The 44,658-nt window shown below is 36.0% G+C and carries 36 protein-coding genes and 4 pseudogenes (2 of these 40 cut by a window edge); 39 read left to right on the top strand and 1 reads right to left on the bottom strand.

From position 1 onward, the window contains the following. The 38 genes and pseudogenes from rfbF to LEP1GSC062_RS17010 all read left to right on the top strand — a co-directional run. Positions 1 to 408 carry the 3' portion of a glucose-1-phosphate cytidylyltransferase gene (gene rfbF, locus LEP1GSC062_RS16805; RefSeq protein ID WP_010578344.1) on the top strand. 357 nt of this gene lie to the left of the window's left edge, so 408 of the gene's 765 nt are visible here — the last part of the coding sequence; the start codon falls outside the window, past its left edge; its stop codon occupies positions 406 to 408. 1 nt (position 409) lies between these two features. Next, positions 410 to 1,501: a CDP-glucose 4,6-dehydratase gene (rfbG, locus tag LEP1GSC062_RS16810; RefSeq protein ID WP_010578343.1), complete on the top strand. Its 1,092-nt coding sequence runs from the start codon at positions 410 to 412 to the stop codon at positions 1,499 to 1,501. A gap of 2 nt (positions 1,502 to 1,503) precedes the next feature. Then, a complete protein-coding gene (locus tag LEP1GSC062_RS16815) occupies positions 1,504 to 1,959 on the top strand; it encodes a dTDP-4-dehydrorhamnose 3,5-epimerase family protein (RefSeq protein ID WP_010578342.1) in 456 nt (151 codons plus the stop codon). Next, a complete protein-coding gene (locus LEP1GSC062_RS16820; RefSeq protein WP_020984967.1) occupies positions 1,956 to 2,909 on the top strand; it encodes an NAD-dependent epimerase/dehydratase family protein in 954 nt (317 codons plus the stop codon). The genes LEP1GSC062_RS16815 and LEP1GSC062_RS16820 overlap by 4 nt, the downstream gene beginning before the upstream one ends. 8 nt (positions 2,910 to 2,917) lie before the next feature. After that, positions 2,918 to 3,814: a glycosyltransferase gene (locus LEP1GSC062_RS16825; RefSeq protein WP_020984953.1), complete on the top strand. Its 897-nt coding sequence runs from the start codon at positions 2,918 to 2,920 to the stop codon at positions 3,812 to 3,814. Between the two features lie 27 nt (positions 3,815 to 3,841). After that, a pseudogene (locus tag LEP1GSC062_RS16835) lies at positions 3,842 to 4,674 on the top strand (class I SAM-dependent methyltransferase). 11 nt (positions 4,675 to 4,685) lie between these two features. Further along, entirely contained in the window at positions 4,686 to 5,546 is an 861-nt protein-coding gene (locus LEP1GSC062_RS16840; RefSeq protein ID WP_039942450.1) for a polysaccharide deacetylase family protein, read from the top strand. After that, complete coding sequence (locus tag LEP1GSC062_RS16845) at positions 5,546 to 7,654, top strand: lipid II:glycine glycyltransferase FemX (RefSeq protein WP_020984983.1); 2,109 nt, start codon at positions 5,546 to 5,548, stop codon at positions 7,652 to 7,654. The genes LEP1GSC062_RS16840 and LEP1GSC062_RS16845 overlap by 1 nt, the downstream gene beginning before the upstream one ends. Continuing rightward, positions 7,651 to 7,992 (top strand): annotated as a pseudogene (locus LEP1GSC062_RS25620) (DUF1420 family protein); the annotation flags it as partial. The gene LEP1GSC062_RS16845 and the pseudogene LEP1GSC062_RS25620, both read left to right, overlap by 4 nt. A gap of 207 nt (positions 7,993 to 8,199) precedes the next feature. Then, positions 8,200 to 9,819: pseudogene (locus LEP1GSC062_RS16850) on the top strand (DUF1420 family protein); the annotation flags it as partial. A 193-nt stretch (positions 9,820 to 10,012) separates the two neighbouring features. Beyond that, positions 10,013 to 11,308 (top strand): hypothetical protein, encoded by a 1,296-nt coding sequence (locus LEP1GSC062_RS16855; RefSeq protein ID WP_020985003.1) that lies wholly within the window; start codon positions 10,013 to 10,015, stop codon positions 11,306 to 11,308. Positions 11,309 to 11,402: 94 nt separating this feature from the next. Beyond that, positions 11,403 to 12,533 (top strand): glycosyltransferase family 4 protein, encoded by a 1,131-nt coding sequence (locus LEP1GSC062_RS16860; protein ID WP_020984830.1) that lies wholly within the window; start codon positions 11,403 to 11,405, stop codon positions 12,531 to 12,533. 25 nt (positions 12,534 to 12,558) lie between these two features. Further along, entirely contained in the window at positions 12,559 to 13,593 is a 1,035-nt protein-coding gene (locus LEP1GSC062_RS16865) for a polysaccharide biosynthesis protein (protein WP_020984891.1), read from the top strand. Between the two features lie 6 nt (positions 13,594 to 13,599). Further along, positions 13,600 to 14,706 carry a UDP-2-acetamido-2,6-beta-L-arabino-hexul-4-ose reductase gene (wbjC, locus tag LEP1GSC062_RS16870; protein WP_010578334.1) on the top strand — a complete coding sequence of 369 codons (1,107 nt, stop codon included), beginning with the start codon at positions 13,600 to 13,602 and terminating at the stop codon, positions 14,704 to 14,706. After that, the gene (gene wecB / locus LEP1GSC062_RS16875; protein WP_010578333.1) at positions 14,703 to 15,833 is read left to right on the top strand and encodes a non-hydrolyzing UDP-N-acetylglucosamine 2-epimerase; all 1,131 of its coding nucleotides are present in this window, start codon (positions 14,703 to 14,705) and stop codon (positions 15,831 to 15,833) included. Before wbjC ends, wecB begins: the two co-directional genes overlap by 4 nt. A gap of 9 nt (positions 15,834 to 15,842) precedes the next feature. Beyond that, positions 15,843 to 17,030 carry a glycosyltransferase family 4 protein gene (locus tag LEP1GSC062_RS16880; RefSeq protein WP_020984971.1) on the top strand — a complete coding sequence of 396 codons (1,188 nt, stop codon included), beginning with the start codon at positions 15,843 to 15,845 and terminating at the stop codon, positions 17,028 to 17,030. Between the two features lie 3 nt (positions 17,031 to 17,033). Further along, on the top strand, positions 17,034 to 18,299 hold the full coding sequence (locus LEP1GSC062_RS16885) for a sugar transferase (protein WP_020984921.1): 1,266 nt from the start codon (positions 17,034 to 17,036) through the stop codon (positions 18,297 to 18,299). Positions 18,300 to 18,341: 42 nt separating this feature from the next. After that, positions 18,342 to 19,643, top strand: a complete 1,302-nt coding sequence (locus tag LEP1GSC062_RS16890; RefSeq protein WP_020984854.1) for an O-antigen polymerase — start codon at positions 18,342 to 18,344, stop codon at positions 19,641 to 19,643. A 165-nt stretch (positions 19,644 to 19,808) separates the two neighbouring features. Continuing rightward, positions 19,809 to 21,152, top strand: a complete 1,344-nt coding sequence (locus LEP1GSC062_RS16895; RefSeq protein WP_020985007.1) for a flippase — start codon at positions 19,809 to 19,811, stop codon at positions 21,150 to 21,152. A gap of 3 nt (positions 21,153 to 21,155) precedes the next feature. Beyond that, positions 21,156 to 22,061, top strand: a complete 906-nt coding sequence (locus LEP1GSC062_RS16900) for a glycosyltransferase family A protein (RefSeq protein WP_010578331.1) — start codon at positions 21,156 to 21,158, stop codon at positions 22,059 to 22,061. 360 nt (positions 22,062 to 22,421) lie between these two features. Then, positions 22,422 to 23,303 carry a TIGR04325 family methyltransferase gene (locus tag LEP1GSC062_RS16905; RefSeq protein WP_039942523.1) on the top strand — a complete coding sequence of 294 codons (882 nt, stop codon included), beginning with the start codon at positions 22,422 to 22,424 and terminating at the stop codon, positions 23,301 to 23,303. A gap of 1,078 nt (positions 23,304 to 24,381) precedes the next feature. Continuing rightward, positions 24,382 to 25,386 (top strand): hypothetical protein, encoded by a 1,005-nt coding sequence (locus LEP1GSC062_RS16915; RefSeq protein ID WP_010578330.1) that lies wholly within the window; start codon positions 24,382 to 24,384, stop codon positions 25,384 to 25,386. Between the two features lie 412 nt (positions 25,387 to 25,798). After that, positions 25,799 to 26,224 carry a sugar 3,4-ketoisomerase gene (locus LEP1GSC062_RS16920; RefSeq protein ID WP_020984840.1) on the top strand — a complete coding sequence of 142 codons (426 nt, stop codon included), beginning with the start codon at positions 25,799 to 25,801 and terminating at the stop codon, positions 26,222 to 26,224. 2 nt (positions 26,225 to 26,226) lie between these two features. Continuing rightward, complete coding sequence (locus LEP1GSC062_RS16925; protein ID WP_010578328.1) at positions 26,227 to 27,318, top strand: DegT/DnrJ/EryC1/StrS family aminotransferase; 1,092 nt, start codon at positions 26,227 to 26,229, stop codon at positions 27,316 to 27,318. 298 nt (positions 27,319 to 27,616) lie between these two features. After that, positions 27,617 to 28,414: a glycosyltransferase family 2 protein gene (locus tag LEP1GSC062_RS16930; RefSeq protein ID WP_020985004.1), complete on the top strand. Its 798-nt coding sequence runs from the start codon at positions 27,617 to 27,619 to the stop codon at positions 28,412 to 28,414. A gap of 182 nt (positions 28,415 to 28,596) precedes the next feature. Then, positions 28,597 to 29,421 (top strand): glycosyltransferase family A protein, encoded by an 825-nt coding sequence (locus LEP1GSC062_RS16935; protein WP_020984922.1) that lies wholly within the window; start codon positions 28,597 to 28,599, stop codon positions 29,419 to 29,421. Positions 29,422 to 29,713: 292 nt separating this feature from the next. After that, positions 29,714 to 31,021: pseudogene (locus tag LEP1GSC062_RS22275) on the top strand (IS5 family transposase). A gap of 235 nt (positions 31,022 to 31,256) precedes the next feature. Next, positions 31,257 to 33,038: a glycosyltransferase family 2 protein gene (locus LEP1GSC062_RS16955; protein WP_020985010.1), complete on the top strand. Its 1,782-nt coding sequence runs from the start codon at positions 31,257 to 31,259 to the stop codon at positions 33,036 to 33,038. A 300-nt stretch (positions 33,039 to 33,338) separates the two neighbouring features. Further along, a complete protein-coding gene (gene rfbC, locus LEP1GSC062_RS16960) occupies positions 33,339 to 33,899 on the top strand; it encodes a dTDP-4-dehydrorhamnose 3,5-epimerase (RefSeq protein ID WP_010578325.1) in 561 nt (186 codons plus the stop codon). A gap of 3 nt (positions 33,900 to 33,902) precedes the next feature. Beyond that, a complete protein-coding gene (gene rfbD / locus LEP1GSC062_RS16965) occupies positions 33,903 to 34,823 on the top strand; it encodes a dTDP-4-dehydrorhamnose reductase (protein WP_039942465.1) in 921 nt (306 codons plus the stop codon). 4 nt (positions 34,824 to 34,827) lie between these two features. Continuing rightward, positions 34,828 to 35,868: a dTDP-glucose 4,6-dehydratase gene (gene rfbB, locus LEP1GSC062_RS16970; RefSeq protein WP_039942467.1), complete on the top strand. Its 1,041-nt coding sequence runs from the start codon at positions 34,828 to 34,830 to the stop codon at positions 35,866 to 35,868. After that, positions 35,869 to 36,753: a glucose-1-phosphate thymidylyltransferase RfbA gene (rfbA, locus tag LEP1GSC062_RS16975; protein ID WP_010578324.1), complete on the top strand. Its 885-nt coding sequence runs from the start codon at positions 35,869 to 35,871 to the stop codon at positions 36,751 to 36,753. A gap of 251 nt (positions 36,754 to 37,004) precedes the next feature. Next, positions 37,005 to 37,973, top strand: a complete 969-nt coding sequence (locus LEP1GSC062_RS16980; RefSeq protein WP_010578323.1) for a glycosyltransferase family 2 protein — start codon at positions 37,005 to 37,007, stop codon at positions 37,971 to 37,973. Between the two features lie 5 nt (positions 37,974 to 37,978). Beyond that, positions 37,979 to 38,887 (top strand): glycosyltransferase family 2 protein, encoded by a 909-nt coding sequence (locus LEP1GSC062_RS16985; RefSeq protein WP_010578322.1) that lies wholly within the window; start codon positions 37,979 to 37,981, stop codon positions 38,885 to 38,887. A 1,005-nt stretch (positions 38,888 to 39,892) separates the two neighbouring features. Beyond that, entirely contained in the window at positions 39,893 to 40,741 is an 849-nt protein-coding gene (locus LEP1GSC062_RS16995) for a glycosyltransferase (protein ID WP_010578321.1), read from the top strand. A 39-nt stretch (positions 40,742 to 40,780) separates the two neighbouring features. Next, on the top strand, positions 40,781 to 42,175 hold the full coding sequence (locus LEP1GSC062_RS17000) for a DASS family sodium-coupled anion symporter (RefSeq protein ID WP_010578320.1): 1,395 nt from the start codon (positions 40,781 to 40,783) through the stop codon (positions 42,173 to 42,175). 185 nt (positions 42,176 to 42,360) lie between these two features. Next, on the top strand, positions 42,361 to 42,615 hold the full coding sequence (locus LEP1GSC062_RS17005; RefSeq protein WP_010578319.1) for a hypothetical protein: 255 nt from the start codon (positions 42,361 to 42,363) through the stop codon (positions 42,613 to 42,615). Position 42,616: 1 nt separating this feature from the next. Further along, positions 42,617 to 43,051 (top strand): TA system VapC family ribonuclease toxin, encoded by a 435-nt coding sequence (locus LEP1GSC062_RS17010; RefSeq protein WP_010578318.1) that lies wholly within the window; start codon positions 42,617 to 42,619, stop codon positions 43,049 to 43,051. A 135-nt stretch (positions 43,052 to 43,186) separates the two neighbouring features. On the opposite strand, the gene LEP1GSC062_RS25945 is transcribed toward LEP1GSC062_RS17010, so the two are convergent. Beyond that, positions 43,187 to 43,528 carry a sterol desaturase family protein gene (locus LEP1GSC062_RS25945; protein WP_020984948.1) on the bottom strand — a complete coding sequence of 114 codons (342 nt, stop codon included), beginning with the start codon at positions 43,526 to 43,528 and terminating at the stop codon, positions 43,187 to 43,189. A 330-nt stretch (positions 43,529 to 43,858) separates the two neighbouring features. Here LEP1GSC062_RS25945 and LEP1GSC062_RS17020 point away from each other — a divergent pair, with 330 nt between their 5' ends. Continuing rightward, positions 43,859 to 44,658: the 5' portion of a CapA family protein gene (locus LEP1GSC062_RS17020; protein ID WP_020985011.1), read on the top strand. It continues 523 nt past the right edge of the window; 800 of the gene's 1,323 nt are visible here — the first part of the coding sequence; the start codon lies at positions 43,859 to 43,861; its stop codon lies beyond the right edge, outside the window.

Raw genomic sequence — 44,658 nt, forward strand, 5'->3', positions numbered from 1 at the left:
ACCTTTATGGTAACATACGGAGATGGAGTATCGGACGTGGATATTCAAAAGCTTGTAAGTTTTCATAAGTCGCATGGAAAGCTCGCGACTGTAACGGCTGTCAGACCGCCGGTTCGATTTGGAGAGTTATCGATTTCCGGAGATCAAGTCATTCGATTTCAAGAAAAACCTCAGGCGGAAGAAGGATGGATCAATGGAGGGTTTTTCGTTTTTGAACCTGAGATACTAAATTATATTGAAGATGAATCTACGATGTTGGAAAGAGCTCCTTTAGAAAAGCTTGCAAAGTTAGGCCAGCTGATGTCGTTTCGCCATCCTGGTTATTGGCAATGTATGGATACTCTGAGAGATAAGCAGACTTTAGAAGAGTTGTGGTTACAGAATAAGGCTCCTTGGAAATTGAGCTAGCATGTTTGAGAATATATACAAAAATAAGAAAGTACTCGTAACTGGACATACGGGATTTAAAGGATCTTGGCTAGTCATTTGGTTGCAATCTTTGGGCGCGGAAGTGGCCGGATATTCTCTTGATGTCCCTACTTCGCCGAATCATTTTGAATTGCTTAGTTTGGATAAAAGGATCAAGGATTACCGAGGGGATGTTCGCGATCGAAGTAAGTTTTCCACTGTTATAGACGAGTTCAAACCCGAGATTATTTTTCACATGGCCGCACAGGCATTGGTAAGAAAGTCTTACCAGGATCCAGTTGGAACATTTGAAACCAACGTTATGGGTATGGTGAATTTATTGGATATCATCCGTACTAAATCGTTTGTGGAAGTTGTCGTTTTGATAACCAGCGACAAAGCATATAGAAACAACGAGTGGTGTTGGGGTTATCGTGAAACGGATGTTTTAGGCGGCCATGATCCTTATAGCAGTTCTAAAAGCTGTGCGGATCTAATTGCACAATCATATTATTATTCTTTTCTTAAGGATACAAAAACGAAAATTGCGATTACAAGAGCAGGTAACGTTATCGGGGGAGGAGATTGGGCTGCCGATAGGATCGTTCCGGATTGTATTCGTGCTTGGTCGAAAGATGAGTCCGTCGTCATTCGAAGTCCTTTGGCAACTCGTCCTTGGCAACACGTATTGGAACCTTTGAGTGGTTATTTACTGTTGGGTGAAAAATTATATGTTGGTCAAGAGGAATTGATTGGAGAGGCATTTAACTTCGGTCCAGATGCAAGTATCGATCAGACGGTTTCAGAATTGTTAAATGCAATGACGAAAAGATGGCCCGGAGTTCGATGGGAAGTTCCAGAAGGGTATGAAGGTGGAGGTAAAGAAGCCAACCTTCTGAAACTTTCCTGCGACAAGGTATTATTTCATTTGAAATGGAAGTCGGTTCTGGATTTTTCCGAAACTGTGGACTTTACGGTTAACTGGTATAGAAACTGGGTGGAGAAAAAAGAAAACGTTTATGATTTCACTCTTTCGCAGATTCATCTTTATTGTCAGTTGGCTTCTAAAAAGAATTACGTTTGGACTCATTAAGAATGAATGAAGTGCTTTTAGAAGGTATAGTAATCACCTCGTTGAAAGAAATATTCGATCCGAAAGGATCTGTCCTACATATGATTCGCGTCGATGATCCTGAATATAACGGATTCGGCGAATGTTATTTTTCGGAAGTTAATCCCGGTTCTATAAAAGCATGGAAAATTCATAAAAAACAAACGCAAAATTTTGCGGTTCCCTCAGGGAAGATTAGGTTGATTCTTTTTGATTCTCGAGAGGATTCAAAGACGAAAGGTAAGGTTCAAGAAATCATTTTAGGAAGACCAGGAAATTATCAAAGAGTTAAAATTCCCCCTCGAATTTGGTACGGTTTTACTTGTGTTTCTAAAGAGAAGGCATTCGTTGCAAACTTTACGGACATGCCACACGATCCGGCTGAGTCTGAGCGTTTACCGGAATATGATCCGCTCATTCCATTTACTTGGGGCCAATGACTCGAAAGAGAATATTGGTCACCGGTTCTTCTGGATTTTTAGGGGGAAGAATAGCGAAATATTTCGGAACGTTAAACGAATTCGAATTAATTTTGGGGACGACTAAAAACTTTCAGTTACCGAATTATATCCGATCCGGGAAAGTAATTTTAATCGATTGGAATTCACAGACCTCGTTAGAATCGGTTTGCGAAAACGTGGAGTATGTCATTCATTGTGCGGGGATAAACGCTCAAGATGCGACAAAAGATCCACAAAAAGCTTTCGAATTTAACGGACATGTTACCGGACGATTGATGGACGCGGCTATTAAGAATCGTTCCTTTAAGTTCATCTATGTTTCAACGGCTCATGTATATGGAAATCCTTTGATAGGAAATATTTCGGAAAATTCTCCTCTTACAAATCAACATCCTTATGCCATGAGTAATGTGGCGGGAGAAAGGGAAGTAAGTGATCGTAATGTTTTGGGTGGAATTTTCGGGATCAACATTCGATTATCCAACGCCTTTGGAGCGCCGGTAGATCCGAACGTCAATTGTTGGATGTTGCTCATAAATGAACTTTGCAAACAAGCGGTTATGACGCGAAGAATGATACTTAAAACTTCCGGAGTACAAAGAAGGGATTTTATTTCCATTCAAGACGTATGTTTAGCGGTTCGTCATCTTTTGAGAATACAATCGGATCATAAAGATGATACTTATAATGTCGGCGGTGGAATGTCTTTGACTGTATGGGAAATGGCGAATTTAGTCCGGGAGCGTTGTAAACAAATTCTTGGTTTTTTACCTGAATTGGAAAGAGTTGAGCCTGAAAAGAACGAAGTCCCGGTAGATTTTAACTACGATATTACGAAACTTCTTTCAACTGGATTCCGTCATTCGGAAACGTTTGTATCTGAAATTGATGATCTGTTAATTTTCTGTAAGTTGCATTTCAAAGGTTAAATTTTTTTATGAGTCCGCTCGTTTCAGTCGTCATTCCAACCTATAACCACGCTGATTTTTTGAAATTATCCTTGGCATCAGTTGTAAATCAGACGTATCCGCATTGGGAAGCGATCATAATCGACAATCATTCGAACGATAATACGGATGAAGTTGTTTCTTCCTTTCGAGATTCTAGAATTCGCTTAACAAAAATAAAAAACAATGGCGTGATATCCGCCTCTCGGAACATGGGGATCAGAGAAGCTAAAGGAGATTGGATTTCCTTTTTGGATTCGGACGATTTATGGTTTCCGAATAAATTGGAGCGGGTGATTTTTGAGATCCGAAAATTAAAAGGTGAAATCGATGTGCTTTGCAATGACGAATATATGGTTCATCTTAAAACAAAAAAGAAAACGATTTTAAATTACGGACCTTTTGAAGATGATTTCTACCGAAAAATGTTGTTTTATGGGAACAGACTTTCTACATCCGCGACTACTGTCGGAAAAAAATTTTTGAAAGAAAAAGGATTACTGTTCAGTGAAAATCCAGAATTTGTTACGGTCGAAGATTATGACCTTTGGCTTCGATTGGCAAAAGAGAAGGCTAGGTTTCTGTTTATTCCCGAAGTTTTAGGCGAATATACGATTCACGGTTTTAACCAATCGGCTTCTCTTGAAAGACATTTGAGTCATCTTGAAAATTTAATTCAACACCATGTATTTCATCTCCAGGATTTTGAAAAAGACAAAGGTCGACTTTGGAAGAAGTTTCAGACGAAGTTGGCGTTTGACAAGGCGCTCGTTTACTTTCGAGAAAAAAAAGTTTTGTTTGCCATCCTTTTGATGTTTAGAACTTTTTTTGGATCACCTTCGGTTTTTTTATCTTTATTTGTCGCTAAACTGAATTACAAATTTTGAATTCTATCTCTCTCATATGGTGGAAAAATGGAAAGTATATTAAAACTTCTGAATTTATCTAAGGACGGAATTTACTCTGCCGAAATCCCTTCTTCCGAGCAGGAAGTTGAATTGAAAATGAGAAGCGAGGTCGCTTCCAAAGAATATTCGAATTATTACGAAGTTATTTCCAAAAATCATTCAATTCCGGTGATGGATCGAGAAGTAAAAAAATTTTTAAAAAAGATAAAACACAACGGTATTATCTTGGATATTGGCGGTTGTTGGGGTTGACATTGGAGAAATATTCCAAAAGAAAGACCTGATGTGAAAGTAGTGGTTATAGATTTCTTGCGAGAAAATTTAAATCACGCGAAAATTTTTTTGGGGAATTCCATTGGAAAACATGTTTATCTAATACATGCCGATGCTACGTCGTTGCCGTTTCAAGATCAGATTTTTGACGGAGTTTGGACCGTACAAACCTTTCAACATATTCCCAATTTTAAAAAAGCCTGTAGTGAAGCGTTTCGAGTGCTGAAAAAGGAAGGAACATTTATCAACTATTCTTTAAGCTCAACTCCTATGAATCGTATTGTTTATTTCTTGCTTAGAAAAAAATTTCATCAAGAAGGAAAGGTGGAAGGAAGTTTCTTTTTGAATAGGGCTAACGTCGCACAAAAAAAAATCCTGGTAGATCTCTATGGTAAGCAAAACGTAATGGAAGGTTATTCTGAATGTTTTTTCATCCTGATTTTAGGTTGACTTTCAGTGGTAGAAAAAATAGTTTTTTTGGAATTTTGGATTATTACTATTCTAAAATTTATTGGTTCAATTCCTTTCTGGCCCGTCAGAAAAGTTTTACAGCTACTCGCAGATAATTTTTAATCGAATGTCTTTTCTCCGCAATATTTTAGCAGCCTCATATCTTCCTTTAAGAATATTTAATGTGCTTGGGCGTTCTTTGAAAGTTAAAGACGGCTCTGAATTGAGAGTTTTGCTGTATCATGATATTGCCCGACAAGAGCGTTCTCGCTTCCGCGCTCAATTGGAAAAAATTTCTAAAGATTGGAAATTTATTTCTCCTGAAGTTTTTGCAGAAATGGTGCGCGGAAAAAAAGAAATCTTAGGTCGAAATCTCTTACTCACTTTCGACGATGGTTATCTTTCCAATAGAATTGTCGTGGAAGAAATTCTAGAACCTCTTGGTATAAAAGCTCTATTTTTTATCATTTCCGATTTTGTTGATATTCAAAAAAAACAAGAAATAAGGAAATTCATATCGGATAATATCTACCCGAGTTTCACCGTGGAGCAAGTTCCGGATTTTTGGGTTCCTATGCGTTGGAAAGATTTGGAAGTATTATTACGCAAGGGTCACTCGATCGGAAGTCATACGAAAACACACGCCAGGCTTTCTAAAATTAATTCGATCGATCGACTTCAGGATGAAATATTGGCTTCGAAAAGAAAATTGGAAAATAAACTGGGAATTAATATTAAACATTTTGCATATACTTTTGGTGACTTGGATAGTTTCAGTAAAGACGCTCTGAGAATGGCGAAAGAGTATTACGAGTTTATCTATACTGGTTTGAGAGGAGATAATAAAATTTCCCCTGCATGGGCGGTTCGCAGGGAATCGTTTTCACCTTCCGACACGGATCATTTGATAGGAGCGATTTTGGAAGGAGGAGCAGATATTCTTTATAAAAGTAAGCTACGAACTTACGAGTCTTGGGGATCATCTTAATGCATTTGCTGGTCCCGCTGCCGAGTTGGAGGAGTCTATTTTCTATATTATCTTTTAAGAATATAGATCAGAAATCCATCTCAAAAACATGGGCGGCCTCTTCGGATATTTCATTATGGTTTTCAAAATCTGCTTGGTCTTTATTGGCTATAGCCGTTTGGAAGCGAATACGTTCCGGTCAACAAGAAATTACCTTTTGGTTACCTGACTATTTTTGTAATTCTTCTTTATTTTTACTTCGTTCATGGGGAGTGAAATTTGTATTTTATCCGATTCAAAGAAACCGAGAGCCCGATTATAGAGCTTGTAAAGAATTATTAAAGAGTAATGCGATTGATGTTTTTGTATTAGTTCATTATTTTGGAAAACCAAGTGATTCGAATCGCGCATTTGAATTTTGCAAGGGAAAAAACGCAATTCTAATTGAGGATGCCGCTCACGTTCTAAAGCCTATAAAAGGGATCGGTGAAAAAGCGGATTTCGTATTATATAGTCCTCATAAGCATCTTCCTATTTCCGACGGAGCGATTTTAATTGTTCGAAACTCCGGTCCTTCGAATGTCTGTTGGGATATACAAGATGAAACTCAAATCAATAGAATTTTGAAAAAACATTACGAACAAACCGGTAATACAAAATTCTTTTCAATCAAATGGCTTTTAAAACGTTTGTTTCAAAAATTGGGATTTCGAAGTCGTAGGAATTTTAATGTGGAGTTTTTGAATGACGTATCCACGGAGATAGTGTCATATCCTTTTTTCTCTTTACCTGCAAAAAAAATGTTAAATGTATTGGCTTCACGATTGAATGATATAGCAAGGCAAAAGACCCGAATTCAGAAAATTTGGGACGAAATTTTATTAAATCGTTACAAGTTTTATACGGATAAAAGGTCGGAAAATTGGATTCCCTATTTGTCGGAATATTGTTTTGACGGGATGATTGATACAGCGAAGTCTATGTTTAAGACTCTATTAAAAGATGGACTCCCAGTTTCAACATGGCCCGATCTTCCCCCTGAAATACGTGATGAGCCACAGAATCATTTGAATGCGATTGAGTTGAGAAATTCAAGATTATTCTTATCTATACATCCGAGCTTATCAATTAGGGAAGTAATCGGAGATGAGATCGTTTTACATGATGCTAAAAAAGATTTTCCAAAGTTAAATGTGGAATGGAGTTCGGTTCCTCGCGAAGCATGGGATGAGTTATTTAAAAAAATAACGAATTCAAATCTTTTACAATCGTGGATATATGGAGAAAGTAAGAAAATTTGTGAAGATTGGAAGGTTCGTCGGGGTATTTTCACTTTCGAAAATCAAAAAATTGCAATTGTCCAGATGTTGGAAAAATCCGTTTTAGGAATTTTTAAAGTTTATCGCATCAACAGGGGACCTCTTTTTTTAAGCGAAGTAGATTCGAATCTCAAAGAATTGGTATTTAAAGAATTAGCAAAATTTGGGAATTTATTAAAAGGTTCTATATTATTTCTTAATCCGGAAGCCGTGTTAGACGGAAAGTTTTTGGTTTTAATGAAAAAAATCGGATTTTATGAGAACAACTCTCCACCTTGGGTTTCTGCTTTTATTGATCTTACAAAAGATTTAAATTTTCTAAGGCAGAATTTGGATTCAAAATGGCGGAACATGCTTACCAATTCCGAAAAAAATGACTTAACTTTAGAAGTTGGTTCGAGCGATTTTTTATTTCGTTGGATGTTAGATAAATACGATGAGTTGACTTCAACTAAAAATTTTTCGGGAATTTCGAAAAGTATGTTATTGCAAATAAGAGAAGACCAAAGTGAAAAAGACACTTTCTTAATTTTGAGGGCGATATATCAAAATGAATTCGTTGCTGGAGTATGTATTGCAATTCATGGGTCTTCCGCTACGTATCTAATAGGATGGAATGGAGATTTAGGTAGAAAATTAAGAGCAAATCATTTTTTATTATGGAATTCTGTTATTCAGCTAAAACAAAAGGGCTACATTAGTTTTGATTTAGGAGGAATCGATCAAGAAAGAACTCCCGGTATAGCGGAATTCAAGTTGGGCATGAACGGAAACAACTACGAACTTTCGGGAGAGTTTTGGAAAGTATGAAGTTTGGGTTAGACGCCAATATCGCTTATCCTCCGTTGTCAGTTGTATATTCTGTTTTACTAATTTTGGGCTGCGATCTTTTGGGATTTTATATTCTAAAATTGTTCGAAAGTAGTTTAGGTCAGATTAAAAATACTTGGATTCGATGGCAAGCGCCTATCATGGGGGCTTTGTTATTAAGCATCTTATTATATCCTTTAGCACTATTTGGCCTTACCTCCCGTACTTTTATGAAAAATGCGGCATTTCTTTTTGCAACTTTAGGTTTTATTAATGTGTTGGATTTTTTTAGAAAAGGTGTAAAAAAGATAAGATCTGCTAGCAATTATAAAAATATTTTAAGTGGTTCGAAACAAAAACTCAATAATGTGGCTCACTCCGATACACAATCGAAACATAAGAACCTGTCCCAAAAAAACTCAATGCCACGACTCTCTATGGATCGTCGCGGCAGGGACAGAACCCAGAATGAGCCCCATGGAAAGCGTTCTGTTGAGTTGTTGCAGCTTGATCTTTCTAATAAAGTGCAATTAAGTTTTGGAACACGCTGTAAACAGAAGATTTTGCTTTTTTTGCTTAAGGATAAATATTCTTTTCTGAAAAGAACTTTTGGTTTAACCGATGGAAATGAATTTTTAAATCGACTGGCAGTTTTTTTAGTAGTGTGTTACGGGTTTCTTGCTCTTTGTCCTATAACGAATGCTGATTCGTTGGACTACCATATCGGAGTTGCAATTGAGATTTTAAATCAGGGAAAGATGCCAGTATTGTCTGGTTGGTTTCATGGAAGATTAGCCGGGAGCGGAGAAGTTTTGAATGCGTTCGGCTTAGCAATTGGAGCGGAACAATTCGGTTCTTTACTTCAGTATTGCGGTCTTTTAAGCATTTATGGGATATTATCATTGTATTCTTTTACTGAAAGATTCTCTGAAAATGACGGAATATGGAGAAAAATCATTGTAATCGCATTTCTTTCATCTCCGGTTTTGGTTTTTTTGGTAAGTTCACCGAAACCACAACTGCTTCAGATTGGAATGACCTCGTTTGCCGTAGTATTATTTTTAGAAATTATTTCTAAAACAAAAACTGATAAAAGTAAATTATCCATTTTTAATCTTATCTGCCTATTGACTATGTCCGTCACTCAGGCAAAGTTTTCATTTTTTCTATCTGCATTCTTGATCGGCTTTTTTTCTATCTTTTTACTGGGTTCTGCCAGATTGTTTTTTTATGGAGTTCTTATAGCTATCTTTTTCTTCGTTTTGATAATTTTTCCTTCCGTATTTTGGAAAATCGAAAATTACAATAGCTCCATAGTAAATGCGTTAGTCTCTCCTTTACCCGGTTCATTGCCGGGCGTGGATTTGTTTGAAGTTGCACTTCGTAGCTATCAAGATAGCACATTGAGTTTTCCGTTATCATTGATTTTTCCTAATCAACTTGAAGTAGTTACGACGGTTATCGGTGCGGGGTTATTTCTGATGATATTTGTGAAACCTGCTGCCCCGACATTCTTATTGAATGTAATGATATTTCTTTTTGTTGTATTGGGAAGTTTAATAGGACAAAAAGCTTCCAGGTTTTTTTTGGAACCATTTGTGTGGATGTTAATTTCTTTGATCAGTTTCAATTCATTTAGAAAATGGAATATTAGATTTATGAAGGAGGCGGTCAGTACAGGAATTCTTTTACAAGCTTTTGTTACTTTATGTATTATAATCGTTGGAATCTATCAGTTACTTCCTGGAATTTTTTCGGTTCCAATGAGAGAAAAAATTATGAATCAATATGCGAACGGATATAGTTTGATGAAATGGGTAGATTTGGTTTTACCTAAAGACGCGGTTTTGTTGTCTCAGCACAGATCAATTGCACTTTCCCAGAGAAAAACTTTGTCTTTAGATTGGACTAGTTTTGTAGACTTTAATTTTGCTGTTGCCAGTCCTTATTTAAAGAAAATAAAAGATGAAAATGTGACACACATCCTAATGTTCGGAGATACGACTAAGAATACTCCTTTTTCAGGGTGTATAGGAAATACAATAAGCAAAACTAAAAGTAACCGGGCGAATAGAAATCCGTTTAACCGAAACGACTTTTTTACAGCTATGCTCGTTGAATTTCAGTCCAGTAAATTACCAGAGTGTGCGAATTCTATACTGTAATCCGTAATCATTTTTCTTTTTACAATGGAAATGGGCTTGTTCTTTTAACAGTTTGAAACATTAAAACAGTGTTTGTAAAGATTCACGCATTTAAAAACTTAAGAATTATCGCCTAACGCGATAAACTTTAAATTTTTCTTAAAAGTATAAGAAAACTCTAATTCTTTATTAGCTAAAATTTGGAGAATATTAGATGATTATCGGATTTGTTCTTTTTATAATAACGTTTCTTTTGCTATACATACTAAAAGTAAATATTAAAGAATGGAAATTAATCATAGATCATAATTTTCTACTTATGATAGGGTTTATCTATTATTGGTATCTTCCGTTCATTCCCTATGAAATCGAAGATAGAAATAATGTAGTTTTAAGTATTGATGTTGTTGAATCTTATGAACTTGTAAGTTTGGAAGCGAAAATTTTATACTTAGCGACTTCCTTACTTTTGATACTTTCGTTTTTGTTAGGTGAAATCATTTATAAAAGGAAGTTTTACAAATGGAATTTATTGAAAAAGCAATATGATTTTTCTAAGACGCCCATCAATTTATTTTTTTATGGATTGGTCTTATTCGGCATCATATCTCTTAAATATATGCTTCCGGTTTTGTTTAGAGGATATTCTGCGGTTCCGGAATGGCCCTTACAGAGAGGCTGGTTTATTTCTGTAAATGTTTCCTTGGTTGTTTTATTTTGTATCTATGCGTCCAATCGCTCCGATCTTTATCATATTTCTGAAAAACGAAAAGATATGATAAAGATTTTTTTCAATAAATACTTAATTGTTTCTTTATTGTTTGGATTTTTAATGTATTCCACCGGAAATCGTGGATATTTTACATTATCGATCATTTCTATGGTTCTGATTTTGGCAAGAATACTGAAAGGTTTTCAGCTTATACCTTCTGTTATTGTTATAAGTGGTTTGGCGATTTTGAATGCGATTTGGGGGCTGATTCGTGTTCAATATAACGTTACCTTTTTTAAAATTATTCAAAACTTTTTGATGGAGCCTGGGTATGTAGGGATGACTTTGATTTCTCATTTAAACAAGAACGAGCTCCATCTTATTGAATTTCCGATTCCTTTATTAAGCAATATCATTGGAATTATTCCTTCCATTCTATTTCCGGAAAAATTTAAATATATTCAGGCTATATCTGAAATGGGGAATGGCATCAGTGTGTTTCAGGGCACAACACATAGTTATGTTGAGTTGGTGGCGAATTTTGGATTGATTGGCGCAATGTTTTTTATGTTTTTCTTATCCTTAAGTTTAAACTTTTTAAAAAGAAACGAAAGTTTGTCGGGCATTTATATAGCGATTTGTTCTTTCCTTCCTTTTTTCTTTTTTAGAGATTTACCAAATACGCTTATTAAATATATACTCGAATTTACCATAATTTTAAGTGTTTTGCTTTATAATTCTAACTTTATAATTCTAAAGATCAAAAATAGAATTATTTCTATCAATGAGAAAAATTGATTTTGGTTTAAATTTAAATAGTTTATAATTATCTTATATACTTAACAATTTTGACTTTTTGTTTTATTTTTATAAAACTGTTTAAAGTTTGGCGATGATTTTAGGAATTGATGCTTCAAATATTTATAGCGGGGGAGGTGTTGCCCATCTCGCTGAGCTTTTAAGGGCGGCTAATCCAACTCATTTCGGTTTTGAAAAAGTGATTGTATGGGGTGGAGAAAAAATCCTAGACAAATTAGAAGATCGAAATTGGTTAAAAAAGACCCACGAACCTTTTTTGGACAAATCTCTTTTGTGGAGAATTTATTGGCAAAAATTTATACTAAGAAAGAAAATAAAAAACTGTGATCTATTGTTTATCCCCGGTGGTTATTATTTGGGAAGTTTTAGACCTTTTGTCACTATCAATCAAAATCTTCTACCCTTTGAATGGAGAGAGATGAGACGTTATGGACTATCTTGGCAATTGGTTCGAAATATAATTCTTTATTTTTTGCAGTCGACGACTTTTCGAAAGGCGAACGGTATTATTTTTTTGACGAAGTATGCCAAGGACTCGGTTCAAAAAGTTATTAAAAAATCCTTAAATAAGACTACGATTATACCTCATGGTATTCATCCTAGATTTTCAAAAGAAATTCGAAAACAAAAGAAAATAGATAAATATACATTCTCAAAACCTATAAAGATTTTATATGTATCAACAATTGATATGTATAAGCATCAATGGAATGTTGCAGAAGCAATTTCAATATTGCGAGATTTAAAATTTCCAGTTTCAATCGAGTTTATCGGTTCCGCGTACGAACCGAGTTTGAAATTATTGATAAAAAAAATGAATCAATATGATCCTGCTGGGAAATACATTTATTATTCAGGTCAAGTTGAACATGAACGACTTCAAAAGAAATATCATTCTGCGGACATCTTTGTTTTTGCTTCTTCATGCGAGACTTTCGGACAGATCGTAACGGAGGCTATGTCTGCGGGGTTACCCATTGCGTGTTCAAACATGTCATCGATGAAGGAAATATTGTTGGATCATGCTTTGTATTTTAATCCCGAGGATCCAATGAGTATAGCCGACGCTTTAATGAAACTGATAGAGTCACCGAATTTAAGAGCGAAATTGGCGCAAAGTGCTTATAAAAGAAGTAAGATCTATGACTGGAAAAAGACTGCACATTCCACTTTTAATTTTTTCCACGATGTTTTAGATGGATAATGAACAAGTAATGGAGTTGGATTTAATGTTTAAAAATAAATCTCTTTTAATAACGGGCGGAACGGGCTCTTTTGGAAAAGCAGTTTTAGATCGATTTTTGAATAGTGATATCAGAGAAATTAGGATTTTTAGTAGAGACGAGAAAAAACAAGATGATTTAAGAAAGAAATATAATAATTCTAAGCTTAAATTTTTTATCGGAGACGTTAGAGATTTAGATTCGATCAGGAACGCTTTTCGAGGGGTTGAATACGTATTTCATGCTGCCGCTTTGAAACAAGTACCTTCTTGTGAATTTTTTCCTTTAGAAGCAGTTAAAACTAACGTATTGGGGACTGAAAATGTAATTGAGGCCGCCATTCAGTCTGATGTCAGAAAAGTGGTTTGTTTGAGTACTGACAAAGCAGTTTATCCCATCAATGCAATGGGTATATCAAAAGCTATGATGGAAAAAGTCATGGTAGCTAAGTCTAGAAGTATCGAAAAAACAGATATGGTGGTTTGCGGAACTCGGTATGGGAATGTGATGGCATCTAGAGGGTCTGTGATTCCCCTTTTTATAGAACAAATTAAAAATGACAAACCCATTACTATAACCGATCCGAATATGACACGATTCATGATGTCCTTAGAAGATGCAGTGGAGCTAGTATTATACGCATTTCAAAACGGAAACAACGGAGATATTTTTGTGCAAAAGGCTCCAGCTGCTACGATTGAAACTTTATCAAAAGCATTATTAGAATTATTAGATAAGATTCATCATCCTATCGAAATTATAGGCACTCGCCACGGAGAAAAGCTCTATGAGACTCTCCTGAGTCGCGAAGAAATGGCCAGTGTAGAAGACTTAAAAGATTATTATAGAATTCCACCTGATTTAAGAGATTTAAATTATGGGAAGTTTATTGATCAGGGAGAAAAAAAGATTTCTCTATTAGAGGATTATAATTCTCATAACACAAAAAGACTGAATTTGGAAGAAATGAAGAAGATGTTGTTAAAGTTACACTTCATTAGGAACGTAATAGAAGGAAAACCGGCTGAGATAATTGATTAAATTATTATGAATGTTTTAGTAACGGGTGCAAACGGTTTTATTGGGAAAAATCTGGCCTATCGATTGAAGGAAAACAAAGAGTTTAAGATATTTTCTTATGTCAGAGAATCTACGAAGGAGGAATTGTCTCAATGGGTTTCCCAAGCAGATTTTATTTTTCATTTAGCCGGAGTAAATCGTCCAGAGGAGTTGTTGGAGTTTAAAAAAGTAAATACGGGTTTAACTGAATATATTTGCAATTTATTAAAGAAAGAAAGTAAAAAGACTCCTATTCTTTTTTCGTCTTCAATTCAAGCTACACTGGATAACGAGTATGGTAAGAGTAAATTAGAAGCAGAATTCTTACTTAACCGTTTACAGGCAGAAAATGGAAATCCGGTTTTTATATTTCGTTTACCGAATGTATTTGGGAAATGGTGTCGTCCGAATTACAATTCCGTAGTAGCCACGTTTTGCTATAATATTATCAGAGATCTACCCGTCAAAATTAATGATCCAAATACAAGTATTGTTTTAACATATATCGACGATGTGATCGATAAATTTGTTGATGTTTTGAAAAATTTATCTCGTAGCGTTGATCCTGATGTTATTTCCTATAAAATAACTTTAGACGAACTCTATAAAATATTACAGTCTTTTAAACAAAGTCGTAAGGATTTAATAATTCCGAATGTCGGAACAGGTTTAGAACGTGCCTTATACGCAACGTTTACCAGTCATTTGGATACTAAGTCGTTTTCTTATTCCATTCCTCAATACAAAGACCAAAGGGGAGTTTTTGTGGAAATGCTTAAGACTCAAGACGCGGGTCAGTTTTCTTTTTTTACGGCGCATCCTGGTATAACGCGAGGAGAACATTATCATCACAGTAAAATTGAGAAATTTCTTGTCATTATGGGAAGGGCAAAATTTCGTTTTCGGCATATTCTAACAAATGAATATTTTGAGACTTTTACGGAAGGAGATTCTCCCCAGGTTGTAGAATCTATACCCGGATGGACTCACGATATTACAAATGTCGGCGAAGAGGAAATGGTTGTGATGCTTTGGGCAAGTGAGATTTTTGATAGGTCTAGACCCGATACGCATTCGTGTAAGATCGATTTATGAAAAAATTAAAAGTTTCCACAATTATAGGTACAAGACCAGAAATCATCCGATTATCTCGAGTTCTTGTAAAACTCGATCAATATTGCGATCATGTGGTTATTCATACCGGCCAAAATTATGATTATGAACTCAATGAGATTTTTTTTAATGATTTAGAAATTAGAAAGCCTGATCATTTTTTAAATGCTGCGGGAACATCGGGGGCAACAACGATTGGGAACGTTATTATTAAAGTTGATGAATTACTTTCTCAGATTTGTCCAGATGCTGTTTTAGTTTTAGGAGATACGAACAGCTGTATGGCGGTAATTCCTGCAAAAAGAAGAAAAATACCTATTTTCCATATGGAAGCAGGGAATCGTTGTTTCGACCAACGTGTCCCCGAAGAAATCAACAGGCGCATCGTTGATCATACCGCTGATATTAATCTGACCTACAGCAGTATCGCTAGGGAATATCTTTTGAAAGAAGGTTTGCCGTCCGATATGGTAATTAAGACGGGAAGTCCTATGTTTGAGGTATTGGATTATTATAAAGAAGGGATTTTTAATTCCAATATTTTAGAAAAATTGCGTCTTTCGGAAGGAGAATATTTTGTTGTAAGTGCACATAGAGAAGAGAATATAGATCCGGATAAAAATTTTTCTAAGCTAGTCGATATTATCAACACGATAGCGGATGTTTTTAAAATTCCAGTTATTATTTCAACACATCCTAGGACTCAAAAGAAAATCAATACGCTGAATATTTCGTTTAATCCACTTGTTCAACTGTTAAAACCTTTGGGTTTTAAAGACTATAATAAACTCCAATTATCCTCAAAAGCTGTTCTTTCAGACAGCGGAACGATTACCGAAGAATCTTCTATACTTAATTTTCCGGCTTTAAATATTCGAGAGGCCCATGAAAGGCCGGAAGGAATGGAAGAGGCGACAGTGATGATGGTCGGCTTAGAGAAAGAAAGAATATTACAAGCTCTTCAAGTTTTAGAAACGCAATCTAGAGGGGAAAGAAGGCTTTTGAGAAATGTCGGAGATTATAGCATGCCGAATGTTTCTGAAAAAGTGGTTCGGATCATTCATAGTTATACGGATTACGTCAATCGAGTGGTCTGGAAAAAATATTAGGATGTTATTTTGAGAATTTGTATCGTAGTAGATGATTATCTTCCTAGTAGTACAAAAGTGGCCGCTAAAATGATGCATGAATTGGCGGTGAAATTCAAAGAAAAAGGACATGAAATTACGGTTGTTACTCCTGGGGTGGATTTGGATGAAAGTTACAAAAGAAAAAGTTTAGATGGAGTCTCTATTTTACAATTTGTATCTGGTAGAATTAAAAACGTTTCAAAGATAAGGCGCCTCATCAATGAATTGATGCTTTCCAGAAGAGCATGGAGATATCTAAAAAAATATTTTATCCAAAATCGACATGATCTGATCATTTATTATTCCCCTTCTATCTTTTGGGGGAGTTTAGTATTTCGATTGAAAAAACTTTGGAGAGTTCCGTCTTATTTGATACTAAGAGATTTTTTTCCTCAATGGGTCATCGACAATGGAATAATCCGTGAAAAGTCTTTAATGGCATTTTTTTTTAGATATTATGAAAAACTAAATTACAAAACAGCGAATTGGATTGGCATCCAATCTCCTGCAAATATGGAATGGTTTTCCAAGAAGTTTCCGGAATTTAAGAACACTCGACTTCTTTATAATTGGGCCACTGATTCTCCGGTATTGAACAAGGAAAACTTTTATCGCAAAAAACTGAATTTAGAGGAGAAGGTCGTTTTTTTTTACGGTGGAAACATTGGCAAAGCTCAAGATATGATGAATCTTGTTCGCTTAGCGGATAAAATGAAATCTCGCACTGATGCCGCTTTCTTATTAGTTGGAACTGGGGATGAAGTAGGAATAGTTCGAAATTCAATTCAAGATTTAAAATTAACTAATATGATTCTCTTGGACCCTATACCGCAAGAAGAGTTTAAAATTATGTTGGCAGAATTTGATGTAGGGCTTTTTACTTTGCACTTTAACCATAAAACGCATAATTTTCCGGGAAAAATTTTGGGTTATATGGTTCAGGGAAAACCTATTCTTGGTGTTGTAAATCCGGGGAATGATCTAAAGAAGATATTGGAGGATTCCCAATCCGGTTTGATCACAATAGCAGGCGACGATGAAGGGCTTTACAAAAATGCACTCATTTTATTGGATGATAAGATCAGAAAGCAAATGGGTAAAAACGCAAATTTACTTCTTAGGAATAAATTTTCCGTTGATAATGCTGTTGATACTGTTTTGGAAACTTTTTCCTAATTTATGTACGTCAGACGCCATTCTAGAATTCATGAACAAATACTGTTAAGTACAATTTTTCAATTAACAGTTGGTGGTTTGCTAGTTTCTTGTATTACTGTAGTTCCTTTGTGGGGATGGAACTTTTGGAATCATATAGACAAAAATAGCTTAAATTCAGTGATCGGTGTTTTTATTGCTTTCAATATTACTTTTATTTCATTGAGGAGATTGTTAAAATATCCGGGGGCTCAATCTTCTGCTTATATTTTACCAACAACCGCAATCATATTTGGTATTTTAATTGCTTTCTATTTAATAAATCGATTGGACTATAGTGTCCAGGTTATCGTATTAGGCTCTCTTATTACGTTAGCTTGGTGTTATATAGGATATTTCATAGGACATAGATACCGTTTACAAAGATTTGCGTTAGTTCCTTTTGGAGAAGCTCTGGAATTTCGAGAGAGTCATGGAACACAATTTGTTTTTTTAAAAAGGCCTGATTTGGGAAAAGAAAGATTCGATGCAGTAGTGGCTGATCTGCGTGCAAAAAACTTGACCCCTGAATGGGAAAAATTTTTAGCACGTTGCACTTTATCGCGAGTGCCTGTTTATCATACTAAACAAATAATAGAATCTTTAACGGGAAGAGTAAAAGTTAACCATCTTTCCGAAAATGAATTTGGTTCTTTATTGCCTTCCCGGTTTTATGAAACGATAAAACGAGTTATTGATTTCATAGCTGCTTTAATCTTTTTTCCACTTTTTTTTCCTTTTATGCTGTTAATAGCAGTTCTCATCCGCTTAGAAAGTGGGGGAGGAGTCATATTTTCTCAAAAAAGAATGGGATATCGTGGAAAGATTTTTACTCTTTATAAATTTCGGACCATGTATGTGGAAAAAAAAGGCGAGGGATTTACAAAGGGAGAAAACGACGTTAGGATCACTAAAGTTGGGAAAATATTGCGGAAATATCGTTTTGACGAAACATTACAAATTTTTAATGTTCTAAAGGGGGATATGAGCTTTATTGGCCCTAGACCTGAGTCTATGGAACTTTCGGAATGGTATGAAAAAGATGTTCCTTTTTTTGCTTATCGGCATATCGTTAGACCCGGTATATCCGGTTGGGCACAGGTGGAACAAGGTTACGCGGCAGAAGTAGAAGGCATGAACGTTAAGTTAGAATACGACTTTTATTATATAAAGAATTTTTCATTTTGGCTCGACATGTTGATCACGTTTAAAACCGTTAAGACGATTTTGACAGGTTTTGGAGCTAGGTAGAAGAATTGAAAAATGAAAAATCTTTAAAATAGGTATAAGTCAATGTCATTTCTAATTTTAGGTTTCGCTCTTTTAAATATTTCGTTTTCGTATTTTTTTCTCAAGAAAATGAGTTGGGTTCTGATTTTAATTCAGGCTTATTGGTTTTTCTGGTTATTTATCTCTTCTTTTTCATTAACAGGGCTTTTTGTACCATCCAACTTTACGTATTTTCTTTATATAATGCTTTTATCATTTGTCACTGTAGGAGCGGGTATTTTTAAGTTATTCAGCCATAAACGAAAAATTAGCTTATCTTCGAAATCTTACTCCGTATTTCGAATTTTGACAAAAGACAAAGAAAAATATTTTTTCATTTTTATTTTAATTTTTATATTTCCCGTTGTTTTATTTTTTTTTCTGAAATCGATTTATCTTCATTTCATGCCTGATACTGTTCCTCATTTTAGATTCAGAGCGCATGCATACGGCTTGTATGGAGAGTCTATTGTATTTGGTAAAAATAAGTATTTATACTATTATTCTTTGGCTGTGATGCCTTTGATTTTTGCTTCTTTATTTTTAGGAGGAGCATTTTTCCTGCGACTAAATAAGATAAGGGTTCTCATTTTGGCGTCGATTTTAGTCGCCATGGATACATTGATCTTTTTGGGACGTTTTGGCTTTTATTATGTTTTAATAGAAATACTTTTTATCTTTATGGTGAGAGCTTTTAGAAATCGTGAAAATATTTTTAAATTATTTAATAGAAAATACGTATTTGCCATAGTTGGGATTTTTATTTTAATTTTTTTTATTAGCACTGTACGAAATCCGGGAAAGAAGATCTCTTTTAAAGAGATTATAAATTATTACTTAATAGATTATCATACTGAATCTTTCGTTCTGTTCGATACTGAATTGAAAAATGAAAAATCTATTTTGCATGAAAAAACCTATGGGCGGGCTTCTTTAGGAGGATTGGAGCGAAGTTTTTCTTTTATGTTGGGATTATTTAAAATACCACTTCAAATACAAGTGCAAGGTGATTTTATAGGATCATATTTGCATGAAAATCGTCTTTTAGGTTATGCTTCAGATGGTACAGGGAAATTTTATAATGCGTTCGGGTCGGTTCTATTTAGCCTTTATAAAGATGGCGGAATTCCCTTTACGATCATTATGGGAATTCTTTTCGGATTCTTAATTGCCAAATTTTCACATTCCTTCATTTCTTTGAATCCTTATTATTTATCCCTTCTCGCATCGTTATTGTATATTGGTATATTTGGTATTTTTAAGCCCGTACTAGGTGACGAAATTTTATCGACCATACTCTTTTTGATCATTTTTTGGCGGTTATAATTTCATCCGTGAGTTTCTTGAAATTTGTCGAAAGAATAGGATCTGTTTTTATGAAATCACTTGAGAGTAGAGCTTACTTGCTTCTTTTGTCTTTTTGTTCTTTCTTTAAAGTTTAAGACGATTTTTAATAAATGTAAACTTGATTAGCTTACATAAGTTATAAAGATGCTTACCAAACTATACGCACTATATCCGAATCTGGAAAAAATCCTGCATAACAGCGGATGGCTTTTTTTCGATAAAATTTTCAGAATGGGCGTGGGAATGTTCTTGGGAGTTTGGATCGCCCGTTATCTAGGACCTGATAGTTATGGAAAGTTAAATTATGTAATCGCATATATCGCGTTGATCGGCAGTTTTACAAATTTAGGACTCGATGGGGTTGTTGTAAGAGAACTCATTAGGGAAAAGACCCATAAAGAAGAGATCATTTCAACCTCGTTTTTACTACAACTTATCGCTGGAATAATTGCATTCGCAGGAGCAATTTTATTCATTCCCCTACTTAGACCCGATGAGTCGGATCTATTTTGGATGGTATTTCTTGTCGGATTAACGTTGATTTTTCGAGCCGTCGGTGTCGTAAAGTATTGGTACGAAGCGCAAGTGTTATCCAAATATTTTGTGTGGATCGACAACGGATTGTTTGTCGTGTTTTCCGGAATCAGGATTTTATTGATTTTGAATGATTTGGAAATATTTGCGTTCATTTGGGTCGGTCTAATCGAATCATTTATTAGTTTATTTGGTTATTCTTTATTATATAAATATCATAATGGATCTTTATCTGTAATCCATGCGAATTGGAGAAGGGCGCGCGCATTATTGAGAGATAGTTGGATGTTGTTATTATCCGGACTTGCCGTAATCGTATATATGCGAATCGATCAGATTATGATCGGACAAATGATGGGAGACGAAGCGGTTGGAGTATATACCGCGGCGGTTAAAATTAGCGAAGTTTGGTACTTTATTCCTATGACGGTCGCGTCATCGATATTTCCCGCAATATTAAAAGCAAAGGAATTCAGTCAAAAATTATATTTGGAAAGATTGGGTCTTTTGCATTCGTTTATGTTTTTACTAGCCTTGATGATAGCAATCCCGATGACATTTTTATCGGATCCGATTATACGTCTATTTTTCGGAGAAAAATTTTCGGAAGCGGGAACCATATTGGCGATCCATATTTGGGCTGGAATTTTTGTTTTTTTAGGAGTAGCAAGCAGCCGATATTATTTAACGGAAAATTTACCAAAAGGTGAATTGTATAAAAGTATATCTGGTTGTTTGGCGAATATAATTCTAAATTATTTTTTGATTCCACTCTACGGAATTAAGGGAGCCGCCATCGCTACCGTAATTTCCCAATTTATAGCTAGTACTTTATTTAATCTTTTATTTAAACGCACTCGCGAAATATTTTTTATCCAATTGGAATCGGTCTTTTTTTGGAGAATGTTTAGTCGTCTCAATCAATTTAAAAATCAACTGTTTAAGGACGGTTAGACGATGGAATTAGCTCCGATCGCACTGTTTGTTTATAATAGGCCGGAACATACGAAAAGAACTATTGATTCTTTATCAAGAAATGATAATGCAGACCAATCGGAACTATTCGTATTTTGTGATGGGCCTAAGTCCAATTCGAATATGGATAAGATCAAAGAAGTCAGGTCGGTTGTCAAAAATGCGGTTGGTTTCAAAAAAGTCACTATTTATGAAAAGGAAACAAATGCCGGGTTGTCCAAATCCATCATATCAGGGGTGACGGAGCTCGTAGGAAAGTATGGAAAAGTTATCGTTTTAGAAGACGATATGGTTACCTCCAAGTATTTTTTGACTTACCTGAATCACGGATTGGAATATTATAAAAATGTAGATCGTGTGGTTTCCATACATGCTTATCGTTTGCCGTTTGGAGCAAAAACACCGGAGACGTATTTTTTAAGGGGCTCCGATTGTTGGGGATGGGCAACTTGGAAAAGGGGATGGGATTTATTCGAAGCCGACGGACAAAAACTTTTAGATAAGCTAATTTCGGAAAATCTAATGTATGAATTTGATATGCAAGGATCGTATCCCTATACTACAATGTTAAAGGATCAGATTGCGGGTAAGAACGATTCCTGGGCGATTCGATGGTATGCATCCGCTTTTTTACAAAATAAACTAACGTTATATCCCGCAAGATCGCTAGTGTTTAACATAGGATTGGACGCTTCCGGAACACATTGCGATATAACAAATGAATACGACGTTGATTTGAGTTTGTCGCCGATCCGAATTGAAAAGATTAAAATCGAAGAGGACGTTAAAGTAAGGAATTTGTATCGAGACTATTTTCGTAAACTTAACCGATCGAGTCTTAAAGACAGGATTTTCGGTCGGATGATGCGTCTTATAAAACGATTTTGACTGAATGCTGGATGTTAAAATCCTGATTTGCCCAAGGTTTAAATCGTTTTTTGAAAAATTTACGATGATATTTCTATCCAGGTTTGGGGACAAGTTCTAAAATTAGAACCAAATAAAATGCGCCTTACGTCGATCCTTTTATGATTGGTTCTGCAGAATGGAGCGCCGTAAATTTGAGGCAAAACTGTCGTTTAACACGGAATTCTGAACGTGTTTTATCATATGGCACTTAGTGAGAATTTGCCTGATCTTTTAGAGGTTTTTTCAATTGAACTCAACAATTACTAAAGTTTAAAGTTCGAATATGGAAAATTTAATTTTTTTAAAAAGTGAATTACTATTGAAGAAGCGGAAATGGGTTTGCAAAATTATATAAAGAAAATAGCATATAAATTTTTACCTCCTATCGTTTGGGATTTGTTAACGTTCGGAAAAAGACAATTTCGTAAACGAGTTACACTAAAAATACGCGATGGAATTTTTCGTAACGGTTTTAACGGACTGTATAGAACTTGGGATGAGGCAGCGGCATTGTGTGGATCTTACGATTCAGAGCAGATTATCGAAAAGTGCAAACAATCACTGTTGAAAGTGAAACAAGGAGAGGCAGTTTACGAAAGAGATTCTGTATTATTCGACAAAATTCAATATTCTTGGCCGTTGCTTGCTGGTTTACTTTATTCGGCGACTAAGTCCAATTTAGGGTTGGATGTTTTAGATTTTGGAGGATCCTTAGGGAGTAGTTATTATCAGAATAGAAACTTTTTACAAGGAATACAAAAGCTATCTTGGAATATAGTGGAACAATCTAATTTTGTTCAAGTTGGCAAAAAACACTTCGAAGACGATATCCTAAGTTTTTATGATTCGATTGAGTCTTGTGTTAACGATAGAGATCGAAAAATTAATGTATTTTTAGCATCGAGCTCCTTTCCATATGTAAAAGATCCTTTTGCATTAATCAAAAAAATAATAAATTACGATTTTCCTTATATTATAATAGATAGAACCTATTTTATCGACTTACCGAGTTCTATCGTATCAGTGCAACGTGTTCCTCCTGAAATTTACGATGTTTCTTATCCCGCTTGGTTCTTTAATTTGGAAGAATTCGTTTCCTTGTTTCAAGTTAAATATGATTTGGTTGCAGAGTTTAATAGTTATTTGCAAGTGACGGATATCTTGGAAGGAATACCAACCCGGGAAATGGGAATGATTTTTGAATTTAGAAAAACTTTATAAGTATATATTAAAGTTGTTGAAAAATTACCAATTAAAACATTTAGCAAAAAATAAATGAAGGTTCCAAAGTGCTGCCTAAAGCAAAAAAAGATGTTTAAAATCTTTTCTAAAACTTCTAATGACATCTGAGGTAATTCTAAATCTTTTAATACCAGCAAAAGCATTTTCTACGAAAAATCTTTTTTTACTAATTTTTGTATTAGAGTTGTTGAAAAATTCCATGATTCAGATTAACAAAACTGCTTCAAACGTCCATTTCAATGAAGTAGAAACGGATAGAGAATTAATTTTTCAACAACTCTATTTTTTACTTTTTGTGCAGTGGTAAGTTCCCTTTTCTTGGTTTCTTTTTTGGTTTGATAATATTCTTTTTTTTTGATGTCTTTTTAATTCCTTCAAAATTGATTATGTACTTCAGTTTTTTAACTTTCTTTTGAGATCGAAAATTTCATTTGTGGGAAGAGTATTCAATTGAACCAAGTGAAAGAAATAGAACCTCCGCCAAAAGCTTTACCAACTTACAAACAGTAGTTCTATTCATTTTAAAAAACGCTCTAAAAATGTCGTAAGTCGGATAAGTTTTTAGATAAAAAAGAATAAATTCTTTTCTATATCCTGTAAGATTGATTTTCTACTCTTTGTAAAATTATGTTTTATTTCTTTTTCAAAGATAAATGCGCAAGACCAAATGGAACGCAGAGTGCTTTGAATTCTTGCTTAGAGATGCCAAGCAATGCTTGCGACATTCTGGGATTCTTTAAGACTTTTTCTTTGGATATCATTGTCCATAAAGTAGCATCCGAAATTATCTGTACAAGAATTTTTCAGCAACTATATTAAATTTTTAAAATGTTTTGAATTTGTATTAAATGCTTCATTATGAAAATTCATAATATTTTATCGTGTAGAGCCACCAGAATGTCTCATAGGTAGGAATGGTTAAGTTTGTGGAAATTTAATTTCGATTAATTCCATAAACTTCTAAAATGTTTTAAATAATTTCCAAATGAAGCGATGTGTAATCCGTAGTAAGTATTTAATAAAATTATTATGTATCCTTAAGAACAAATAACTGACAATGAAGTATCTTTGCACACTTTTCGATTTTAACTACCTACCTTTGGGATTATCTTTATACGAATCCGTTCGGCGTCATTTCGGAGATTTTCATCTTTGGGTGCTTGCAATGGATGACAAAACTTATACTTTTTTTAAGGATAATTCATTCGATCATGTCACAATACTTTCGTTAGGCGACATCGAGTCCGAAGACGTTTTGACGGCAAAAGGGAATCGGACTTGGCAGGAATATTGTTGGACCCTTTCTCCGGTTTTACCTTCTTATGTGTTGGCTAAAAATCCGAGCGTAGATCACATTACTTATTTGGATTCGGACATATATTTTTTTTCCGATGTGAAGCCTGTTTACGATGAAATTGAAAAACAATCCATAATGATCATACCGCATCGTTTTCCGGATCGTCTTAAGCATCTCGAAGCCAACGGAATTTACAATGTACAAATGGTATATTTTAAACGGGACGAGATAGGAATGAAATGTCTCAGTCGTTGGAGAGAGCAGTGTTTGGAATGGTGTTATAACCGAGTGGAAGACGGTCGACTGGGAGATCAAAAATATTTGGACGTATGGCCGCAAACTTATAAAAACATATGCGTATTAAAAAATGAACAAGCTGGTGTTGCGCTCTGGAACGCGGAAAGATACAAAATTCGATTGAAAGACGAAGAGATTTTGATCAATGAAACCCCTCTCATATTTTATCATTTTCATATGTTTAAATTCTACGAGGGGAATATCTACGGGACTGGAATTTCCGATTACAGATTGAATTACAAGGCATTAAAGGTTATTTATGATTTTTATTTGAAACAATTGATCGATGTGGTTTCCCGTTTTAATCTGAAATTAAGAAGTTTGAATATTTGGGAAATGTGTATCATGATGGAAAAAGGAAATTTTTATTCTTATTCCATTTTGAAGGGAGTTTTTTGGAATGTTTTGCTCTACAGTTTGGTGATTTTAAAAAAGATCCTGAAAATCAGGCGAAGTTTTTTTAAATAAGAAATAGCCAGAGTCTGTCTCAAACATTAGAAAAAATCATTTATAGTCGACAAATTTGTAACAAATATTGGAGTTCCCGCAGAATGTCTTATGGAGTAGTTTTCGAACGACCTTCTTTCGTTGTTACATTTATATAGTAGTTCGCATATCATTCAAGATTTTGACGTGAATTTATAAGCATAAAAATCGTTTTACGACGATTTGAGTTTTGTGACGACTTGATCGATTTCTCTTTTGCGTCAAATTTTGTTTTTAAGGTTTTGGCGCTGGGACTATAAATATTCAGACTTGAATATTCATATTATATAAAGTTAGACTTTGTTTCGGTGCGGATTGTCGTATGCGATTTATCGATTCAGTTGTTGTGGAATTAAAAAAGTATCGCTGGGTGATGTCTGTTTAGGTTAATTTTATGGATGAAATTATAGTTAAGAATTCGGGTTACATACATCTAAAAAAAGTCAGAGATGATAGAGACGGGAATTTGATCATATTGGAGGCTATGAAAGATATATCTTTCGAAATAAAACGAATTTATTATATTAATAATTTGGAGAATTCGGTGAGCGTAAGAGGTCAGCACGCTCATAAACAGATTGAGCAAGTGATCTTTTGCGTCAACGGAAGCTTTACGTTGAAATTAGACGATGGAAAGGTAAAACAGGAAATCTTAATGAATAAGGATAACGTTGGAGTGCTTTTGGGGAAGATGCTTTGGCACACTATGGAGAATTTTTCTTCCGGTTGTATCCTTCTTGTTGCCGCTTCGGATTATTATAGAGAAGACGACTATATAAGAAACTATTCGGATTTTATCCGATTGACTGAGAAAAGTTAGATATGATCGAATATGAAAATTTGCGCTTAGCCAATGAGCGCTTTTTTGAAGAATATAAAACTAAACTTTCTGAAACCATAGAAAGTGGGTGGTATATATTAGGAAAAGAAGTTTCTAACTTTGAGAATCAATTCGCCCAATACAATGGAAACCGGTATTGTATCGGAGTGGGAAATGGTCTGGATGCACTTATACTCGCCTTGAAAGCGTTAAGCGTAGAAAAAGACTCGGAAATTATAGTTCCTTCGAATACTTATATAGCTTCTATTTTAGCAATTTTGCATGCAGGTTTAAAACCTATCTTAGTTGAACCGGATATTGGAACTTATAATATCGATTCCGAAAGAATAGAGGAAAAAATTAATTTCAGAACGAAAGGAATTCTGACTGTACATCTGTATGGTAAGCCTTGCGAGATGGACTCTATTTTGAAGATTAAGGAAAAAAATAATCTATTTTTAGTAGAGGATTGTGCACAATCTCATGGCGCTTTGTATAAGGGAAAGAAAACGGGAACGTTTGGAGAAATTAACGGATTCAGTTTTTATCCCACTAAAAATTTGGGAGCTATTGGAGATGCGGGTGCCGTCGTGACGGATAACGATTTATATTACGAGGAAATTAGGAAACTGAGAAATTATGGCTCTTCGATCAAGTACAAGAATGATTTACTCGGATATAATTCTCGTTTAGATGAATTGCAGGCTATAATCTTAGATATCAAGTTGAAATATTTGGATGCAATGAACGGACATAAAAGAAATTTAGCCAAGATTTATCTGGAGAATCTAAAGGACGATTTTATAAAACCGGTAGTCGATGAAGGAACTTACGACGTATATCATATCTTTAATATTCGCCATACAAAACGTGATGAGTTACGAGAGTATCTACTAAAAAACGGCGTAAAGACCGAAATTCATTATCCGATCCCTCCTCATAAACAAGTTGCAATGAAGGACGTATTTTCATACGCAGAAGGCGAGTTTGCGATTTCAGAGGAAATTCATCGTACCACGTTAAGTCTTCCGATTTCAACTTTTCATACCGAAGATGATATTTGTAAAGTTGTGGAGATTATGAATGGATTCTAAAAAAAGCCTTGGATGGAACCGAGAATGTCGCGTTACAAAATAAAAAGCGATTTCTTTAGGGATTAATGCTTTTTAAAAACGAAAGAGGGAAATAATCTGTTTTTGGTAGAGTATTGTGTTCAATCCCTAACTACTGATCTTTACATAAAGTAGTACCACCAATTTTAGCACAAATCCCCGTTTAGAGGCAGAATTTTAGACACTCTATTATGTAGGGATGAGTAAGATTATCATAAAGCGAAAAAACGACTGGGATTTGAATATTCTATAAGATGGTTTCAAAAAGATATTTCGATAAATGACTGAAAAAAAAACTAAGATTTCGATTATTACTATCAATTTAAATAATCTGGAAGGTCTGCGTAGGACCTTAGAAAGTGTCCGTTTCCAGACTTATGTGAACTACGAACTAATAATTATAGATGGGGGATCAGCAGATGGAAGTCTTGATTGTTTGAAGTCGAATCAGGATTTAATCCGAAAGTTTATCTCCGAAAAGGATGCGGGAATTTATAATGCTCAAAACAAAGGAGTGGCTCTTGCTAAAGGAGAGTATCTTGTTTTTTTAAATGCGGGAGATGTCTTCTTAGAAAAGAATGTATTATATGAAATTTCTAAATTTTTAGAGCAGGATGTCGATTTAGTATATGGGGATATATTAATATATTTGGAAGATGGTAGAATTGTTGAAAGAAAATATCCTGATAAATTGAATTATTTTTATTGGTCGGTAAAGTCATTATGCCACCAGGCGGCTTTCATTCGTAAGGATCTTTTTGATTTATACGGATATTATAATGAAGAATATTTATTTGCGGCAGATTTCGAATTTTTTCACAGATTTTGGTTTAAAAAAAATATGAAAATAAAACATGCGCCCGTGTTTGTAACTTTATATGATCTTAATGGAGTAAGCGCTCAACTCAAAAATAGAAAACGAATAGCCGACGAATATCGGAAAATTAAAAGAAAGTATTTTCCGGTGTGGGCTTATATAGTTTATAGAGTGAATAGTTATCTGCTGGAAAAACTGGCGAGCACCGTGATCTGGGATTTGGCTTTTAAGATATATAGGTTCGTTAATCCGAAAAAGTGATATTTAAAAATTTAAAGCCTGTTCCAAGGTCTGGGAGATCATGACGAAATTTCCTAACAAAAGTTTTTCAAGATTTGTGAAACGTGCGCAATTTATTGGAACTGCTGAGTTTTTTCTCTTAAAATTTTGCGATTCGCTTTAAATTTACTGATAAAATATTTATATTTTTTAATATTCTAAAAATGTCAAATACTCTACTCGTCTCTGTAATTATCCCGTGTTATAATTATGGAAGGTACATCCACCAAGCTATCAAAAGTGTTATCGAGCAAAATTATAAGAATTGGGAAATAATTGTCGTGGACGACGGTTCGGACGACGAATATACAATCGAAGAGCTTGAAAAGCTTAAAAAAATATATACTGTAATCAAAATTGATCGATCGGGTCCGGCCGTGGCCAGAAATGTGGGAATTGCCGCAGCTAGAGGAGAGTTCATCTTACCTTTGGATTCAGATGATATGATCCACAAAGATTATCTCTTGGAGGCGATGTCTGCTTACGAAGAAAAACCGTCTTTAGGGATTGTGTATTGCGAAGCGGAGTTTTTCGGATCTATAAAAGGGAAGTGGAATCTTCCCGAATATCGTTTTCCGGATATACTTTTGGATAATTGTATATTCGTATCCGCCGTATTTAGAAAGTCGGACTGGAAGGAAGTCGGCGGATTTAATGAAAATATGAAGAACGAATGGGAAGATTATGATTTTTGGCTTTCGTTGATTGAAAAAGGAAGAGATATTCATAGAATACCTCAAGTGATGTTTTATTATAGAAGAGGGCACGTATCTCGCTCAAGTCGTTCTATAGAGTCGTATTTGCCCCTTTACTTGCAGTTGTTCAAAAATCATAGACAGCTGTATATTGAAAACATAGAGATTTTATTCATGCGTCATTTAAAAGCAAGAGAATTAGAAGAACAGTTTTTGATACTGACTAAAAATCCTATCATTTTCGAAATCGTAAGATTTTTCGTCCGTTGTTTGAAGTTTTTCGCATCTTTATGAAAATCAAAATTAAGAATCTTTGGAGTAGGTTTGATCATTTTTTATAAAATTTAAAAAAACATAAGTTTCTAATATAACTAACTATTTTTAATTTTATGTGTACTCCAATTAAAAATTCGAATGAAAAAGGTTACGTGAATTAATTTCGGAACGTTGTTTTCATTGAAGTAGTTAGTCGTCCCTGAAAAAGGGTTAAAAATACGAATAACGTGAATAAAACGCTATCCAAAGGGAAAGAATAAAAAACAAAATCACCGGAAAGAAGCAGAAGCGCATCCAAAACCCGGTGAAAATGAAACCAGAAACAACCTCGCAACGCCAGAATCAAAGTGAACTTTTTCGAAATAGATTAGACCAGATACTCGATCATAAACATCCGTTGTATCAATTAGCGAAGAAGATAGACTGGGGAAAATTTGAGAAAGAATTTGGGAAGCACTACACAGAGAAAACGGGTCGACCTGGATTGCCGATTCGCTTGTTAGTCGGCCTGCATTACTTGAAATACGCGTATAACGTATCGGATGAAGGTGTAGTAGAAAAATATTTAGAGAATCCCTATTGGCAATATTTCTGCGGGAATGAATATTTCGAACACGATTTTCCTTGTGATCCGACGAGTTTAGTAAAATGGAGAAAACGAATCGGCAGTGAAGGTGTAGAGAAATTCTTAGAAGAGACAATCTTGTTAGGACAACGAGAAGGTCAGATAACGCATCAAGAATTTACGAGAGTGAATGTAGATACGACGGTTCAGGAGAAAGCGATCACTTTTCCAACGGATGCGAAGCTGTATCATAAAGCCAGACACACGTTAGTTGAATAAGCCGTAAAAGAAGGCATCAAACTAAGACAAAGTTATAAACGAAAGAGTAAATTAGCACTCATTAAACAAGGACGTTATTCACATGCAAAACAAAGTAAACGGGCCAAGAAAGAAACGAAACGTTTAAAAACGTATTTAGCTCGAGTAAAACGCGACATAGAGCGAAAAGTAGAAAATCCTAATAAACGACTTCAATCTCTTTTAGAAATTTCCGAGAAGATTCTAACGCAAGAAAAAAATAGTAAAGGTAAAATCTACAGCGTTCATGCTCCGGAAGTGGAGTGTATCTCTAAAGGTAAAATTCATAAGAAGTATGAATTCGGTTGTAAGACAAGTTTAGTTACTACCAGTAAATCCAATTGGATTGTTGGCGTTCAAGCCTTGCACGGTAATCCGTATGACGGTCATACTTTGAAGAATGCCATCAACCAGATGGAAAAGATAACCGGCTTTCGACCTAAGGAGTGTTATGTGGATCAAGGTTACAAAGGAAACGATCATCATCCGGTCGATGTGGAAGTTCACCTTTCCAATAAAAGCAGAAAGAAAATGTCTCGTTGGCAAAGGAAATGGATGAACAGAAGAGCCGCCATTGAACCGATCATTTCTCATTTGAAACAGGGTCACAAGATGGATCGGAACTTTCTGAAAGGTCAAGAAGGAGATCGTATCAATGCCATCCTATCCGCTGCCGGTTGTAATTTCAGAAAGCTATTCCGAGCTTTCTTTTTGTTTCTGGATCAAATTTCTCTTTGGTGCAACCATTTTAATTAGGAGATCACTTTTTCAGGGACGACTAGTTAGAGTCTTTTTTCTATTCGGATACTATGAGTTTTGATTTTTATTATCTAAGTAAACTTGCCGATTACACAGAATAAAACTTTTCCTAACCAATTATAGCGACTTTTATATTGCTTGGTACTATTCGAAAGTTTGAAAAAGATGAGAATTGTATTTTGAAACAAATTATAAATTCTAAAACCTTAATGTGGCGGTATAAAAATTAAAGATGCGAACTTTATTTTTAGAGATCGGTAAATTTCGCCGAAAGTTAAAATACCTTTTAAGGCAGTATCAATATTATTTTTTCCTTTATTCTAGGAATAAAAATATTCATAAATCAGAATACTCTTATCGACCTTTGATTAGCATACTTGTACCCGTTTATAATACGAAAAGAAAGTATCTAAAGGAAATGGTTCGTTCCGTTGAGATGCAAACTTACGAAAACTGGGAACTCATTTTTATCGACGATGCTTCTCCGGATGAAAGACCCGGAAATTATCTGAAAGAACGATGTAAAGCAGATTCTCGAATTCGATATCTTCGTTCGGATAAAAATGGAGGAATCAGTTTAGCGACTCGGAAAGCGTTTGAATGCGCCGTAGGCGAATACGTTGCATTTCTAGATCACGATGATCGTTTGTCAAAAAACGCGTTATCGATCGTCTTGGAAGCTCTCCAAGAAGAAAAAAATAGACCTGAGTTTCTTTATTCTGACGAAATTTTTCAGTCAAAGATTCCCGGAGTATTTTCCTTATCTACAAAACCGGAGTTCTCGCCTGAAAAATTAATATCTCATAATTATATCTGCCATTTTGTGGTAGTTTCAAAAAACTTAATTTATCGAATGGGTGGAATTCGGGAAGGTTACGACGGAAGCCAGGATCATGAATTTGCGCTTCGTGCGTGCAGACATACCGATCGGATTAGAAGACTGCCATATTTTTTATACGTATGGCGTCTTCACGGAGAAAGTTTTTCAAGAAAAAAAGCAGAAATCTGTGAAGAAAGTTCTAAAAGGGCGATCTTAGAACATTATAAAGACAGAAGAGAAGAAGTGGAAAAAATCGTTTCAGGATATTATCCGTTTACCTATCATCCGATCCGTAGGTTGAAATTAAACAAATTGATTTCGGTTATTGTTCTCGATATAGAGGCTATACTGGGAAATGGCTTTCAAGATATTTATGAAATGATTAGATTGACTCCTTCCGATTTTCACTTAGAAATTTTTCTAAGCGTTGGAAATAATCGGACGAAATCTGAAATCCCTCAATCTGTTTTGAAAGAATTTCAAGATCGAGTTCGATTTAAAATACTTGAGTTTTCTGGCTCGGATCTTTCCGCTAAAAATATCAATTCAATTGTTTCTGATGCAGAAGGTTCTTACATTTTATTTTGGAATCCTTGTTTTAAACCGAAGAACGAGAATTGGTTGTATGAATTGCTGCAGCATGCGCAATCTTCTGGAATAGGCGCAGTTTGTCCGATTATTTTCAATCAGAAAAATGAACTCGTTTATTCTTCTTTGCTTCTCGGGAAAAAAGGATTCATTGGTATTGCAGGTAATGGAATTACAGTAGCGGAAGCTAAAATTTGGTCTGGAGAATTTATCGAGAAGAATGTTTCTGCAATTTCGCGTAACGTGTTTCTGGTATCTCGAAAGAATTGGGATTTATTAAACGGCCTTGATGAATCTTTTCAAAGTGATTATTGGGACGTGGATTTTTCTCTAAGACTCCTTGAGGAAAATTTTAGGATCGTAAGCAACCCTTTCTCAAGTTTTGTCTCTTCTTATACACTTAAGAGATCTTTTCAAGAATATGACCCTAAATATAAAATTGGTAGATCGGATCGAAAATTACTAATCAGAAAATGGGGAGGCTCATTGGAATCCGACAGATTTTATTCTCCTCATAGTGACTTATTAGGATCTGACATGTATCCTATAAATTTTTTTCATAGTTTGCAATATAAGATTTGCAGAAGAAGATGGGACCTAAACTGAGAGAGGGAGTGTAAAGAATCGATTTAAAATTTTACATTCTGCCCCAAAACTTAGAATTCCCAAAGAAATCGTCGGGAATAAATTCATATTTTCTGTGAATGAGAAAGATGAAAATTTTGATCGCGATCTCAAGCAATTAGGATTTTGTGGTAATCCTGAGATGTAGATTGGAAGATTTTATGAAACTATAACTTATCTCAAAAATAATTTACCATAGTCTCAAAATGTTTTTATTCGAAGACGAAGTGTTTTTTGTCATAGTTTTTGAACGATCTTATTGCCTGAAACAAGTTAATTTATATGCAATTCAAAAGATTTCCCATAGAAGGACCCGTTTTAATTGAACCCAAGGTTTTCGGAGATGAACGAGGTTTTTTCTTTGAGACTTTTAAGACATCATTATTCGAAAGTGAGAATATACCGACTCACTTCTCTCAAGATAACCATTCTAGATCTTCTCGCGGAGTATTAAGAGGAATGCATCTACAAGTTCCTCCCTACGAACAGGGTAAGTTGGTGCGTGTCGTAAGAGGCAAAGTCGTCGATGTGGTAGTAGACGTTCGAGTAGGTTCTCCAACTTACAGAAAATGGCTTTCCGTGGAATTATCCGAGGAAAATAAAAATATCTTTTGGGTTCCTCCCGGATTTGCTCACGGATTTTTAACCTTGGAAGACAAGACCGATTTTTTATATAAGGTGACGAAGGAATATAGTCCACAAAATGAGGTAGGAATTCGTTGGGACGATCCTACGTTAGGCATTCCTTGGAAAACATGGTTACCTGATTCTGAATTTATCGTATCTCCCAGGGATCAAGGAACTCCTTTTCTAGTCGATTTCAAAAGTCCATTCGTATATTAGAATATGATTTATTATACAGGAAAAAACGGTCAATTGGGTTGGGAATTGGCCAGACGATTCAAAACCGAAGGTTTGGAATCGGTCGGATTCGGAAGGGAAGAATGGGATCTAACGGATCTTAGTTCGGTCGAACGAATTTTGAAGGATTCTCCGCGGATCTTAATCCATTGCGGAGCTTATACGGCGGTGGATAAGGCGGAATCGGATTCGGAAAAAGCTTACGAGATCAATTCCTTATCGGTAAAAAGAATTTCGGAAGAATGCCTAAAAAAAAAGATCCATTTGATTTACATATCCACGGACTTTGTCTTCGATGCAAATTCAGAAACGGTCCGAGATACGATTCGCTTTTGGAAACCGAATTCGACTCTTTCTCCGAAAGGGATTTACGGATTATCGAAAGCGGAAGGGGAAGGATGGGTCCGAAATATATTTGCAGATTCTAGACAGGCCAATATTGTCCGTACTAGTTGGGTGTATTCCTCACACGGAAAAAATTTTCCGAAGACGATTCTGAAACTTTTGCAAGATCCCAATCATATTGAATTAAAAGTGATTGAGGATCAGTTAGGAAGGCCTACGTGGGCAGGAAGGCTTTCTGATTTTATAATATTCTTAATTTACGGAATTCTAAAGGGAAGGGTGTATCCGGAGATTTTACATTTTTCCAATTCCGGAATCGCGAGTTGGTACGATTTTGCGGTTGCAATTCGAGATATCTCACATTCTTTATCATTGATAGAGAATTTAAAACCGATTTCCCCGATTCCTACGGAAAGTTATCCCACACCCGCTCCGAGACCTAGATACTCAATTTTAGATTTGGATGAAACTCGAAAAATTTTCGGTCCTGTTCCGCATTGGAAAGAAGATTTAACTCTCTGTCTGAAAGAACTCGCCGAGATTTCCGGGAAAAAAGTATGAAAAAATTTTAGTCACAGGCGGGGCCGGTTTTATAGGTTCTAATTTTGTGAATCTCATTTTAAACGATACCAAAGAATATCAGGTAGTTGTCTTAGATAAACTGACTTATGCGGGAAATCTGAAAAGTTTGGAATCTTGGAGAAAGGATTCTCGATTTATTTTTGTAAAGGCAGACATCGCGAACAAGGAAGAGGTATTTTCGATCTTTCAAGAACATAGATTCGATTACGTGGCGCACTTTGCAGCAGAAAGTCATGTGGATCGTTCCATTTTGGGTCCGGAAGAGTTCATCAAAACGAATGTGTTAGGCACTTTTTATCTTTTGGATGCCGCTCGGTTACAATGGAAGGAATCTTATGAAGGAAAAAAATTTCTTCACGTATCCACGGACGAAGTGTTCGGGACTTTAGGAGATACTGGATATTTTACCGAAGAAACCCCTTATGCGCCTAACTCGCCTTATTCGGCCTCTAAAGCCAGTTCGGACCATATCGTAAGATCTTACTTTCATACGTATCATATGCCGGTCGTGACTACAAATTGTTCTAATAATTATGGTCCCTATCATTTTCCAGAGAAGTTGATTCCTTTGATGATTTTGAATTGTCTACAAGGGAAACCTCTTCCCGTTTACGGAGATGGAAAGAATATTAGGGATTGGTTATACGTTAAGGATCATTGCGAAGCCTTACGTCTTGCCTTGTTCCAAGGATTGCCGGGAGAGACTTATAACATAGGAACTAGAAATGAGAAAAAAAATATAGACATAGTGAATTCCATCTGTTCGATCATGGACGAGCTGCGTCCTTCCGGAGTTCCTCATTCTAGATTAATCCAATATGTCAAGGATAGACCTGGACACGATTTTCGTTACGCTATCGATCCTTCCAAAATCGAAAAAGAGCTAGGATGGAAGCCTAAATTCGGATTTGAATCGGCCCTTAGAGAGACGGTCCGGTGGTATTTAGACAACGAGTCTTGGTGGAAGGAAATTCTTTCCGGTCAATATAAAGAATATTATGAAAATCAGTACGAGAAACGTTAGATGAAATCAAGAAAAGGAATCATACTCGCAGGCGGCTCCGGAACAAGGCTTTATCCGGTTACATACGTCGTTTCCAAACAACTTTTACCGGTTTACGATAAACCGATGATTTATTATCCACTAACAACGCTTATGTTGGCTGGCATTCGAGAGATACTCTTGATTTCCACACCTCAGGCAACTCCAATGTATCGAGAACTTTTAGGAGACGGAAAACAATGGGGAATTTCCATCGAATATGCGGTTCAGCCCGAACCGGGAGGATTGGCGCAAGCATATTGGATCGGAGAGAATTTCGTCAAAGAAAATCCTTCCGTTTTGATTCTAGGAGATAATATCTATTTCGGTCATGATCTTTTCGCTCTTTTGGAAAACGCTTCAAAAAAGACGAACGGTTCGACTGTATTTGCATATCCAGTCCAAGATCCGGAAAGATATGGAGTGGTGGAATTTGATTCGGCAAGGCGCGCGATTTCGATCGAAGAAAAACCTGTTAAACCGAAGTCCAATTACGCGGTCACGGGATTGTATTTTTATGACGAGGACGTCGTAAATATCGCCAAGTCAATCAAACCTTCCGCAAGGGGAGAATTGGAAATTACCGATGTAAATAAAGTCTATTTGGAGCGAGGAACATTGAGCGTTCAAGTGATGGGGCGCGGATACGCTTGGTTAGACACAGGAACTCACGAATCTCTTTTAGAGGCATCAGTGTTTATAGAGACGATCGAAAAAAGACAGGGTCTTAAAGTGGCCTGTCCGGAGGAAATTGCTTTTAGGAAAGGCTTTATTGACGGATCCCAACTCGAACAGTTGATAGTCCCTCTCAAAAAAACCGGATATGGAGAATATCTTACGAAAGTGCTCCGAGAAAAGATCTACTGAGTTCGTGAAGATTTTATGTTTTAAAACTCCGCGAAGTTTTCTGTTTTTGTCTTAGAGTCAGTCTTAAAACATCAGAATGTAAGAACTTTTACATAGGATTATTGAAAGTTTTGTCTCTCCGATTAACAAAGCGGATCCAATCATTCGTTTGAATGTAAAAGAAGTCGTACAAGATTTAATTTTTCAATAACTCTGTTATGTGTGGACGCTAATTTTTACAGAATTGAGTGGATCGAAATTTAAGTTTTTGAATGCAATATTATAATATTATAACAGTTACATACAATTCCGGAAAATACGTTTCCGCATTAAACGATTCCATCAAATTGCCTCCCAATTGGACCTGGGTAATTTGGGACAATGATTCCAAGGACGATACGCAAGAACAACTCAAACGGCTTTCCAAAAAAGATAGAAGATTGGTCCATTTTAGTTCCAAGAATTTAGGTTTTGCGGGGGGAAACAACGAGGCGGTCAAAGCCGCACCGAAATCGGATTGGACTTTATTTATCAATCCGGATTCTCGTTTGAGTGACGATTTCTTTTTGGAATGCGAAAGAACGCTTGAGTCCAAAGGAAGAGAATATTCCATCGTTTCTTTTTTGATGCTCAAGGAAAATCGGGGGGAACTAATCGACGGGGCGGGTGATATCTATCACGTCTCGGGGGCCGCATGGAGAAGGGGATATAATCGAGTTCTCTCCGAAGAGTATTTGAGAGAAGCGGAAATTTTTTCCGCATGCGGAGGAGCGATGGCCATTCGGACGGAAGTTTATGAAAGATTGGGCGGGTTCGATGCTGATTTTTTTTGTTATATGGAAGATATTGACTTAAGTTTCCGTGCGAGACTAGTCGGAGAACGGGTTCTTTTTAGTCCGAATATCAAAGTCTATCATCACGGATTTGGGTCCACGGAAGAGAAAAGTGCGTTTTCCCTCTATTACGGTTTAAGGAACGCGTTAGTCGTCTATTGGAAAAATATGCCTTTGTCTTATGCTCTACGTTATATATTTCACCACATACTTTTTTTCGGAGTGAGTATCTGTTTCCATGTCTTCTTTACGAGTCCGAAAATACTGGGAGTGCCATTCGGATTTTTACGAATGATACCCGGATTGATTCGTAAAAGGTCGGAAATTCGTAAAATGCACGACGGTCGGTTTAACGAAACTTTAAGATGGATGAATCGTAGGTGGTTTGCTCCTTTTCGTAAAAAGTAGAATGTATGTTAGAGAAATTTTCTCCGTTAGCCGTTATAGTCACTTTCAACCCGGATTTTAATTTTACCCACAAAAATATCCAAAACTTAAATTCGAATTCCGTTCCGGTTTTAGTCGTAGATAACCGATCCGCAAACGTATCTTCAATCCGTTCCAAGATTGGAAAACAAAACGTACTTATAGAAAACGAATCCAATCTAGGTTTAGGGTTCGCTTTAAATCGAGGAATCGAATACGCACAAACGAATCGATATACACATGTTTGGTTGTTCGATCAGGATAGCTTTTTGGAAACGTCTGAGATTCGAACTTTTCTGCAAAAAGTCGGGGAATATGGGATACAAAAGTCCCGGAACGAGAAAGTCGCGTCTTTCGGTCCTAATATTTTTGATACGATCAAAAATCGTAATATTTACGGAATTCGGGAGAACGAATCCGGAATTTTGAACGCGGAATTTCTAATCACTTCGGGAAGTTTTTATTCCTTGGATGTTTTTAAAGACGTGGGTTTGATCTATCAGGATTTCTTTATAGACTATTTGGATTACGAGTGGTGCTTTCGGGCGAATTATAAAGGTTACGTTCATAAAATCGTTTCCAAAGTGAGAATGAACCATTCCATAGGAAACGACTCCAGAAACATTTTGGGACTTTTTAAAGTAGCGATTCATTCTCCTTTTCGGTGGTATTTTCTGTTTAGAAACGGAATGTATCTATGTAGAATGTCCCATATTCCATTTCGGTTTAAATTAGAGGTGGTTTTTAAAGCGATTTTTCGTTTTTTGATTCTACCCATTTTTTCAAATTCGAAATATCAGACCTACCGTCATATTCTGTGGGGAATCCGTGATGGGGTTACGAAAAAACAATCGTCCTTTTATAAACATCTTGTCGGTAGAATGTCCCAAAATTAGGTCGATGATAAATCCGACTTATCGTCTTTTGTTTGGTATTTGGATTATACTACTCGGACGTATGAAAATGGTACCAAGAATTAACGAGCGATTTTTACAGAGATATAGAAGTCTCACAAAATTGCGCCGAATCCAGAATTGTTGGCTTTTTTAAAGAAGATCTAATATTCTAACTTTTGAAACAAACTTATTACAGTATTCTTTTTATGCGTCCGAGTAGTAAATCGCTGATTTGAAAATTCGTACATTAGAACCGGTATCAAAACCTTAGAATGTGGGAACTCCTACAATTTTAAACGACGGAAAAAATCGCACAGAAGCGGCATAAACTGTCAATGCGATGTAAACTGTGGGGACTCCCATATTTTTTAGAAACTTGCGGGATCGTTTAGATATATTTTTTTGAGGTTTTGGGACGAGTTCTAAGCGATTCGGATTTAGAACTTTAAAACAATTGCATATAATAATATACGACTGATCCTAATCGTGTTAACCCTAACATCGAATATGTGTGCTCCTAATAAATTTTTAGGAAATTCGGAATGGACTAGAAAGGTTCGGATCGGGCTATGACGGTTTTTGCTCTGACCTCATGTCGTGTCTAAGAGCGAATTTTTTTTCATAGAGTAAGTTCTTTGTAACTTTCACGCGAGAATTTTACAGTTTTTTCAAGTTTCACTCTGAAAACGTAATTTGTGTGAATTTCTCCAGCTCTTGGATTTTGAAAGTTGAAACGAGCCGATAAATTTTGAATTGAAAGCGAATGATTTAAAAAATAGAATTTAATTTTTATTCATGCGAAAGCAAGAACGACGTATAAGGTTATTTTTGATTCGCTTAAAAAATTTCTTACTGTTTTGTATGAAGTTTTGTATAAAAATTTCAAGAAAATTAAAAGTTCTAAATTGTTTCGTTATAATATGACGTTGATTTTCGCTTCAGGTTTGTTGGAAAAGGCGCAAAAGAAGAGTTTTAAATTGATAAAATTTCCTTGAGGATTGAATTTTGGATTTTGGAATTACCGTTTCTATCGTATTATATAAACCGAATTTATCTATTTTTAAAGAATCGTTTTTTTCGCTTCTAAACTCAATCGCATATCAAATCTCTCATACTTCAAAAACGATTCGATATAAAATCGACGTGTTGGACAATTCTCCCCTATGGGGAGAGGAAGTAAAAGCGATATTGGACGGCTTTGCGAAGGAACCTTCGTTAAAGAATCACGTCGAATTTCGATATATTCATTTCCCCGAAAATCCGGGTTATGGAGTGGCGAACAATCGTTCCATTTTAAAATCGGATACAAAATTTCATTTGGTTCTTAATCCGGATATTAAGATGATTCCGGAAACATTGAAGTTGTGCGTTCGTTATCTGAGCGAACATCCGGAATGCGATGCGGTGGTTCCATCCGTTTGGGATTGGGAGAACGATCAGAATGGAGAACGTAAGATGCAGTTTTTAGTAAAATCTTATCCTACCGTTTTCGTTTTGTTTCTGAGATCCTTTGCTCCAAGTATTTTTAGAAAATCGTTTCGTAAATATTTGGATCAATACGATCTTAAGGAAAAGGATTGGGAACAAGCACAGGAATTTGTACCTCTTGTAAGTGGTTGTTTTATCTTTGCGAGGACCGAATCTTTACAGAGAATCGGCGGATTTGACGAAAGATTTTTTTTGTATTTCGAGGATTTTGATCTTTCGATGCGTTTGGGCCGTAAGGATTACTTTCCGAAGATCCAAATTTTTCACAAGGGTGGAAACTCTTCTAAGAAAGGTTTTTTGCATATTAGACTTTTTATTATTTCCGCGTACCGATTTTTTATGAAATTCGGCTGGAAGTTTATTTAGAATATTATAAAATTCTATTTTTATCTTTTAAATATCCAAATGAAACGCAACTTAACTTTGATTATTGGAACTTTGCTCTTAGTCGGAATTTTATTTTTTGTTCAGGTCCGTTTTGAATTTCCTTTAAGCGTAGCCATTATGATCTGCATTTTCGTTTTGGCCGCTGTTTTTTGGGTGACCGAACCGATTCCCGGATACGCCACTTCGATTCTCGTTATCTTTTTGGAAATTATCTTTTTTGCGAATCCTATCGGCATTCCGGGTTTTGTATATCCTCAAAATAAAAATCCGTCCGCTGCGATCTTTCTTTCTTCTTTGGCGGATTCTTCGATTATACTATTCTTGGGCGGTTTCGTATTAGCAAAAGCCTGCGTAAAGACGGGTTTAGATCGTTTTTTTGCCAACCGGATCATTCGTAAATTTGGGGTGAAGAGTCATCAGGTGCTTCTCGGTTTTATGTTCACAACCGGATTTATATCAATGTGGATGAGCAATACGGCGACCACTTCTATGATGATCGCCCTTTCTTTTCCTTTGTTACAGATTTTACCGGAAAAGGAACCGTTTCGAAAAGCATTGATCCTGGGAATTCCGTTTGCGGCGAACATAGGAGGAGTAGGGACCCCGATCGGATCTCCTCCGAATATCATCGCGATGGGAATCCTTAGACAACAAGGTATTGTTATTCCTTTCGGAACTTGGATGTTTTTTGCGGTTCCTCTCGTAGTCGTTTTAATTTTATTCGCTTGGTTTCTTCTTTTGAAGTTATTTCCGCAGAAGGATTCCTTGAACTTAGTAGTGGAGTTTCAAGAACCGGAAGGGGGAGCGAAATCCTTTTCGTTCAGGACGACTTCCGCGATTTTTTTAGGAACCGTCGTTCTTTGGTTCACCGAAAATTTGCACGGGATTCCTGCGGGAGTAACCGCGTTATTACCGTTGATTCTATTTCCCGCATTCGGAATTTTGAACGAGAAAGATATAAACTCTTTGGATTGGTCCGTTTTAATTCTGATTGCGGGCGGAATCGGTATCGGAGTAGGTTTTCAGCAGAGTGGAATGGGTTCCTGGTTTTCGGGAATCCTAAGGCCTATTACAAAACCAGAATATGCAGTAAATGTATTGTTCTTTCTTTGTGTTCTGACTCTTCTGTTGAGCACTTTTATGTCGAACACCGCTGCGACAAATCTTCTGGTTCCATTTGCGTTTCCACTTTCTACGGTACTTTTTCCCGGATCAAACGCGTATCTTTTGGAAATATGTTTGGGAATCGCTCTTACCGCTTCTCTGGCCATGTCTCTTCCTGTAAGCACTCCTCCCAATGCGATCGCATATTCGGTCGGGGGATTTGAAATCAAGGATATGATTCGCGCAGGTTTGCCGGTCGGAATTTTCGGTTTGATTGTCGTCCTAACGGCGTATTTCACATTTTTGTAATTTATTTTTCTTTAATTTATTTCAAACCTCTCCTTTAAATTCTCCCCTTTACTCAAAATTTTTCCAAAATCGACCGTAATTCGATTGGTTTTGGAATGAAAATCTTTTAAAATCGGACCTTAAAAAGTCCAGAAGCTAGGAAATTTGCTTGAAAAATCCCATATTTACGGGACAATATAGATGTGATGAAAACTACGTTGGAAATACCGGATCTATTGTATAAGAAAGCGAAGGTAAAGGCCGCAGAAAGGGGAATTTCCATGAGAGCCTTGTTTATCGAGGCTTTGGAACACAATCTAAAAGTGGAAGAGGCGGTCAAAAGAGGAAAGGCGGCGTCTAAACTCGCAACCAACAGTTACGGATGGCCCGTGCTTTCCAAAAAGAAAGGAGTAAAAGTAACCAACGAAATCATCAATACAATCATGGAGGAAGAAAATTAGAATGGGATATCTTTTGGACGTAAACGTTTTGATCGCGCTCTCCGATTCCAATCATACCTTTCATGAAAAGGCCTGGCAATGGTTTGATCGGAAGGCAAAGAACGGTTGGTCGACTTGTCCGATCACTCAAAACGCTTTGGTTCGAATTATGAGCCATTCTTCCTATCCGGGAAGTCCGGGAGGGGTCGAAGTCACTTCGGCGATTTTACACTCTCTCTTAAAAGTAAAAGGTCATCGATTTATTCCGGATAACATTTCGATCGATTCTCCTTCATTTTATCTCAACATCGCCTCCGTAAGTTCCAAACAACTTACGGATATTTATCTTTTGGCTTTGAGCGCCAACCATAAGATAAAATTCGCCACTTTCGATTCTAAGATTCCTTACGACGCGATCGACCGGGGAAAGGAACATTTGGAGCTGATTGGGGCTTAGACAAATGGCGCCACCTTCTGGACTTGAAAATCGTTATTCAAGAAGTTAAAAACAATGATCGAACCTGCGAGATAAATGGATGCAGGATGATTTTCCGAATTTTTTTACACCAAACACGCGTTATACTAGATTTCGTCATGTGGTATTTTGCCGAATTGTTTGTGGTAACCTTGCGCGCAAAGTGCCAAATAAACGATCCCATACAATTGAATAAAAACCGAAATTGTGATTCATATCCTGATGATGTTGCGCATGAAATGAACTTCCTGCAATGTAATTGATAATCGGGATCCGGCCCAAGAATGGTCCTACGCCAAGGTGACCGATCGTGCCGAATGCTACGTTAAGAAAAAGATAAGCCGACATACCGAACCATAAAGTCGAGTAAACGGCGATAACAAATAACCAAAGTGAGCCAAATCCGATATTCTCGACGGGGATTAAGAGAGAATAACGTTCCCGGTCGATGCAGTCCATTATATAGAGATCAGTAACGTATTGAAGCAAACATTGATTAGCCAAACAGATATCGTAGCCGGAGTTAAGGCAGGTGGAGGTAAACAAATGGGACGTAAGTAAAAGTGAGAGATTGCCAATCACTATCACGAGAATCAATATAACAACGTTTTCGATAAGAAAGATTAAAAAAACGTTTTGCCACAAGATTGATGTCAATCAACGGATGATTGGATTCTCCATGTTTTTAATTACCCTTGCTTGCGTACGTGTCAGGAGCTTTATTCATTAAGCTCTGTAAAGTCCTAAAAAAACCTTTCCAATTCGGATTGGAATTTGTAACCTATCTTCGTGTCTGATTTCTCGTTTTTAAAACGAATTTTATCAAAAAAAAATCCTTGTCGTTCTTACTTAAACTTCAGTCCTATATTTCGTTTTTACGAGACAAACTTTCGTTTCTGTCGTAGGTCCTTGTTTCAGAAAGGCCGTTTTTCTACGTTTGCGGTTATAGGTCTTTTTTATATTTTTGCGGGCTGCCTTCCCGAATTTTTAAAGGATTCTTCTTCCCAAAATTCCGAGACAAATTCCCCGTCGGCTCTCGCGGTTTTTCAAGACAAAATCGATTCCGTTTTACATCCAGAGCATAATCACGATCCGGAATTGCTCAAAGTTCTCGCGGGAGGGGACGTTATGTTCAATTGGGGGATCCGGGATACGATTCAAAAACACGGAGAGATTGCGCCCGTAAAAGGTCTAAAATCCCTTTTTAGCGAAGTCGACTTTAGAATGGTCAATCTGGAAACTCCCGTCGTTGCCTCCAAAACGGAAGAATCTAAAAAAGCTTATATTTTTACAGCTCATGAAAAGGATTTGGATTCTCTTAAATTTTTGGGAGTGGATATGGTTTTCCTCGGAAATAATCATTCCTTTGATCACGGTCAAAGAGGAATGGACGAGACTCTTAGTATATTAAATAAGAATAATATTCTTAACGTGGGTGCGGGAAAAAAACTTCCGCAGGTTCTGAATCCTCTAAATTTAAGTTTGAAAGGTACAGACCTACGCATTCATTCCGTGACCGCGATTGCCGAACGGTCTCACTATGCGACTCCCACGAAGTCGGGTGTGGCTCCTTTTCTGCTTCCCTCTTT

The sequence above is a fragment of the Leptospira alexanderi serovar Manhao 3 str. L 60 genome, from assembly GCF_000243815.2.
GTDB classification, from domain to species: Bacteria; Spirochaetota; Leptospiria; order Leptospirales; family Leptospiraceae; genus Leptospira; species Leptospira alexanderi.

What these genes read in the sequence shown, in the direction of transcription:
- LEP1GSC062_RS16825 (WP_020984953.1), top strand. Translation starts at nt 2,918, where the DNA reads ATGAGTCCGCTCGTTTCAGTCGTCATTCCAACCTATAACCACGCTGAT.
- LEP1GSC062_RS16890 (WP_020984854.1), top strand. Translation starts at nt 18,342, where the DNA reads ATGTCATTTCTAATTTTAGGTTTCGCTCTTTTAAATATTTCGTTTTCG.
- LEP1GSC062_RS17000 (WP_010578320.1), top strand. Translation starts at nt 40,781, where the DNA reads ATGAAACGCAACTTAACTTTGATTATTGGAACTTTGCTCTTAGTCGGA.
- LEP1GSC062_RS16885 (WP_020984921.1), top strand. Translation starts at nt 17,034, where the DNA reads ATGTACGTCAGACGCCATTCTAGAATTCATGAACAAATACTGTTAAGT.
- LEP1GSC062_RS17005 (WP_010578319.1), top strand. Translation starts at nt 42,361, where the DNA reads ATGAAAACTACGTTGGAAATACCGGATCTATTGTATAAGAAAGCGAAG.
- LEP1GSC062_RS16985 (WP_010578322.1), top strand. Translation starts at nt 37,979, where the DNA reads ATGTTAGAGAAATTTTCTCCGTTAGCCGTTATAGTCACTTTCAACCCG.
- LEP1GSC062_RS16855 (WP_020985003.1), top strand. Translation starts at nt 10,013, where the DNA reads ATGATTATCGGATTTGTTCTTTTTATAATAACGTTTCTTTTGCTATAC.
- rfbG (WP_010578343.1), top strand. Translation starts at nt 410, where the DNA reads ATGTTTGAGAATATATACAAAAATAAGAAAGTACTCGTAACTGGACAT.
- LEP1GSC062_RS16860 (WP_020984830.1), top strand. Translation starts at nt 11,403, where the DNA reads ATGATTTTAGGAATTGATGCTTCAAATATTTATAGCGGGGGAGGTGTT.
- wbjC (WP_010578334.1), top strand. Translation starts at nt 13,600, where the DNA reads ATGAATGTTTTAGTAACGGGTGCAAACGGTTTTATTGGGAAAAATCTG.
- LEP1GSC062_RS16930 (WP_020985004.1), top strand. Translation starts at nt 27,617, where the DNA reads ATGACTGAAAAAAAAACTAAGATTTCGATTATTACTATCAATTTAAAT.
- LEP1GSC062_RS16815 (WP_010578342.1), top strand. Translation starts at nt 1,504, where the DNA reads ATGAATGAAGTGCTTTTAGAAGGTATAGTAATCACCTCGTTGAAAGAA.
- rfbD (WP_039942465.1), top strand. Translation starts at nt 33,903, where the DNA reads ATGATTTATTATACAGGAAAAAACGGTCAATTGGGTTGGGAATTGGCC.
- wecB (WP_010578333.1), top strand. Translation starts at nt 14,703, where the DNA reads ATGAAAAAATTAAAAGTTTCCACAATTATAGGTACAAGACCAGAAATC.
- LEP1GSC062_RS25945 (WP_020984948.1), bottom strand. Translation starts at nt 43,528, where the DNA reads ATGGACTGCATCGACCGGGAACGTTATTCTCTCTTAATCCCCGTCGAG.
- LEP1GSC062_RS16980 (WP_010578323.1), top strand. Translation starts at nt 37,005, where the DNA reads ATGCAATATTATAATATTATAACAGTTACATACAATTCCGGAAAATAC.
- LEP1GSC062_RS16925 (WP_010578328.1), top strand. Translation starts at nt 26,227, where the DNA reads ATGATCGAATATGAAAATTTGCGCTTAGCCAATGAGCGCTTTTTTGAA.
- LEP1GSC062_RS16895 (WP_020985007.1), top strand. Translation starts at nt 19,809, where the DNA reads ATGCTTACCAAACTATACGCACTATATCCGAATCTGGAAAAAATCCTG.
- LEP1GSC062_RS16840 (WP_039942450.1), top strand. Translation starts at nt 4,686, where the DNA reads ATGTCTTTTCTCCGCAATATTTTAGCAGCCTCATATCTTCCTTTAAGA.
- LEP1GSC062_RS16920 (WP_020984840.1), top strand. Translation starts at nt 25,799, where the DNA reads ATGGATGAAATTATAGTTAAGAATTCGGGTTACATACATCTAAAAAAA.
- LEP1GSC062_RS16820 (WP_020984967.1), top strand. Translation starts at nt 1,956, where the DNA reads ATGACTCGAAAGAGAATATTGGTCACCGGTTCTTCTGGATTTTTAGGG.
- rfbA (WP_010578324.1), top strand. Translation starts at nt 35,869, where the DNA reads ATGAAATCAAGAAAAGGAATCATACTCGCAGGCGGCTCCGGAACAAGG.
- rfbC (WP_010578325.1), top strand. Translation starts at nt 33,339, where the DNA reads ATGCAATTCAAAAGATTTCCCATAGAAGGACCCGTTTTAATTGAACCC.
- LEP1GSC062_RS16865 (WP_020984891.1), top strand. Translation starts at nt 12,559, where the DNA reads ATGTTTAAAAATAAATCTCTTTTAATAACGGGCGGAACGGGCTCTTTT.
- LEP1GSC062_RS17010 (WP_010578318.1), top strand. Translation starts at nt 42,617, where the DNA reads ATGGGATATCTTTTGGACGTAAACGTTTTGATCGCGCTCTCCGATTCC.
- LEP1GSC062_RS16845 (WP_020984983.1), top strand. Translation starts at nt 5,546, where the DNA reads ATGCATTTGCTGGTCCCGCTGCCGAGTTGGAGGAGTCTATTTTCTATA.
- LEP1GSC062_RS16955 (WP_020985010.1), top strand. Translation starts at nt 31,257, where the DNA reads ATGCGAACTTTATTTTTAGAGATCGGTAAATTTCGCCGAAAGTTAAAA.
- LEP1GSC062_RS16915 (WP_010578330.1), top strand. Translation starts at nt 24,382, where the DNA reads ATGAAGTATCTTTGCACACTTTTCGATTTTAACTACCTACCTTTGGGA.
- LEP1GSC062_RS16935 (WP_020984922.1), top strand. Translation starts at nt 28,597, where the DNA reads ATGTCAAATACTCTACTCGTCTCTGTAATTATCCCGTGTTATAATTAT.
- LEP1GSC062_RS16900 (WP_010578331.1), top strand. Translation starts at nt 21,156, where the DNA reads ATGGAATTAGCTCCGATCGCACTGTTTGTTTATAATAGGCCGGAACAT.